Below are 57671 nucleotides of genomic sequence, written 5' to 3' on the forward strand. Positions count from 1 at the left end.
GCTGCAAATTTCCATGGTTCGAGACGCGCGAAGACGCGCTCCTCACCATGAGGTCTGCGATTAACTAAATCGCATCCCAGTTGAAAATATCCGCCGAGCGGTCGAGCTTGTAGAACGACGATTTCAATGCAGGCATGCCGTGCTCGGCGAGGCTCTGCGTCGTCCAGCCTTCGGCGCGATGGATCGAGCGCAATGGCCGCGACTGGCTCATCAGGAAAATCTCGTTCATGCGCACTGCAAAGATCTGTCCGGTCACGTCCTTGGCGGCGTCGCTGAGCAGGAATGCACAGACCGGCGCGATCTTTTCCGGTCCCATCTGCTGAAGTTTCGCGACGCGCGCCTTCTCGGCCTCGGTTTCGGTCGGGATGGTCCCGATCATCCGGCTCCAGGCGAACGGCGAGACGCAATTGGAACGCACATTGAAGCGCTCCATGTCGAGCGCGATCGATTTCGACAGTCCGACAATGCCGAGCTTGGCCGCGGCGTAATTGGCCTGGCCGAAATTGCCGACCAGACCCGAGGTCGAGGTGAAGTGCACGAACGCGCCGCTTTCCTGCTCGCGGAATAATCTCGCGGCGGCATGCGAAACGTAGAACGAGCCCATCAGATGCACCTTGATGACGGACTCGAACGCGTCGATGCTCATGCGATGGAAGATCGCATCGCGCAGGATGCCGGCATTGTTGACCACGCCGTCGAGCTTGCCGTAGCTGTCGATGGCGGTCTTGACGATCTTGCTGGCGGGAATCGCCTCGGCAACGGTCTCGAAATTTGCGACCGCGCTCCCGCCGCGTTTCTTGATTTCCTCGACCACTTCATCTGCCGGCGCAGCACTGGTTCCCGATCCGTCCGCGGCGACGCCGGGATCGTTGACCACGACCTTGGCGCCCTCGGCCGCGCATAACAGCGCGATTTCGCGCCCGATGCCGCGCCCGGCGCCGGTCACGATGATCACTTTGTCCTGGAGTGATTTGGTCATGAAAGCCTCCTGTCTGTTCCGTCATTCCGGGATGGTGCGTAGCACCAGACCCGGAATCTCGAGATTCCGGGTTCGCGCTTTCGCGCGCCCCGGAATGACGAAAGTCTTAGTGGTGACATTGGATGGTCCAGCGTCAACGGTCCAGCCGGCCCGCTGCATGCGGCGTATTCCGGCCCGCGCACAATGGATGAGGCCGGAGTGCTTGTATCCCGGCGACCGCCCGCGCTATTGTCCGCCGGAACGAAAAAAATACCGGGAGGATTTTATGCTGAGGATGACGGGCGCGCTGGTGCTTGCGGGCGTGACATTGGCCACACAGGCCTTTGCCGCGGATGCGCCGGCGGAGATCAAGATCGGCACGCTCTATGCGTCATCCGGCCGCTATGCGTCGATTTCGATGCCGGTTTTCAGCGCGCTCAAGCTCTGGGCCGACCAGAAAAATGCCGAGGGCGGCGCCTATGTGAAGGCGTTCGACAAGAAAATTCCGGTCAAGCTCATCGCCTATGACGACCAGAGCAACACCGCGACCGCTTCAACGCTCTATAATCAGTTGATCACGCAGGACAAGGTCGATCTCCTGGTCGCGGATTCCGGCTCGGTCCTGACCGCTCCCGCGGTCGCCATCGCGCGCGACCGCAAGGTTTTCCTGTTCGATCAGACCGGAACCGGCGCCAGCTTTTTTTCCAAGGACAACCCTTACATCGCGCTGATGGCGGACCCGGTCTCGACGATCTGGCCGAAGCCGGTTGCGGATTTCGTGTCGCATGACGGGCCGGGGCTTGGGATCAAGAAGATTGCGATTCTCTACTCGACCAACGAATTCACCGGTACCCAGGCGAACGCGTTCCGCAAATTCGTCAAGGATTCCGGCGCGCCGATCGAGATCGTCTACGATCAGGGCATTCCGACCGAGACCACGAACTACACCGTCATCATCAATAACATCAACAATACGCAGCCGGACGCGGTGATCCATTTCGGCTATGCGCCGAACGACATCGCATTCCTGCGCAATGTCGCGGATGTCGGCGTCAAATTCAAAATGCTGTTTTGCATTTATGCCGGCCTTGAGACCGAGCTTCTGGAAAAAAATGTCGGCGAAAAAGGCCTTGAGCACGTCTTTACCTATGTGCCGCCCTCCGAGATCGAATATCCGGTCAATTTCGGCATGACCATGAAGGAATACAAAGCCGCCTGGGAGAAGAAATACCCCGACGGCAAGATCGAATTCGGCTTCAATGCCGTAGCCGGCTACACCACAGGACTGGTGATCGAGAAGACGCTGTCGGTCGCGACCAGCCTCGATCAGCTTGAGCTGCGCCGCGCCGTATTCAGCCTGTCTGGCGAACTCAAGACGCTCGACGGGACCTTCGCGCTCGATGAGATGGGCGGCCAGATCGGCGAGTTGACGCCGCTCGGGCAACTCGAACTCGACGATCACGGCCACATCAAGTTCATCTCGCTCTATCCGCACGAAACCGCCACGGGCAAACCGGTCTATCCGCGTCCATGAGTGAGACACAGGACGGACAACGGATGCCGGGAGTGAAGCGCCGATGATCTATGCGCTCGTCGCCGGCGTTCTGTTCGGTCTTTATTTCAGCCTGGTCGGTATCGGTCTCAATCTCGTGTTCGGCGTCATGCGCATCGTCAATCTCGCGCACGGCGACTTCCTGATGCTCGGTGCGTTCGTCGCATTCGGCGTCGTGACGATGGTCGGCATCGATCCGCTGTTTGCGGTACCGCTGGCGTTCGTGATCTTTCTGCTGGTGGGCTTGCTGCTCTATTGGGTGCTGGTGCCGCGGCTGCAGGGTTCGGTAAATCCCGAAATGCTGTCGATCATCTTGTTCTTCGGTCTGTCGCAGGTGATCGAAGCCGTGATGACGATCTTCTTCGGCACCAGCGAACGCTCGATCCAGAGCAGGGCGCTCGGCACGGTATTCTCGACCATCAAAGTCAAACTGTTCGGCGGCAAGCCGGATAGCGGTGGGCCGATCCAGATCTTCGGCCAGGGATTTCCGGCCTCATGGGTGATCGCCGCGATCACCAGCCTGATCGCCATCGCGCTGGTCTATCTCTATCTCTATCGTACCCGGCTCGGCACATTGACCCGCGCGGTGATGTCGCGACGCGATGAAGCCTTTGCGACCGGTATCGATGTCGATCGCGTCTCCGCGGCAGCCTTTGGCGTCGGGCTGGGGCTTGCGGCGGTGGCCGGTATCTTCGCGCCCTTCATGTTCGGATCGGTGACGCCGGCTTTCGGCGCCGATGCGACAGTGACGTCGTTTGCCATCGTGGTGCTGGGATCGCTCGGCAATCCCTTGGGTACTGCGCTCGGCGGCGTGGTTTACGGCGTCTGCTACATGCTGGTGCAGACTTATCTGAGTTCATGGGCCGATCTGTTGCCGTATGTCCTCCTGATCTTCATCCTGCTGCTGCGCCCGAGCGGTCTGCTGGGAAGGCGGGTGCGCGTTGCCTAGCTCCTTCAAACACACGCTGTTCATCGTTCTGCTGCTACTCGCCGTATTTGCGGTGCTGCCGGGCGTCTATCAAAACCACCTGCTGCTGTTCAATTTTGTGATCTTCCTGATCCTCGCCCAGGGCGTGAACATCATCTACGGCTTCACGGGTTATCTGCCGTTTGGCTATGTCGGCTTCTTCGGTGCCGGAGCCTATGGTTTTGCGATCATGGTGATGCACTTTCAGGCGCCTGCCGCGCTTGCGGTGATCGTAGGCGGACTGGTCGGCGTCGCACTTGGGCTGTTGCTGACGCCACTGCTGCGTCTGTCCGGCGCCTATTTCGCGATCGCCAACCTCGCGGCCTCGCTCGCGGTGCTTCACTTCGTGGCCAATCCGGCGCTGGAGAATATCACGCGCGGGCCATACGGCGTCTCGCTGACCGGGACCTTCAATCCGACGCTGGCCTATGCCGCAGCCCTCGTCGTGCTGGCGTTGACGCTGGGTGCGGTCGTGTATCTGAAAAACTCCCGCTTCGGCCTTGCGTTGCAGGCGGTGCGGGAAGACGCGGTCAGCGCGTCGATGGCCGGCGTCGACGTGGTGCGGATGCGCGTGATCGCGTGGCTGGCTTCGGCGCTGGTGGCTGGTCTCGCCGGTGGCGTTTACGCCTGGTACCTGTCGGTGTTCTATCCCGACAATGTGTTCAGCGGCGATTTCTCGATCTTCGCAATTGTTTTTGCGCTGTTTGGCGGCGTCGCCACGATCTGCGGCCCGATCGTCGGCGTCATCATTCTTTATGGCATCTACAATCTGATCGGCTTCACCACCCCGCAATATTTTCAGTTGATCTATGGACTGTTGATCATGGGGCTGGTGCTGTTTCTTCCCGCGGGCCTGGTGTCGCTCGCAACGCGCAGGGGTTGGCATGTCCCCTGACAGCGCGCCCATTCTCAACGTCTCGAAACTGGTCAAGCGCTTCGGCGGCTTTCATGCGCTCGATGGATTGAGCTTTCATGTCTTGTCCGGCGAAATCCTGGGGCTGGTCGGTCCCAACGGCTCCGGCAAAACTACCGCAATCAACGTGATCTCAGGTCTCTACGCGCCTGACGGTGGCGAGGTTGTGCTCGATGGCGTCTCGATCGGTGGGGTGGCGTCGCACAAACTGGTTCATCGCGGCGTCAACCGCACTTTCCAGGTTCCGAAACCTTTTCTGTCGCTGACGGTGCGCCAGAATATCGAGGTTGCGCTGGCCTATGGACGCGCTGTGGGAACGCCGCCCGAAATGGCTGCGCTGCTCGAGCAGTATCGGCTGACGGAGGTCGCCGACCGGCCGGCGGCCGACCTGAACAACGCGCAGCAGAAGATGCTCGATCTGGTTCGCGCGCTCGCCACCCGTCCGCGGCTGTTGCTGCTGGATGAACTCGCAGCGGGGCTCAATCCGACGGAGCTCGACTGGATCGCCGGGCATATCAAGGCGCTGGCGCAGAGTGGCACCGCGATCATCGTGGTCGAGCATCTGATGGGCTTCATCGAACAGATCACCGATCGCGTCATTGTCATGAATGCCGGCAAGGAGATTTTCGAAGGCAAGCTCGCGGTCGCCGTGCGGGTGCCGCAGGTCATCGAAGTGTTCTTGGGAGGCGAACATGCCGCCTGAAGACGCGCCGCTGCTGAAAGCCAGTGCTGTCGATGCCGGCTATGGCACCATGCAGGTGCTGTGGGGTGTCGATCTCGATGTGCGCGCTGGCGAGACGGTCTTGTTGCTCGGCGCCAACGGCGCCGGCAAAACCACCTTTCTCAAATCGCTTGTGGGCCTGATCGAGGCGCGGCAGGGCAGCATCAAGCTCGGCGAGAACGACCTGACGCGGATGCGGTCCAGCGACCGGATGAAGCTCGGCATGACCTATATGTCGGAACTCGCGGTTTTTCCGGATCTGTCGATCGAGGAAAATATCCGGGTCGGCGCGCAGGCGCTGGGGCATGCCGATCCCGGCGCCCGCGTCGAGGAAATGTACGGCGTATTTCCGGCACTGCGCGAAAAACGCCGGGCGCCGGCGTCCAGCCTCTCCGGCGGCCAGCGCAAGATGCTGGGTATCGCCAAAGCGCTTGCCGCCGAACCGCGGCTGTTGGTGATGGATGAACCCTCGGCCGGGCTGTCGCCGCTGTTCGTCAAGGAGGTTATTCGCATCCTGAGCGACTTACGCGGCAAGGGACTGGCGCTTTTAATTGCCGAGCAGAACATCGGCTTTCTCGAAGTGGCGACGCGGGTATTCGTGCTGGAGGGCGGACGTATCAGGTTTTCCGGCACGGTCGCCGAGATGACCGACAACGAGGCGCTGCGGCGCGCTTATTTCGGACTGAAGTGATGCGGACGATCAGGATTGGATCCGGCGCGGGCTATTCGGGCGATCGCATCGAGCCCGCGGTCGAACTCGCCGAAAAGGGCGACATCCAATATCTGGTGTTTGAATGCCTCGGCGAGCGCACCGTCGCGCTGGCGCAGCAGGCGCGAATGAAAAATCCCGATGCCGGCTTCGATCCGCTGCTCGAAGATCGGATGCGCGCGGTACTGCCGATTTGTGCCGCCAAGGGCATCAAGATCGTGACCAATATGGGGGCGGCTCACCCGGTCGCGGCGGCCCGCAAGACCGCGGAGATCGCGAAGTCGCTTGGATTGTCTTCGCTCAAGATCGCCGCTGTTGTCGGCGACGATGTGCTCGAGGCCTGCCGGGACGGCGATCTCAAAATCATGGAGTTCGACGGCTCGATCAGGCAGCTCGGCAACCGGCTATTGTCCGCCAATGCCTATCTAGGCGCCGAGCCGATGGCGGAGGCGCTGACTAGGGGCGCCGATATCGTGATCACCGGGCGCGCTTCCGATCCCGCGCTGTTTCTGGCGCCGATGATTCACGCGTTCGGCTGGGCAATGGACGACTGGAATTTGCTGGGGCAGGGCACTGTCGCAGGGCATTTGCTGGAATGCGCCGGGCAGATCACCGGCGGCTATTTCGCCGATCCCGGCTACAAGGATGTTGCCGATCTGGCGCGGCTCGGTTTTCCCATCGGCGAAGTCGGGGAGGATGGCAGCCTCGTAATCACCAAGGTGGCCGGCTCCGGCGGTGCAGTGACGGCGCAGACCTGCAAGGAGCAATTGCTCTATGAGGTGCACGATCCCGAGCGCTATATCCAGCCCGACGTGGTCGCGGATTTTTCACACGTCAAGGTCGAGGAAATCGGCCGGGATCGTGTGCGGGTCAGCGGCGGGCGCGGCACGCAGCGTACCGATACGCTGAAAGTCTCGGTCGGCTATGTCGACAGCTATATCGGCGAGGGCCAGATTTCCTATGCCGGTCCCGGCGCGCTGGCGCGCGGACGGCTGGCGCTGGAGATTGTCCGCGAACGGTTAAAGCTGACCAATGTGGCCGCCAGCGAGCTGCGCTTCGAATTGGTCGGTGTCGACGCGCTGCATGGCGCGGAAGTCTCCGCCCATGCGAATGAGCCTTACGAAGTGCGCGTCCGCGTCGCCGGTCGCACTGAAAATCTGCGCGAAGCGGTTCGAATCGGCAACGAAGTCGAAACGCTCTACACCAACGGCCCCGCCGCCGGCGGTGGCGCCTTCAAATCGGCCCGCGATGTCGTCGCAGTGGCCTCGGTCCTGCTGCCGCGCGAACTCGCCCGGCCGCATGTCCGCTTTGTAGGGGCGTGACGCGATGAAACTGCGCGAGATCGCCCATTCCCGCACCGGCGACAAGGGCGATACCTCCAATATCTCTGTTATCGCCTACGACGAAAAGCATTACCCGCTGCTGCTTGAACAAGTGACCAGCGCGCGGGTCAGGCAACACTTTGCCGGTGTTGTCGAGGGCGAGGTTGTCCGCTATGAGCTGCCCCATATCGCGGCGCTGAATTTCGTGATGATCGGCGCGCTCGGCGGCGGTGTGACGCGGTCGCTGGCGCTCGATGCCCACGGCAAATCGCTGAGTTCGGCGCTGCTCGATCTGGAAATCGACGCGGATTAATCGAGGCGAGAATACCATGAAGAACAAGCCGACGCTTGCCACACTGGCCGACGATCTCGCACACGGCCGCACCAGCGCCCGCAAGCTGGTCGACGAATGCATCGCCCGGATCGCCGATCCCGCGGGCGAGGGCATCCGGGCCTTCATGCATGTCGATCGCGAAGCGGCGATTGCCGCGGCGGAAGCGATGGACCATTTGCGGGCCGCCAAGGCTGCGCCGTCGCCGTATGCCGGTATTCCCGTCTCGATCAAGGATCTGTTCGACATCAAGGGGCAGGTAACCCGCGCCGGCTCGCGCGCGCTTGAGGACTCAGCCCCGGCGGAGGCTGATGCGACGGCTGTCGCGCGGTTGCGCCGTGCCGGCTTCGTCGTGATCGGCCGCACCAACATGACCGAGTTCGCCTATTCCGGCATCGGCATCAACCCGCATTACGGCACGCCGAAAAGCGCTTGGCAGCGCAGCGTCGGTCACGTGCCCGGCGGATCGTCGTCGGGCGCGGCGGTATCGATCGCCGACGGCATGGCCTATGGCGCGCTCGGCACCGATACCGGCGGCTCGTGCCGGATCCCGGCCGCCTATAACGGCATCGTCGGTTTCAAGCCGACGCAGCGTCGCGTGCCGCTCGATGGCGGGGTGCCGCTGTCGTTTACGCTGGATAGTTTTGGGCCGCTCGCGAATTCAGTTGGTTGTTGCGCAGTCCTCGATGCCGTACTGGCCGACGAGCCGGTGCGGCCGCTGCAGCCGCGCTCCATCAAGGGCATGCGGCTGGCGGTGCCGACTACCGTCGCTCTCGACGAACTCGAGGACGAAGTGGCGCGCACCTTTGAGCGCGCGCTGGAGACGCTTTCCCACCAGGGCGCGCTGATCGAGCGGATTGCCGTGCCGGAATTCCTCGATGTCGGGGTGATGAACGCCAAGGGCGGCTTTGCGGCTTCGGAGAGCTACGCCTGGCATCGCTATCTCCTCACCAGCAAGGGCGACGTCTACGATCCCCGCGTCTCCAGCCGGATCCTGCGCGGCGAAAGCCTCAGCGCCGCGGACTATATCGATCTGCTCAACGCGCGCCGGTCTTTGATCGCCCGCACCACGACACGTCTCGCGCCATATGATGCGCTGGTCATGCCGACGACCGCCATCACGCCGCCGCGCATTGCCGACCTCGCCGACGACAAGGCCTTTGCCAAGGCGAATTTGTTATCGCTGCGCAATTGCACGCTGATCAACATGATTGACGGCTGCGCAATTTCACTGCCCGCGCATCGCGAGGGCGAAGCCCCGGTCGGCTTGATGCTCGCGGCGTCCGGCGGATCGGATCGCCGTATATTTGAACTTGCGGCCGGAATGGAGGATGTCATCCGTGTTTGATCTTACTTTCACAGTCGAGGCCCAGGGCACGACCACGCCGTTGACGCTGGCGATCGATCAGGCCGTCATCGCCGGCTGGACCGGTCGCGATCCCGTCGCGCGCGACAAGCACATCGCCGAACTCGAGGCGATCGGCATCGCGCGGCCGGCGTCGACGCCGATCTATTACCGCGTTTCCGCGCGGCGGCTCGTCATCACCGACAGCATCGAATGCAGCGGCGGCGATTCCAGCGGCGAGGTCGAATTCGTGCTGATCGGCTGGCAGGGCCGGACCTTTGTCGGCGTCGGTTCCGATCATACCGACCGCAAGGTCGAGGCCTACGGCGTCACGGTATCGAAGCAGATGTGCGACAAGCCCGTCGCGTCCGTGCTGTGGGAACTCGAGGACGTCATCGGTCATTGGGACCAGATGATCCTGCGTTCATTCGCCTGGATCGACGGCAAGCGCGTGCTGTATCAGGAAGGTAAACTCGACGGCATGCTGCCGGTTGCCGACCTCATCAAGCGTGGCTTCGGCGACAAGGGGCTGCCGGATGGTTGCGCCATGTTCGGCGGCACCTTTGCGGCCAAGGGCGGCATCCGCCCCGCCAGCCGGTTCGAATATGAGCTCGAGGATCCGGTTCTCAAGCGCGTCATTCGCGGTGCTTATGATGTGGTTGAAATGCCGGTGTTGGGGTAGGTCGTGGATCTTTCCGTCATTCCGGGATGGTGCGTTAGCACCAGACCCGGAATCTCGGGATTCCGGGTTCGATGCTTCGCATCGCCCCGGAATGACGGGTGATGGTGACTTCCCGGAAATCGGGTGGCGCCGGATGCGCCGATTTGCGAAATTGGCGCCATGAAAACCGCCGCCAGCAAAACCATCCACTCCGCACCTGAATCCGGCATCGCCGCCCGCGTCGAGGCCATCGATTGGCCGCAGGCCAGCCGCGATCTCGATGCGTATGGCTGCACCGTCCTCAAGAGCCTGCTCACCGTCGACGAATGCCGTGCGCTCTCAGCGCTTTACCCTGACGACGCTCACTTTCGCAGCCGGGTGGTGATGGGACGCCACGGCTTTGGGCGTGGCGAATACAAATATTTTTCCTATCCGCTGCCCGAACTGATCGCGGAGTTGCGTCCGGCGCTGTATGCGCAGTTGCACGGCGTCGCCAACCGTTGGAACGAGGCGATGGGGATCGATATCCGGTATCCCGAGAAGCACGCGGCTTTTCTGGAACGCTGCCGGACAGGCGAGGCCGACGCCGTTGCTGCTGCAATATGACGCCGGCGACTACAATTGCCTGCATCAGGACCTCTATGGCGAACACGTGTTCCCGTTGCAGGTCGCGATCCTGTTGTCGGAGCCGGGCCGCGATTTCACCGGCGGCGAGTTCGTGCTGACCGAACAACGCCCGCGCATGCAGTCACGGCCGGAAGTGGTGCCGCTGGCGCAAGGCGATGCGGTGGCTTTTGCTGTGCATGTCAGGCCGGTGCAGGGGACGCGCGGATCTTATCGCGTTAACCTGCGCCACGGCGTCAGCCGGATCCGTTCCGGCCATCGCCATACGGTTGGTGTGATCTTTCACGACGCGAAGTGAGTGCTAGTGCCTTGACGGCGGATTTATTTGCTGGCGTTCCCGATGTGCGGCCTCCGCAGGAATCAATCGCGGAGGGCGCCGTATTGTTGCGCGGTTTCGCGCTTTCGTTTGGGGATGACCTGATCGCGGCGCTGCGCGATATCGTGACGCAGGCGCCGTTCCGGCGCATGCATACGCCGGGCGGCCATCAGATGTCGGTCGCGATGACCAATTGCGGCAGTTTTGGCTGGGTCACCGATCGCACCGGCTATCGCTACGATCCCAACGATCCCGAAACGGCAAAGCCGTGGCCACCGATGCCGCCGTCGTTTCGTGCACTGGCCGGGCAGGCGGCCGCGGAGATCGGCTTTGGCGGATTTGCACCGGAAGTCTGTTTGATCAACCGCTACGTGCCGGGCGCGCGGATGTCGCTGCATCAGGACAAGGACGAACTTGATCTGGGTGCGCCGATCGTTTCGGTCTCGCTGGGCCTGCCCGCGATCTTCCTGTTCGGCGGCATGAAGCGCAGCGACAAGACGCAGCGGTTTCGGCTGGAGCATGGCGATGTCGCGGTATGGGGCGGCCCCGCGCGGCTGGCCTTTCACGGCGTCGCGCCGCTCGCCGATGGCGAGCATCCATTGATGGGCCGTCAGCGCATCAATCTCACCTTCCGCAAGGCGCGCTAGTCCAATGAGATATTACGGTTTCGCGGGGTGAATGAACGCCCACGGGCTGATCTCGGAATCCCTGGGCACTTCGATGGCGATGACGTAGGGACCGCCATGCGCCAGCGCCTTTTCCAATACCGGACGGAATCCTTCGGGTGAAGTCACCCGCGCCGCGCCGACGCCGAATGATTCCGCGAGCTTGACGAAATCCGGATTGACCAGGTCGGATGCCACCACGCGGCCGCCGAAGCGTTCGCGCTGGTCGCGCCGCACATTGCCATAGGCATTGTTGTTGAACACCAGCGTGACCACGCCGATATTGAATTGCACTGCGGTCGCCAGTTCCTGCACGCCGAACATGAAGCCGCCATCGCCTGTGATCGCGACCACCGGCCGGTCTGGATGCGCGATCTTGGCGCCGAGTGCAGTGGGAAAGCCCGAGCCGAGCGTGCCCTGATAGCCCGAGGAAATGAAGGTGCGCGGCTCGTAGATCGGAAAACCGTACCAAGAGGCAAAGCCGACCTGCGACAATTCATCTGTCACGATCGCGTTTGCCGGCAGCACCTCGCGCAGGATATTCAGGTAAGCCATCTGCGGCTGAATCCGCTGAATCTCTTTCACCGCCATCGCCGAAGCGTCGCGGATCGCGGCCCGGCGACCGTGCGTTTTGGTGTAGCCATTTTTCCTGACCGCTGCGAGCAATTCGATGGTGCCGGCCTTTGCGTCCGAAATCACGGCGGCATCCGGCGCATAACGTCGCATTTCCGATGGGTCGATATCGATACGAATGGATTTCAGCCCGTCGGGCCGAAACGGCCAACGCGATATTGTCGGCAATTCCAGCCGCGTTCCAATGCCGATCATCAGATCGGTCTGTGGCCACAGCTTGTAAGCCGCCGCCATCGTCAATCCCAGTTCATGCGCATTGCTGACGATGCCGCGCCCGCTGCGGAATGCCACCACGGGCGCGTCGATCAGTTCGGCCAGTTCCAGAATTTCATCGCGCGCGTGGATCGCACCGCTGCCGACAAAGATCATCGGCGTCTTGCTGCCGGCGATCAAACCGGCGGCCGCCTTGACGCGCTCGGTATCGGGCAGCGGGGCGGGAAACAGATCGAACGGTTTTGCAGGCGCGGTTTCGGCAGCTTGCGTAAATACATCCCAGGGCATTTCCAACGACACCGGACCGCGCCGCCCCGACAGCATTTCCTGGAACGCGCGCGACACCAGCGCGGGCGCGGCGTCGGGATATTCGATCCGTTCCGCCCATTTCACGAAAGTTCTGAGCGTGGCGAGTTGATCGGGCATTTCGTGCAGATGGCCGCGGCCCTTGCCCAAAAATTCGGTCGGCACCTGTCCGGTCAGGCACAGCACCGGCTCGTTCGATCCATAAGCTGTCAGAAGCGCTGCACCGGCGTTGAGGACACCGGGGCCCGGCACCACGCTGAACACGCCGGGCCTGCCGGTGGATCGCGCATAACCATAGGCCATGTAACCGCAGGCCTGCTCATGCCGCGCGCCGATGACTTTCAACTGCGCCTGATGAAACGCGTCGAACAGGCCGTAAATCTGCGCGCCGGGCAGGCCGAACACGGTATCGACGCCATGCGCGACCAGGCCGCTGACGATGGCTTCGCCGCCGGTGCTCAAGGTCATTGTCGTGTCCAATCGCTTGCGGGCATCACAGTGCCTCGTCGATCACGCCATTGCGCAGCACGCCGATGCCGTCGGCTTCGACCTCGACGACGTCGCCGGGCTTGAGGTAGCGCGGTGGATCGAACCGCGCGCCGGCGCCTGTCGGCGTTCCCGTGACGATGACGTCGCCGGGCACCAGTGTCGTGAAGGTTGAGATGTAATGGATCAGGTAACGAAAGCCGAAGATCAGCCGGCCGGTGCGATCGTCCTGCCGCGTCTCGCCGTTGACCCGCGTCGTCAACCTGATGTCCGCGATTTGGGATTCGCTCGCGTAGGGAACAAGCCATGGGCCGAGACTACCGGTGGCGTCGAAATTCTTGCCCTGGGTGACATTGAACTTGGCGTGCCGGACCCAGTCGCGGATGGTGCCTTCGTTGCACAGCGTGATCGCGGCGATGTGATCCAGCGCCGCGCTTTCCGGGATATGCCGGCCGGCTTTTCCGATCACCAGAACCACTTCACCCTCATAGTCGAGCTGCGGTGAAGCCCGCGGGCGAACCAGCGGCGAGTTGTGGCCGACAAAGGAGCGCGGCGTGCGCATGAACATGCTCGGATATTTCGGTGCGTCCTGGCCATCCTTGTATTCAGCATTGCGGTCCGGATAGTTCACGCCGATGCAGATGATTTTTTCAGGCGCCGGAATGGGTGGGAGCCAGGTGACCCCGTCGAGGGCATGGTCCGGCGCATGTTTTGCGGCTTCGTTGGCGAGCTTCTGCAGCGCACCGGCGGCGATCACTTCGCGCAGCGTCGGATAATCCCTGCCGGAGCGCGCGGACAGATCGACCACACCGCCGTCAGTCACGGCGCCGTATCTGGTCGATCCGTTGAAGACGTAAGTCGCGAGTCGGGAAGCGGGCATTGGATGTCCAATATATCTCTCGAATTTACTAACCGGGGTTCAAACCCATCTTCCTGATCACGGCGGTGGCCGCTGGACTGGTCAGATAATCGATGAATGCTTTGGCGGCAGCGGCTTCTTTGGTATCGGCCGCGACAGCCGCGGTGAAAACCAGCTCCTGCTGCAACTCGGCGGGGAATGGGCCGGCGATTTCGACCCCGGGGGCCATCAAGACATTGACCAGAAACACCCCGAGCTCGGCATCGCCCTTGGCAACAGCTTCCGCGATCTGTCCCGTGGTGGCCTGCGGTTTGGTCTTGGTTTTCATCGCCTCGGCAATACCAAGGCGCTCGAACACGCCGGTGACATAGGCGCCGGCCGCGCTCGTCGGCAGATTCGCGATCGATTGCGCGCCGAGCAACGTCTTTTTCAGCGCGTCGGGCGTGCTGACATCCGGCTTGGGCGCGCCGGCGCGCACGGCGACGCCATAGCCGACATGGGCGATATCGATGGTCGGCAGCACGAAGCGGGCCTTTGCGGCAGCGTCTTTAAAAACGTCGATGGGTACGACACCGAGATCAAACGGGGCGCCCGTCGCCAGCTTGATCAGATTGGGGGTGGAATCGAAGTGAATAACGAGCTTATGGCCGGAGATACGCTCGAATTGGGGCGCGAGCTCGTTCAGCACGGTGGTCATCGAGCCGCCCGCCAATACCTTGAGTTCAGCGGCGTGAAGTGCAGCAACAGGTACCGAGACCAGCGCCAGAATCGAAATCGTTGCGATGAAAGAAAGTTTTTTCATGAAATGTCCTAGTCCGCGATCGTCACATTAGCAACAAAGCGCGGCTCGCGAACCGCCTGGCCGGTAAACGGCGATCCCTGCTCGAACCAGGAGCGCGGCGCCGATGCGCCCCACAGCGTCTGCCGCCGCGGATCGTTCAGCGACCAGCGCATCGGTTCATGGTCGTGATCTCCGGTGAAGTAATCGCTGGTGTAGAGTTCGAGGCGATGGCCGTCGGGATCGCGAATGTAGAGAAAAAACGCATTGGAAATGCCGTGGCGGCCGGGCCCGCGTTCGATGTTCTTGACGAACCCACTCGAGGCCATCACGTCGCACAGATGCAGGATGTTCATCGCGGTCGGCACCCAATAAGCAAAATGGTGCAGGCGAGGTCCCCGGCCGTTGGTGATGGCGAAATCATGCACATTGCCCTTGCGATGCATCCATGCCGCGGCGATGCGCCCGTCGGGCCCGTCTTCCTCGGCATATTCGGTCAGCCGGAAGCCGAGCCGCGCATAGAAGTCTACAGTGTCCTGCACCTCGGCGGCGAACACATTGAAGTGGTCGAGCCGCTGCGGGTGGCAGCCCTTGTAGAGGTCGTAGCGGCGCAGCAGATGCGGACGGCGGTCCATCGATGCGTAAAGCTCGATCTGAAAGCCCTGGGGATCGGTGAATTGCAGCGTGCGGCCTTGGAACGCTTGTTCGGCGAAGGCATAGGTAATGCCGTTTTCTGAAAAGAACGCGGCGGCCTTGTCGAGATCGCTTTCATTGCCGACCTTGAAGCCCAGCCGGTTGCAGGCCGCAGTGGCGGCCTTGCGCAGCACCAGCGAGTGATGCTGATGCTCCTCGCTGCCGCGCAGATACACGGTGCGTTCGTCGCGGTCCTCGACATGCAGGCCGACCGCGTTTTCGTAGAATTTGCCGCTGGCGTTGAGGTCCACCACATCAAGCACGGCATGGCTGCACCTGATGATGTTGAAGGGCGGATCGAAGATATGTGTCGGCACGGGCATGCGGTTTGTCCCAGTTCCCAGTTCGTTCAGTCCTCATGGTGAGGAGGCGCTGCTTAGCGCCGTCTCGAACCATGAGTTTGCGGCCCATCCTTCGAGACGCGGCCTGTCGGCCGCTCTTCAGGATGAGGGTACTCCCAGCCGCTGAATCCTGTGCGTCCCCTTGGCCAGCGAGACGTGCTTGGTTTCCATGTAGAAGTCGAACGAGTAATCGCCGCCGTCGCGGCCGATGCCGGAAGATTTCATGCCGCCGAACGGGGTCGGCAAATGGCGGACGTTTTCGGAATTCAGCCAGATCATGCCGGCTTCGAGTGCATCGGCGACGCGCAACGCCCGGCCCATGTCCGAGGTCCAGACGTAACCAGTGAGGCCGTATTGCACGTCGTTGGCGATCTCGACGGCGTTCTTCTCATCACGGAACGGAATCACCGTCAGGAACGGGCCGAATACTTCCTCCTGAGCGATCCGCATGCCGGCGTGCGCGCCGGTCACCAGCGTTGGCTGCACGTAGTGTCCGCCGCCGGGGCCGTCATGCGTCCGGCCGCCGACGGCAATCACGGCACCATCTTTGCGCGCCACATCAAAATAGGAACAGACCTTTTCGAGATGACGCTCGTGGATCAGCGGACCGATTTCGGTCGCGGGATCGAGCGGGTGGCCCACCTTGAGCGCCTTAACGCGGGCCGTGAGTTTCTCGATGAATTTGTCCGCGATGGTTTCCTGAACCAGGAGCCGGCTCGACGAGGTGCAGCGCTCGCCATTAAGCGAGTAGATCATGAACACCACCGCATCGAGCGCGCATTCCATATCGGCGTCATCGAACACGATCACGGGATTTTTGCCGCCGAGTTCGAAATGCACGCGTTTCAAGGTGGGCGCGCCCTGCGCCATGATGGCGGAGCCGGTCGAGCTTTCGCCCACAAAGCCGATCGCCTTGATGGCGGGATGCTGGGTCAGTGCCTTGCCGGCTTCTTCGCCGATACCGTGCACGGTATTGAGCACGCCGTCGGGAACACCGGCTTGTTTCACCAGTTTCGCCAGGAGATCGGCCGTGACCGGCGACCATTCGGCGGGTTTATGAACCACGGTGCAGCCGGCCGCGAGTGCGGGCGCGATCTTCCAGGTCGACAGCATGAACGGCGTGTTCCAGGGCGTGATCACGCCGACCGGGCCGATCGGAACCCTTGTCGATACGTTCCAATGTTCGTCGCTCGGCATGTTCAGGCCGTCGCGCGCATCGGTGCATTTGTCGGCGAAGAACCGAAAGTTTTCGGCGCCGCGGATCGCGGCCTTGGCCATGAAGCGATGGGCCTGGCCGGTATCGATGCATTCTAGCACCGCAATATCGTCGGCGCGCTCTTCGATGGCGTCGGCGACACGATGCAAGAGTTTTTTGCGCATGGTCGCGGGCATGTCGCGCCAGGCCTTGAAGGCCTGCGCGGCGACCGTTGCGGCGCGGTCGATGTCTTCGGCGCCGCCGCGCGCGACCGGCGCGAGCACGGCGCTATCGATGGGCGATTTCGTCTCAAAAGTCTCGCCCGAGATCGAGGGCACGATCTCGCCACCGATCAGGTGCCCGATGCCGTCAGCCCGCAGCTTGGCAAGCAACGGCGCGGCGCGGTCGCGATTGGCCTGAAACACCTCGGATGATTTCGGCATGGCTTTATCCATTGATGACCTCCGCCTTCAGGGCGTCATGGATGTTGTTGCGCTTCCAGCTGGTTTCCTTGTCGTTGATCTGCATGTCGAACGACAGCGCAAATTTGCCGTTGGCAAACACCGGATCGAGATAGGCCGACAATGTCTTGAAGATATGTTCCCCGGCCTTTTTGCGGGTCGCGAGATCGCGTCCCTCGCCAAGCCGCAGCACCATCGCGAGAAATCCTAAATCGGCGCTTCCGTCGGCGATGGCGTAGTGTTCGCACCTGACCGCGCGAACCCGGATGCCGCCAAGCGGAAAGATGCCGCTCTCGACCGCGGCCTTGCGGACCATTTCGACAACCTTTCCCATATCGACGCGGGCATCGAGATTGCCGGAATATTCAAGGGTGAAATGCGGCATGACGGGATCACTCCAACCATTCTGCGGGACTTATCAAACGTCGTAGTGGCTGACCGGACGACACGTTCGGCGCTAAACATGTCGACTTTGCGGGTTGGCGAAAACTGATGCGGAAATTTGATTAACATGTTAAATGCATCGGTTCAAATCGAATTGCGGTTTGCTGCATCGCAAACTTTTCGCGCCGCGAGCGTTTCCAAGGATTGATGGACCATCGACATGACGCGGAAAAAATCGACGGGGCGTACGGAACCGAAGCCGGCGAGCAAGGCGGGCGCCCGGCGCTTGCCGATACGCGAATTCTCACGCTCATTGCCGATGTCGTTGCTGCGGGCACGCGAAGCCGTGATGCGGCATTTCCGTCCCTCGCTGCGCGATCACGGGTTGACCGAACAGCAATGGCGGATCTTGCGCGCCTTGACATCGACCGGGGCCATTGAAGTCACGGAACTCGCCCGTGTTGCCTTTCTGCTGGGCCCAAGCCTGTCGCGAATTCTGCGCGACCTGGAAGCGCGCCATTTGATCGACCGCAAGGTGGTGAAGGCCGATCAGCGCCGGGTCGTCGTGTCGATCTCCGCGCGTGGCTTGCGGTTGATCGCGGCCGTCGCGCCGTCATCGGAAGCGATCTACGCCGCCATGACCGCGCGCTATGGCGCGCGCGAACTCGCCAGGCTGCAGGCGATGCTGCAAGCGCTTGAGAGCTGTCTGTCGGAGTTACGTACCGGTGACGATGGAGATGGCGAGGCAAAAGCGTCGTAGGGGCCAAGACCCATGCTTATTGCTTAGGCAGTCCCGCGGCTGCAAAAATAAGACGCCAGGGACCGATCGACGCCTGCCGCGACACGCCATGGACATGTGAGCGATTTTTCGCTCAAACTCGCGAACTTAAAAAAGCCGACGCTGAAAGTTGGCTTCAAGGGAGGAATGAATGAAGTTTACGCGACGCGACTTTACGGCTGGACTGGCTGTCGGTATTACCGCACCTTATGTCATCGGCAGCGCCCGGGCCCAGGGCGCGACCATCAAGCTCGGCATGTGTGCGCCGGTGACCGGTCCGGCGGCCGAATCCGGCGGATATGCTGTCAAAGGGGCCAGGATCGCGCTGGAGGCCGTCAACAAGGCCGGCGGTATTCTCGGCAAGCAAGCCGAGTTGATCGTCGAAGACGATCAGACCACCAATCCCGGTATCGTGCTGGCCTTTTCCAAACTTGCGGCAGAGTCCGACATCGTGGCCTTCCTCGGCTCGATCCGCTCCACGCAAGTCCATGCCATGGCACCCGACGTTCTCAAGCTTGGCAAGCCGGTGATGATCGGCGGCACCGATCCCAACCTGACCCATATGGGCAATCAGTGGCTGTTCCGCTTTCGTCCCAATGACAGCTATTCCGGCCGCGTGATCGCCGATTACGGTTTCAACACGCTTGGCAAAAAGAAATGGGCCGTGCTGCATTCAACCGATGCATTCGGCACCGCCGGCGGCAAGGCACTTGGTGCGGCGCTGGAGAAACTCGGTTCTCCAGCCATTCTCGATCAGGGCTATGCCAACCAGAGTCAGGACTTCACCCCGGTGGTACTCGCGATCAAGCAGTCCGGTGCCGACATCCTCGGTTCGTATTTCACCTACGAAAACGATATCGGGATATTTGCCCGGCAATTGCGGCAACTGGGCGTTAACATTCCATGGGTCGGCTCGCCGTCCATCACCAATATCACCGCGCTGAAACTCGCGGGCCCCGCGCTCTACGGCACGTTCGGTGTTGCCGACTATGCCGAAGAATCCAGCGAGGCTTCCAAGGCGTTCGGCAAGGCCTATCGCGATGTCGTCAAGGTCGCGCCGGATAACCAGAGCTCATGGCCTTACGACGCCATCAACGTGCTCGCCGCGGCGATCAACAAGGCCGGCTCGACCGAGCCAGCGAAGATTCGCGAGGCTATCCTTGCCACCAGGAAATTTCCGGGTGCCGAGGGCGAATACAATTTCGACCAGAACGGCGACGGCCTTCACGGCTACAACATCGTAAAGAATGAAAAGGGCACGATCGTTTTCGACAAGCATATCGAATTCACCGACTGATGACGCGCTCGGTCTCCCCGGATTCCGGGGAGGCCGTCCCGGCGAATGAATAACCCGCAGTTCCTCTTACCGAACGCTGTCATGGATCTTGTACTTCAATTGCTATTTACGGGTATCGGCATCGGAGCCGTTTATGCGCTGGTTGCGCTCGGCTTTGTGCTGATCTTCCGTGCCACCAATGTGGTGAATTTCGCGCAAGGCGAATTCTCGATGGTGGCGGCCTATCTGATGGTGGTGTTCGCCGTCGATCTGGGATGGCCCTACTGGCTCTCATTCCTGTTGTCGCTGGCCGGTATGGCGCTGCTCGGCGCGATCTTCAATCTCGGGGTCTATTATCCGCTCCGTCACCGCAGCTTCCTGCCGGTGATCATCGCGACCATCGGCGCCTCGATTTTGCTCGCCAACTCCGTGCTCGCGATCTACGGGCCGCAGCCGCAAGTGCTGGAAGGATGGTTCGAGACGCCGGGCATCCAGCTCGGGCCGGTTTATCTCGACAGCCAGTATCTCTTGATCATCGCGGTCACCATCGTGATGGTGGCTTTCAATTACTGGTTCTTCGAGCACACCATGCTCGGCAAGAAATTGCAGGCGACCTCGCAGGACAAGGAGATGGCCTCGCTGCTCGGCATTTCCGTCTCGACCATGATCATGATCACCTTCATCTATTCGGCGGTGCTCGGCGGCCTCGCGGGCATTCTGGTGGCGCCGGTGTTGTTCGTGTCGATCCAGATGGGATCGACGATCGCGCTGAAAGCCTTCGCCGCCACCATCATCGGGGGATTCGGCGACGTCGCCGGCGCCATCATCGGCGGGCTGGCGCTCGGCATCATCGAAACCTTCGGCGCCGCCTATATCTCGGTGCCCTACAAGGACGGCTTCGCTTTCCTGGTGCTGGTGCTGTTTCTGGTGTTCCGGCCGCAAGGCATCTTCGGCGAACGCGTCGCGGAGAAAGCATGAGCGCCCCCAGCGAGAATATGCCGATCGCCGTGACGGCGCCGCGTGCAAAGCCGCTGCTGTTGCGTCATTTGCCGTACTTTGTCGGTGCGGTCATCCTGGTGACGCTCACCGCCACGCTGCGGGTCGATGGCTATATCCATAACATCCTGATGCAGGCGACGACGTTTGCCATCGCGGTATTCGGTCTCTCGGTCGTGCTCGGCCTGTGCGGGCAGATCAACCTCGCGCAGGCGGCGTTCTTTGGTTTTGGCGCATATGCCGTCGGGATCGGGACATCGGACTATCACATCAGCTATTGGCTCTGCCTTGCTGCGGGGTGCGTCATGGCGCTCCTGGCCGGTGCGTTGCTCGGGATATCGACGCTGCGGCTCGGCGGTCATTATTTGGCGATGGTGACGATTTCGTTTCAGCAGATCGTCACGCTCATCATGATCAACACGATCTGGCTCACCCATGGCCCGGACGGGGTGTCGAATATCGGCCGGCCGGCTCTGTTTCAATCGCCCCAATCGTACCTGGCGTTCTGTGTCGCGACGCTCGCGCTGGTCGGATATTTCGTCTGGCACCTGCCCGATATGAAACTCGGGCGGGCGATGCGCGCGGTGCGCGACAACGAACTCGCCGCCGGCGTCAGCGGCATCGATGTATTTCGCACCAAGGTCTACGCGTTTGCGCTGTGCGCAGCGCTGGGCGGCCTGGCAGGCGGACTTTTCGCCGGCGGCTTTGCCTATGTCAGCCCCGACCAGTTCTCGTTTGCGGAATCGATCGTGTTCCTGACGATGTCCCTGCTCGGTGGCGTGGCTTCGCCGATCGGCTCGGCGATCGGCACGGGGTTGCTGATCCTGATTCCGGAATGGTTGCGCTTCCTGAAAAGCGTTCCCGGGCTTTATTTGGCGATCTATGGCCTGTTCGTCATTCTGATCATCCGCTACATGCCGGATGGTATCTGGGGATTTGTCAGCGCGGCGCTGGATCGCTGGCGCAGCCACGCCGAACCGGTTGCGGTTTCAGCACCGCTGCGGCTGATGCCCGCGACCGTGGGCGGGGATACCGTGCTTGAGGTTACCGGCCTGTCGAAATATTTTGGCGGACTCAAAGCCGTCGATGCCGTCGATATCGCCGTAAAGCGCGGCAGCGTTCACGCGCTGATCGGCCCGAACGGATCCGGCAAGACCACGACGCTGAATGTTCTCTCCGGCCTCTACAAGGCCACGGCCGGCAGGATATTGCTCGACGGCACCGACATCACCAACCTGCCGCCGCATCTGCGCACGGCCGCCGGATTGGGACGGACGTTTCAGAATATCCGCCTGTTCCGCTCGATGACGGCGCTGGAAAATGTGGAGATCGGCGCCGAGCGACCCGGCAACACGCTGATCGGCGAGGGCGGCGACAACGCACTGACCGCGCGCGCGATGGAGGCGCTGACCTTCGTCGGGCTGGGCCCGCGGGCCAATGAGCTGATTTCCAGCTTCTCCTACGGCCATCAGCGGCTGATCGAGATTGCGCGGGCGCTGGCGGCCAATCCGACGCTGCTGCTGCTCGATGAGCCCGCGGCCGGATTGAATTCCAGCGAGAAGCTGGAACTGCATGAGTTACTCAAGCGCATCGCCGCGCAAGGGCTGACCATCCTGATCATCGACCACGACATGACGCTGGTCTCTGAAGCGGCCCAGCACATCACCGTGCTTAATTTCGGACGCCGCATCGCGGACGGCGAATCCATGGCGGTGCTGCGCCATCCCGATGTCGTCTCCGCCTATCTTGGAACCGAATAATGCCGCTGCTCGAAATCCGCGACCTGATCGTGCGCTATGGCGAGATCGAAGCGCTGCGCGGCGTCTCGGTTAGCGTCGATGAAGGTCAGGTCGTGACCTTGCTTGGCGCCAACGGCGCCGGCAAATCGACCACGCTGCGGGCGATCTCCGGGCTGAGCAAACCGGCCGCGGGCGACATTCTGTTTGACGGCCAATCGATCGCGGGTCTGCGGCCGGAGGCGATCGTGCGGCTCGGCATCTCACATGTGCCGGAAGGGCGGCGGGTGTTCCCCGGTCTGTCCGTCAAGGAAAACATCATGCTCGGCGCCTCAAACCGCCGGATCGCCAAATCCGCGCTGTCGCGCGAGGCCGATGCGATGTTCGATCTGTTTCCGGATATCAGGCCGTTTTCAAATGCGCTCGGCTGGACCCTGTCGGGTGGCCAATTGCAGATGGTCGCGGTGGCGCGCGGCCTGATGGCGAAGCCGCGTCTTTTGCTGCTGGACGAACCGTCGCTCGGTCTGGCACCCGTGATCGTGCAGGCGGTATTTCGTATTATTTCGGAAATCCGCCGCCATACGACGGTCTTGCTTGTCGAACAAAACGCGCGCATGGGACTGTCCGTCGCCGATCATGGCTACGTCCTGGAAACCGGACGCATCGTGCTCGGCGGCAAGCCCGACGAATTGTGGGGCAATGAAGCCATCCGCGCGGCCTATCTCGGCGGCCACGCCAAAGTCAGCGCCTAGCCAAAACAAGCGCCAACAAGAGCGACAGCATCTATGGTCACTATTCAGGTTCCCAATCTCATCAACTTCGTTGCGGACATCTTCAACCATTCGGACTCATCCGCCGAGGAAGCCCGGCGCATCGCGAGCTATCTCACGACTGCAAATCTCACCGGACATGACAGCCACGGCGTGATCCGCGTGCCGGTCTATATCCGATGGAAGAAGATGGGCTCGCTGGTTCCCGATCAGACCGTCGAACTCGTGGTCGATACGCCGTCGCTGGCGGTAGTCGATGGCAAATTCGGTTATGGCCAGACCGTTGCGCCGCAGGCCGTCAAGATCGGCATTGAAAAATGTAAGAAGGCGGGTCTCGCCGCGGTGGCGCTGCGCAACGCCGGCCATATCGGCCGCGTCGGCGACTGGGCGGAAATGGCAGCGGCCGAAGGATTGGTCTCGATCCATTTCGTCAACGCCGCGGGCTCCGTGCTGGTCGCACCCTTTGGCGGCGTCGAGCGGCGGTTGTCGACCGCGCCCTATTGCGTCGGCATTCCGCGTCAGGGGCAGGCGCCGGTGGTGCTGGATTTCGCGACTTCGATTGTGGCCGAGGGCAAGGTGCTGGTCGCAAGCCGCGGCGGCAAGAAATTGCCCAAGGGCGCGCTGATCAATCTCGACGGTGAGTTAAGCGAAGACCCCTCGGTGTTGTACGGGCCGTATGAAGTCGAGGGCCCGCGCGATCACAGCAAGGGCAAGGGCGCGATCCGCGCTTTTGGCGAACACAAGGGCTCGGGCTTGGCGCTGATCTGCGAACTGCTCGGCGGCGCGCTAACCGGTACCGGTGCGACCGGGCCTAACCGGCGCTTCGCCAACGGCATGTTTGCGGTATATGTCGATCCCAAGGTGGTCGATCCCGCCAATTTCTTCGACGGCGAGATTTCGCGCTATGTCAGCTACTTCAAGGACACCAAGCCGGCGGCCGGCGTCGACCGCGTCCTGATCCCGGGCGAGCCGGAAGCCGCGATGCGCGCCGATCGCACCCAAAACGGCGTTCCCTTGCCCGACGATACCTGGGCTGCAATTGTGAATACCGCCCGCGAGGTCGGCGTGAGCGAAGTTAGTATACAAAGGGCGACGCAGTAATCATACCGTCACTGACGGCGAGTTTGGCCAACAAGAGGAAATATAATGGCAAACAAAGTCAAAGAAATCTGGGCTGCCGGCAAGGTGGTGGTGAACGCGTGGCTTGCAATTCCTTCGGGCTTTTCCGCTGAAGTGGTCGCGCAATGCGGTTTCGACAGCGTCACCGTCGACATCCAGCACGGCGTGCAGGATTACCAGTCGATGGTGCAATGTTTTCAGGCCATGCACGGCCATCCGGTGACGCCGATGGTACGGGTGCCGTGGAATGAACCCGGCATCATCGGCAAGGTGCTGGACGGCGGCGCCTATGGCGTGATTTGCCCGATGGTCAACACCAAGCAGGAAGCCGAGAACCTTGTCGCCTATTCGAAATATCCGCCGAAGGGTACGCGCTCGAACGGCCCGATCCGTTCCGGCATGTACGGCTCGGCCGGCACCTATCAGCAAACCGCCAATGACGAGATCGTGCTGCTCCCGATGATGGAGACCAAGACGGCGATCGAGAACATGGAATCGATCCTCGATGTCGAAGGCATCAGTGGCGTCTATATCGGCCCGTCGGACCTCGGCTTCTCCTATGGTCTGGTGCCCAAGCTTGATCGCGACGAGCCGGAAATCCTCAAGATCTACGAGAAGATCGTGAAGGAATGCGGCAAGCGCGGCCTTCACCCCGGCATTCATTGCAGCGGCGCCGACGGCGCAGTGCGCGCGATCAACATGGGCTTCCAACTCGTGACGCTGTTCAACGATAGCGGCTTGTTGGCGACCTATGCCAAGATGCAGATCGCACAGACCCGCAAGGAATCCGGCGGCAAGGCGTAACGATCCGCGTACAATGCCCTCATGCTGAGGAGGCCCGGAGGGCCGTCTCGAAGCACGAGGGCATTGAGCGCGCAGCCATCCTTCGAGATGCGGGCTTGCGCCCGCTCTTCAGGACGAGGCCCGTTTGTTCGGCACGAGGAGATATGACATGACCCCAGCGCCCGTCATCCGTCTGCATCCCGATGATGGCGTGCTGATCGCGCGCGCGAGCCTGCCGCCCGGCACTGTCCTGGAAGCGGGCGTGACAACTATTGAGCGCATTCCTGCCGGCCACAAAGTGGCGATCAGGCCGCTTGCGGTCGGCGAGCCGATCCGGCGTTACGGCCAGATCATCGGCTTTGCGATCGCGCCGATTGCGCCGGGCCAGCATGTTCACACCCAGAATTGCGGCATGGGCGATTTCGCCAAGGATTATGCCTTCGGTGTGGATGTCACGCCGACGCCCAATTTCGATCTGCCCGCGACCTTCGACGGCATTCGCCGCCCTGACGGGCGCGTTGCGACCCGCAATTACATCGGCATTCTCACCTCGGTGAATTGCAGCGCGCATGTCGCAGGTATGGTCGCGGATATCTTCAAGAAGAATCCATTCACCGGCGACAATCCGCTGTCCGATTTTCCCAACGTCGATGGCGTGGTCGCGCTGACCCACAAGACCGGCTGCGGCATGACGCAGAGCGAACCGCTGACGGTGCTTCGCCGCACCCTCGGCGGTTACGCCCGGCATGTGAATTTTTCTGCCGTGGTCGTGCTGGGCCTCGGCTGCGAGGTCAACCAGATCGGCGGGCTGATGAAGGAACAAAAACTCGCCGGCCGCCTGCGCGAACTCGAGATTCAGGAAATCGGTGGCACCCGCAAGACCGTCGAAGCCGGGGTCGCTTTCGTGCGCGAGGCGCTTACCGATGCCAATAAAGTCAAGCGCGAGCCGGTATCCGCCAGCGAGCTGACGGTCGCGCTGCAATGTGGCGGCTCCGACGGCTATTCAGGTATCTCGGCCAATCCGGCGCTGGGCGCGGCGAGCGATCTTCTGGTGCGGCACGGCGGCACGGTCATTTTATCGGAGACGCCGGAGACCTACGGCGCCGAGCATCTGTTGACGCGGCGTGCGGTCAGCCGCGAGGTCGGCGAAAAACTGGTCGCGCTGATGCGCTGGTGGGAAGACTACACCGCGCGCGAGGGTGCGGAGATGGATGCCAATCCCAGCCCCGGCAACAAGGCCGGCGGTCTCACCACTATTCTCGAAAAATCGCTCGGAGCGATGGCCAAGGCCGGCAGTACCAATCTAGTGGACGTCGTGAACTACGCCGAGGAAATTACCAAGAAGGGTTTTGTCTTCATGGACACGCCCGGCTACGACCCGGTCGCGGCGACCGGGCAGGTCGCCGGTGGCGCCAATCTCGTCTGTTTCACCACCGGGCGCGGCAGCGTGTTCGGCTGCAAGCCCGCGCCATCCATCAAGCTCGCGACCAATTCGGCGATGTACCGGCGGATGGAAGACGACATGGATGTCAATTGCGGCACCATCCTGGACGGCGAGGAAACCGTGCAGCAATGCGGCCAGCGCATCTTCGATCTGATGCTCAAGACCGCCTCGGGCCAGCCGACCAAGAGCGAGAGTTTCGACTTCGGCGGCGCCGAGTTTGCGCCCTGGGTGCTTGGCGCGACGATGTAGGGTCTGTTGGCTGATAAACTCCGTCATGGCGGCATAGCCGTCCGAAGGACGGCGTCGCTTCCGCTCGCCTATGTCCCGGCCATCCACGTCTTGTTTTCAAAGCGGCAAAAAGGACGTGGATGCCCGGCACAAGGCCGGACATGACGAATATGGAGATCGGGACCGACCAATCCCGCCCCCCGCATAGGCAATCGCTGCCCGTTGTTAGTGCTTGATCCATACCGGAACCAGTGTTCTGCTTAAAAAAGCTGCTGGAGCACATCGTCTGTGTCGATCTTCGTCGCACTACACCACGTTACACACTACAAATACGACCGCCCGATCGACCTCGGCCCCCAAACCATCCGGTTGCGGCCGGCGCCGCATACGCGCACGCCGATCCTGAGCTATTCGCTCAAGGTCACGCCATCAAATCATTTCGTGAACTGGCAGCAGGACCCGCAGGGCAACTGGCTGGCGCGTTTTGTGTTTCCCGAAAAGGCCACCGAGCTGAAAATCGAAGTCGATTTCTCAGCGCAGATGACCGTGATCAATCCGTTCGATTTCTTCGTCGAGCCCTATGCCGACAGTTTTCCGTTTGCCTATACCGACGATCTCAAGACCGAGCTTGCGCCCTATCTCGCGACCGACGAGCCTGGACCGCTGTTATCAGCCTATCTGGCCAGCATTCCTAGGGAAGCGCCGAGCACGGTCAATTTTCTGGTCGATCTCAACGCCCAACTGCAGAAGAAGATCAGCTACATCATTCGCATGGAGCCGGGCATCCAGCCGCCCGAGCAGACGCTGGCTTCCGGCGCCGGTTCCTGCCGCGACTCGGCGTGGCTGTTGATTCAGATTTTGCGGCATCTCGGGCTCGCGGCCCGTTTCGTCTCGGGCTACCTCATTCAATTGCGTCCCGACATCGATCCGGTCGAAGGGCCGCGCGAGGTCGAAAACGATTTTACCGATTTGCACGCATGGGCCGAGGTCTATCTGCCGGGCGCCGGCTGGATCGGATTCGATGTCACCTCGGGCATGCTGACCGGCGAGGGGCATATCCCCGTTGCCGCCACGCCGCATTACCGATCGGCCGCGCCGATCAGCGGCGCGGTTGGTTTTGCCGAGGTCGAATTCGGCTTCGAGATGAGCGTCAAGCGAATCCGCGAAGCGCCGCGGATCACCCGGCCGTTCTCCGACGATTCCTGGGCGCGGCTTGATAAGCTTGGCGAGCAAGTCGATGCCGATCTCAGGGACGGCGACGTGCGATTGACGATGGGCGGAGAGCCGACTTTCGTTTCGGTGGATGATCTGGAATCGCCGGAATGGAACATCGCCGCGGTCGGTCCGACCAAGCGCGGACTGGCCGACGATCTCATCCGCAAACTGCGCGCGCGCTTTGCGCCCGGTGGCCTGCTGCATTACGGGCAGGGCAAATGGTATCCCGGCGAAAGCCTGCCGCGCTGGGCGTTCGGTCTTTACTGGCGCAAGGACGGCGTGCCGATCTGGAAAAATTCCGATCTGATCGCGAAGATCGAGTCGCCGCGAAAATCCGGTATCGAAGATGCCGAGCGCTTCGCGGAAGGGACGGCACAAAAGCTCGGCGTCGATTCCGAATTCATCATGCCGGCGTTCGAGGACCCCAGCCATTGGCTGCAGAAGGAAGCTGGTCTGCCGCCCAACGTCGATCCCAGCGATTCCAAACTGTCGGACCCGGAAGAGCGCTCGCGGATGGCGCGGGTGTTCGATCAGGGGCTGAACACGCCCAAGGGCTTCGTGTTGCCGATCCAGCGCTGGAATGCGGACGCAAGCCAATCTTCTTCGCGCTGGAAAAGCGAACGCTGGAAATTACGCCGCGGCAATCTGTTTCTGACGCCCGGCGATTCTCCGCTGGGGCTGCGGCTGCCGATTGCGTCGCTGCCGCACATCCCCGCGGAGGAATATCCCTACATTGTCGAGCAGGATCCGATGGAGCCGCGCGACGAATTGCCGGTTTATGACGGAGCGGCGGCTCCAGCCGGAGCCGCGCCGCATCAGGAAGTGACGGAGCAACAGATCAAGGGCGGTGGTGTGCGCACCGCGATGTCGATCGAAATTCGCGACGGCATTCTGTGCGCCTTCATGCCGCCGGTCGAGAAGCTCGAGGACTATCTCGAACTGGTCACCGCAGTAGAGGCGACCGCCGAAGAGATGCAGATGCAGGTGCATGTCGAAGGCTATCCGCCGCCATTCGACCCGCGCGTCGAAGTGATCAAAGTGACGCCCGACCCCGGCGTGATCGAGGTCAACATCCAGCCGGCGACAAGCTGGCGCGAAGCGGTCGATATCACCTTCGGTCTCTATGAAGACGCTGCAAAAGTTCGGCTCGGCGCTAACCGTTTTCTGGTCGACGGCCGGCACACCGGTACTGGCGGCGGCAATCATGTGGTGGTCGGCGGCAGCAATCCCGCGGACTCACCGTTTCTGCGCCGGCCTGATTTGCTGAAGAGTCTGGTGCTGTACTGGCAACGGCATCCGTCGCTGTCTTATTTGTTCTCGGGCATGTTCATCGGTCCCACCAGCCAGGCGCCGCGCATCGATGAGGCCCGGCATGACGGTCTCTATGAGCTGGAGATCGCGCTGGCTCATGTGCCGCCCGCGGATATCAAAGCGCCGCTGTGGCTGGTCGACCGGCTGTTCCGGCACATCCTGGTCGATATCACCGGCAATACCCACCGCGCCGAAATCTGCATCGACAAGCTCTATTCGCCCGACGGCACCACCGGCCGGCTTGGTCTCGTCGAATTTCGCGCGCTGGAGATGCCGCCCGATCCGCGCATGTCACTGGCGCAGCAATTGCTGATCCGCGCCTTGATCGCCAAGCTCTGGCGCGAACCGCAACACGGCAAGTTCGTGCGCTGGGGCACGACCTTGCACGACCGCTTCATGCTGCCGCATTTCCTGTGGGAAGACTTTCTGGGCGTGCTCGATGAACTCAAACACTCCGGCTACGATTTTTCGCCGGAGTGGTATGCCGCGCAGCTTGAATTTCGCTTTCCGGTGTTTGGCCATGTCCACCATGGCGGCGTTTCACTCGAAGTGCGTCAGGCGCTCGAGCCGTGGCACGTGCTGGGCGAGGAAGGCTCGGCCGGTGGCACTGTGCGTTACGTCGACTCGTCAGTGGAGCGGCTGCAGGTCAAGGCATCGGGCTTTGTCGAGGGCCGCCATGTCGTCACCTGTAACGGCCGGCGGATGCCGATGACGCCAACCGGCCGTTCCGGCGAGGCGGTCGCGGCCGTCCGCTTCAAGGCCTGGCAGCCGGCGTCGGGCCTGCACCCGACGATCCCCGTCCACGCGCCGCTGACGTTCGATTTGATCGATACCTGGAATGGCCGCTCGCTCGGGGGCTGCGTCTACCACGTCGCCCATCCCGGTGGGCGCAGCTACGAGACCAAGCCGGTCAACTCCTATGAGGCCGAGGCGCGGCGGCTCGCCCGGTTTCAGGATCACGGCCATACCCCCGGCAAGATCGATCCGCCGCCCGAGGAACGCACAATTGAGTTTCCTTTGACCCTCGACTTGAGGACGCTGCTCCTGCATTGAGAATAGCCTTGAGATAGCCTTGGGGCAGGAGAGTCGGGATGGCGGGGCAGGCCGGCCAAGGTAACAGTCAGGGGGGGAAGGCGCGTCCGGCCAACCGGCGGGTGGCGCAGTGGACCCGCGACTATGTCCGCCTGCCGGGCATTCCCGATGAATATATCGGCCAGGACGGGGCGCCTCGCGAGGTCTGGACCCGGTTTTTCGACGCTTTTGCCACACTGACGCCCGGGGATATCGAGCGGCGCTTTGGCACCGCCGACCGGCATCTGCGGGAAGCCGGTGTCAGCTATCGCGCGCCCGGCGAAACCGCCGACCGGATCTGGCCGCTGAGCCATCTGCCGCTTCTGATCGGCGAGGCCGAATGGCAGCAATTGAGCGCCGGCATCGCGCAGCGCGCGCAATTGCTGGAACTGGTCCTGAGCGACATTTACGGCGAGGGCCGGCTGGTCGCCGAGGGCGCCATCCCCGCAGCGGCCATTGCCGGCAGCACCGAATATCTGCGCTCGATCTGCGGCATCAAACCCCCGGGCGGCCGTTTTCTTAATCTGTACGCGGCCGATGTCGGCCGTGGGCCCGATGGGCGCTGGTGGGTGCTCGGCGACCGGACCCAGGCGCCATCGGGCGCGGGCTACGCGCTGGAAAACCGGCTGGTGCTGTCGCGCGCTTTCGCCTCGCTCTACAAATCGATGAATGTGGAGCGGGTTGCGCCGTTCTTCGAGGCGTTTCGCGACAGCCTGCGCGCCGGCGCCGACCGCGACGAGCCGCGCATCGGCCTGCTGACGCCGGGCCAGTTCAGCGAAACCTATTTCGAACATGCGACGCTGGCACGCTATCTCGGATTCCTGCTGGTCGAGGGTGACGACCTCGCCGTCAGCGGCGACCGCATTCACATCCGCACCGTCGCCGGGTTGAAGCGGCTCGATGTCTTGCTGCGCCGGGTCGATTCCAATTCGCTCGATCCGCTGGAACTCGATGCCTCCTCGCAACTCGGCGTGCCCGGCCTGATCGACGTGCTGCGCAAGAATGGCGTCGTGGTTGCCAACATGCCGGGATCGGGCGTGATGGAGGCGCGGGCGCTGCTGGGTTTTCTGCCCAGCCTCAGCCGGCGTTTTTTCGGCGAAGATCTGAAGATGCCGCATATCGCGACCTGGTGGTGCGGTCAGAAATCCGCGCGCGAGGAAGTGTTGTCACGGCTCGACGAGGTCGCGATCGAAGGCGCCTATCGCCGGGGCGTGAGCGGTTTTCCGGGTAACGGGCCAGTGCTCGCGAGCGAGTTGTCGCCGGCCGAACGCGAACGGCTCAAGACCGCGATCAACGACCGTGGTATCGATTTTGTCGGCCAGGAACTGGTCCGGCTTTCGACCACGCCGGTGTGGGATCAGGGGCGGATCACGCCGCGGCCTTTCGTGCTGCGGGTTTTCGCCGCTGCGACGCCGCAGGGCTGGAACATCATGCCCGGCGGCTTCTGCCGGATCGCCGATCAGCTCGACGCCCGCGCGGTGTCGATGGGCGATGGCGCACGGGCCGCGGACGTCTGGGTGGTTTCCGACAAGGCGGTCTCGCCGACAACCTTGCTGCCGGCCGGAGATACTGTGCGGATCAGGCGCATCGCCGGCTGGGTCCCGAGCCGGGCTGCCGACAATCTGTTTTGGTTGGGCCGCTATCTCGAGCGCGCCGAGGCGACGCTGCGGTTGGTGCGCGCGCTGGCGACCGCGCAACGAGACCCCATCAAGGGGACGTCTTCCGTGCTTCATTCGGTTGAGCGGATTCAGCGCCTTCTGGTGACATGGGGCGCGACCTCGCAGGCGACGCGGACGCAACCCGCGAAGCTCGCGGCCGAAGCGCTGCAGAGCGAGGAAAAGTTCGGTTCGGCGCTGTCGCTGGTGCGCTCGGCCCAGCGAACCGCGACCTCGTTGCGGGAACGCTTGTCGCCGGATGCCTGGCAGGTCATTACCGAAATGGTCGAACGTCTCGGCCATGAGGTGGAGGATGACGACGGCGTCGTCAGCGCCGCCGAACTAACATTGCAGGAACTCGCGAGCTTCGCAGGGCTGGCGCAGGAAAACATGAACCGCGCCGCCGGCTGGCGTTTTCTTGAAATGGGCCGCCGCGCCGAGCGCGCGATCAACACCGTGCGCTTCGCGCGCCAGTTTGCCTATGACGAGGCCGGCGGCGAAGATCTCGACATCCTGCTGACGCTGGTGGATTGCCAGATCACCTATCGCTCGCGCTACCTCGTTGGCCCCTTGCTGGCGCCGGTGCGCGACCTCGTGGTGCTGGATCCCTATAATCCCCGCTCGGTCGCCTTTCAGGTTTCCGCGCTGAACGATCACATCGGCAGCCTGCCGACCCTGAAAGAGGGCGGATTGATCGAGCGTCCGCATCGCCTTGCGGTCGGTCTGCAGGCGATGCTGACGACGGCGGAAGCCACGGCGCTCGATACCAAGACGCTGTTTGCGCTGGAGCAGGATCTGCTCAACCTCGCCGACGCGATCGGATCGCATTATTTTCCGCACGGTCCCAATGCGAGCCGGCCCGAGAAGCTGACAGGCCTCGCGTGATCTACGACATCCGTCACGTCACCACTTACAGCTACGAAAGTCCGGTCAGTTTCGCGCGCTGTTCGCTGCGGCTGGAGCCCAAAAGCGGCAGCGGCCAGCAATTGGTCTCGCATACCGTCGATATAAGGCCGCGGCCGGCGGATCGCACGATACGGCAGGATTTTTTCGGAACGCTCACCGAGAGCGTGCTGATCGAAACCCCGCATCGCAGCCTTCGGATCGATTCCCGCTCCAGAGTCTCGGTCTCGCGCAGCGCGCCCGGCCGCACTGCGCATAGCCGCCCATGGGAAAGCGTGCGCGATGTGGCCTTTGAAGCCACTAGTCTCGGCCCCTCATCGCCGATCGGATATGTGTTCGCCAGTCCGCTGGTGCCGGTTCAGCAGCCGGTCACGCAATATGCCGCGGCGAGCTTCCCGCCGGGCGGCGGCATCCTGGCCGGCGCGGTCGATTTGATGCACCGGATCCGGACAGAGTTTAAGTACGATCCGAAGGCCACCGTGATCTCGACGCCGCTCAACGAAGTCTTTGAAAAGCGTCACGGTGTTTGTCAGGATTTCGCCCATGTGATGATCGCGGGCCTGCGCGGCCTCGGCTTGCCGGCGGCCTATGTCAGCGGTTATCTGCGTACCATCCCGCCGCCGGGCAAACCGCGCCTGCAGGGCGCCGACGCGACCCACGCATGGGTGTCGCTGTGGTGCGGTGAGGGGCTCGGCTGGATCGGTTTTGATCCGACCAACGACATTCTGGTCGAGAACGATCACATCGTTCTGGCCGTCGGGCGGGATTTTTCCGACGTCTCGCCGGTTGACGGCATCATCGTGGGATCGCGCAAGCAAAAGCTCGCAGTCGCAGTCGATGTGCTGCTGGTGGAATGACGCAGGCCCGCACCTCATCACTGAGTGGCTATGACGTCATCATCCTCGGCGCCGGCGCTGCCGGCCTGATGTGCGCCGCCGTCGCCGGCCAGCGCGACCAGCGGGTGCTGTTGCTGGAGCAATCGCGACATCCCGCCGAAAAGATCCGGATATCCGGCGGCGGGCGATGCAATTTTACCAATCTGCACACGAGCCCGGCGAATTTTCTGTCGAACAATCCGCAATTCTGCCGCTCGGCCCTGAGCGGCTATTCACAGCGGGACTTCATCGCGCTGGTCGAGAGTTACGGCATCGCCTATCACGAGAAAACGCGCGGTCAATTATTCTGCGATGGCTCGTCGCAACAGATCATCGATATGCTGCTGGAGGAATGCCGCAAGGCCCGTGCTCAATTGAAATTGGGCGTCCGCATTTCTGCGTTGTCGAAGCACGAAAGCGGCTTTGCCGTTGTCACCGACCAGGGCGAATTTCGCTGCCGCTCTTTGGCGGTCGCGACCGGAGGTCCCTCCATTCCAAAGATGGGATCGAGCGGGTTCGGCTATAAAGTCGCCGAACAATTCGGCTTGAAGATCGTGCCGCCGCGCGCCGCGCTGGTGCCCTTGACGTTCGGCGCGTCGCTGGCGCCGTTCAAGGATTTATCGGGCGTATCGGTCGGTGCCGTCGTGAGTTGCGGCAAGACAAGGTTCGACGAGGCATTGCTGTTTACGCATCGCGGGCTCAGCGGTCCCGCGATTTTGCAGATATCCTCCTATTGGCGCGAAGGCGATGACATCGTCGTCGATATGGCGCCGGAGGTCGACGTGCTGGCGCGGTTGAAAAAAATACGCGGCGATCATCCCCGCCAGGAAATGGCGACCGCGCTGTCGGACATTCTTCCCAAACGATTGGCGCGGACGATCGCTGATGTGATCGCCGGTCCCGAGCGGATCGCCGATTTCTCGGATGTGCGCCTGACCGAGACGGCCGCGGCGGTCCGGCAGTGGCGCATCAGGCCTGAGGGGACCGAAGGGTATCGGACCGCCGAAGTGACGCTGGGCGGCGTCGACACGTCGGAATTATCCCAGAAAACATTCGAGGCCCGATCCGTTCCCGGGCTTTATTTCATCGGTGAAGTGGTCGACGTCACCGGCCACCTCGGCGGCTTCAATTTTCAATGGGCGTGGTCCTCGGGACATGCGGCGGGTCGTCACGTCTAGACTAGGACGGTCCCGGCTGCTGCAGGCGTGGACTTCGAGACAATTTGCGGCGTCGGGGTCGCTGATTTTTAACCAGGTTTTTACGAACCGGCAGCGTGACGCGTCCGCAAGGCTGCCGGTAAGCCGGCCTTTAAGAACAACCACCTTAGGCTTGCACCCATAGACGAGGAATAACTCGCCAGGGGGAAGGTTTTCATCATGTCTAGCGTAATCAAGATTTTTGGTTCGAGCGTGGAACGCAAGCTGTTCAATCAGATTGCAATGTTCAGTTCTACCGGGCTTGCCGCGTCATTATCGCTGGTGCTCGCCTGCGATCTGCGGATCGAAAACTGGATCTGAGCGTCAGCTAGAGCGTTTTCGAGCGAAGTGGATACCGGTTCGCGTGAAGAAAACGCGTCAAACAAAAGATTAGAGCCCGGTTCTGATTCAATCAGAACCGGTAAGGCTCTAGGCTGAATCTTCAGCTCGCCGCGGTTCCGGTCCGCGGCGCGTCATCTTCCGCGCGCAGATTGCGGAAGAACTTTTCGACCTCGCGTGACAACAATTCTGCCGTTGCGGTGAGGTCGCTCGATGCCGAAAGTACCGATGTCGCGGCCTTGTTGGTATCGCCGATCGCGTTACTGAGCGAACCGATATTGGCGACCAGGGTCGAGTTGCCGTCAGCGGCCAATTGCGCATTTGCGGAAATTTCGCGGGTCGCGGCGTCCTGTTGCGTGACAGAACCGGCGATGCTCGACGTGACCTCATTGATGTCACGCACCGCGGTGCCGATTTCGCGCACGGCATCGACCGCATTGCGCGTCGATGTCTGGATCATGCTGATGTTCTGACCGATCTCAGCGGTTGCCTTGGCGGTCTGTTCGGCGAGCGTCTTGACCTCGTGAGCCACCACCGCGAAGCCGCGGCCGGCCTCGCCGGCGCGGGCGGCCTCGATCGTGGCATTGAGCGCCAGAAGATTGGTTTGCTCCGCGATCGCCTGGATCAGGGTGCGGACGCCGTCGATCCGCTGGGTTGCGGCGGCCAGACTTTCGATCTCGGCGATCGATTTTTCGGTGCGCTGGCCGGCCTGCGCGACGACCTCGGTGGAATGACGAACCTGGCGGCCGATTTCCTCGATCGAAGCCGACAACTCTTCGGCGGCCCCGGCGACAGCGAAAACATTGGAGGAGGCCTGCTCGGTCGCGTGCGCGGCGGCGGTGGCGCGGCCGCTGGCATCCGAGGCCACGCCGCTGATGGACTGTGCGGTATCGCGCATCGCCGTCGCATTGTCATTGACCGCGTTCAGCACGCTTCCGATCGCGCCCCGGAATGCCTCTACCGATTTTTCGATATGCCTGGCGCGCTGTTCGCGGGCCTTGGAATCCACCAGCGCCTGCGCACTGAGATTGCGGTTGCGATCCATCGCCTCCTTGAAGATCTGGATCGCCCGCGCCAGTGCACCGATCTCGTCGGCGCGATTGGTATGGGGTACTTCGACATTGTCGGCGCCTTCGGCGACCTGCTTGATGGTGGAGGTGATGACGGAAAGCGGTCGCGCGACCGAGCGGAAGATAATCAGGACGCCGGCGCCGACCAGAACCAGTTCCAGGCCACCGAGACAGGTCAGAAGAAATGCCAACTGGCGATTGGCCTCGGTTTGAAGCGCGATGCGTTTGCCGCGTTCGGCATAGACCTTGCTCAGCGCTTCGAGATCCTTGTTGAGGGCGATGCGTACCTCACGATTGGCTTCGTTGTCGCCCCATTCGCGGCCTGCGGCGGGACTGATCTCCATTGCGCGGCGCACCAGCTCCTTGCGGAACGCGACAAACTGATCGATGCGCTTTTTGAAGGTAGCGAATTGCTCGGCGTCGTCGGCCTGGAGGATGGACTCCCAGTGTTTGACGACGTTCAGGAGCTGGTCGCTGAACCTGAGCAGCCCTTCGCCATACTTTTTCACGGCGCCGGCTTCCGTCGACATGTAGACGCCGCGCGATTCCATCACGATTGCATAGACCGTCGAATTGACGCGCTCGACGTTGAGTGCCGCGCGGCTGGCGGTCTCGACCGCTTCGGTGAGCTCGACGCTGCGCCTTGTATTGAAATCGGACAGGGCGGTAATCGCCGCGGTCAGGATCGCGAACAGGGCGAAGATCGAATAGAGCTTCGTCGCGAGCGAAAGCCGGGACATGAACCCGGGCTTGGCTGGTGCAGGATTCGGGATTGCAGACATCGTGCTCGTAGGCATTACGGGCCTCTTCAACGAGGCCGGTCAGCACATGACGGGCCCCTCAAAAACTATGTGAAAGTTTTGTGTACAAACTGATAAGCTTTGCCCATTTTACGGGCATCGTGCTGGAATATCTGCGCTTTTCACTTCGAAAGAGAGGGCAGACGCGAGCTCTGGCAACGGGAAAACGCGATTTCGTTTAGCGATCGGGCCAAGTCTTATCTTTAAAAATTTATTATACATATCAGTTAGTTAATATTCCGATACGGGCTAAAGGCCCTGCAGCGAAGCCCGCGGGACAATCCGCCGCGGTGCGAACCGGGGGGGCGTTTGCAACCAAAAATTAAGCTTTGGGAGACGCTTTGTCGCAGATCGCTTCAGTGCCGGTATTGCGGCCAGAAGACCTCAGGCGGCCGCGCAAAATGATCGTCTCGGCGATATAATCCTGGCGATATAGTCTTGGCGATGATGATCGGCGCACACGCGCCGATGGTCCGGAGCGTTTATGGTCTATCGCCACGCTATAGCTGCCACCACTTACGTTTTTGACGATCTGCGCGATCTCCTGGCCAAGGCGACGCCGCCGCGCTCGGGCGACCGCCTGGCGGGGATCGCGGCCGGGCGCGCCGAACAGATGATCGCGGCGCGGATTGCATTGGCCGACGTGCCGTTGAAGCAATTCCTGCACGAGACCGTGATTCCCTACGAAGACGATGAAATTACCCGCCTGATCGTCGATACCCACGATGTCAGGGCGTTCGCGGCCGTATCGTCGCTGACGGTCGGCGCGTTCCGCGACTGGCTGCTGTCGGATGCGGCGACGACGCCCGTGCTTGGAAAACTCGCGCCCGGCATCACCCCGGAAATGGCTGCGGCGGTTTCAAAGCTGATGCGCAACCAGGATCTGATCTTGGTTGCCAAAAAGTGCCAGGTCACAACCGCCTTCCGCAACACCATCGGCCTGTGCGGCCGCATGAGCGTGCGCCTGCAGCCCAATCACCCCTTCGATGACGTCAAGGGCATCACCGCGTCCGTGCTGGACGGCATCCTGCTCGGGGCCGGCGATGCCTGTATCGGCATCAATCCGGCGAGCGACGATCCGGCCGTGATCGGCGGCCTGCTACGGCTACTGGACGATATCATCACGCGGCTGCAGATTCCGACCCAAAGCTGCGTATTGTCCCATGTGACGACGACACTCGGATTGATCGAGCAGGGCGTCCCCGTCGATCTGGTGTTTCAGTCGATTGCGGGGACGGAGGCCGCCAACCGGAGTTTCGGAATCGATCTCGCATTGCTGCGCCAGGCCCATCAGGCCGGGTTGTCATTGCGGCGGGGGAGCGTTGGCGAAAATGTGATGTATTTCGAAACCGGGCAGGGCTCGGCGCTCTCGGCCAACGCCCATCACGGCGTCGACCAGCAGACCTGCGAAGCGCGCGCCTACGGCGTCGCCCGCGCGTTCGATCCGCTCCTGGTCAACAGCGTGGTCGGCTTCATCGGTCCGGAATACCTTTATGACGGCAAAGAGATCATCCGCGCCGGACTGGAGGATCACTTTTGCGGCAAGCTGCTCGGCCTGCCGCTGGGGGTGGATGTTTGTTACACCAACCACGCCGAGGCCGATCAGGACGACATGGACAATTTGCTGACCCTGCTCGCGGCCGCCGGTGTCAGCTTCATCATGGGGGTACCCGGAGCTGACGACGTCATGCTGAACTACCAATCCACCTCTTTCCACGACGCGCTCTACATCCGCGACCTGTTCGGCCTCAAACGAGCCCCCGAATTCGACGACTGGTTGTTGCGCGTCGGGCTGGCCGATGCCGGGTTTAGGCTCGCCAGCAACACCAGCCTGCTCCCCGATTTTGCATCGCGGCTGATCGCCTGAGGGGGCACTGGTCGCTCCCGGAGACCTTGGCGGCAGCTATCCAGTCATGTCAGGGTTAGACAGCCGCCACAATGTTGAAGAATTTGTAGCCCAATTTGGAACACAGGCTTAAGCTTAGGTCGATGCTGCAGAGGACGTTTGATGAGAGCTGAGAGCGTTGAGACGGTGCGGCGCATCCTGTGCGTTTTTCCGCGCTATACGTCTTCTTTCGGCACATTCGAATATGCCTATCCGCTGACCGACGGCGTTCAGGCCTTCATGCCGCCTCAGGGCCTGCTCTTGATTGCTGCCTATCTCCCCGAGGGGTGGCCGGTCCGCTTCATCGACGAAAACATCCGCCCCGCCACTCAAGAGGATTTTGAATGGGCGGAAGCTGTGTTCGTCAGCGGCATGCACATCCAGCGCCAGCAGATGAACGACATCTGCCGCCGCGCCCATGCATTCGATCTTGCGGTCGCGATCGGCGGCCCGTCGGTCAGCTCCTGCCCGGACTATTACCCCTCGTTCGACTACCTTCACGTCGGCGAACTAGGCGATGCGACCAACGATCTGATTGCCCGGCTGGCACGTGATCCGTCGCGGCCCGAGCAACAGGTGGTGCTCAAGACCCTCGACCGCCTCGACATGACGAGCTTTCCGCTTCCGGCCTATGAACTGGCCGAGCTTAAAAGCTATTTCCTCGGCAGCATCCAGTATTCGAGCGGATGTCCCTATCAGTGCGAATTCTGCGACATCCCGGGACTCTACGGCCGCAATCCGCGGCTCAAGTCGCCGCAGCAGATCACCGCCGAACTGGACAAGTTGCTCGAATGCGGCATCCGCGGTTCGGTCTATTTTGTTGACGATAATTTTATCGGCAACCGCAAGGCCGCGCTCGATCTGTTGCCGCATCTGGCTGAATGGCAGAAGAAGACCGGCTTTGTGTTGCGCTTCTCCTGCGAGGCGACGCTGAACATCGCCAAGCGCCCGGAAATTCTGGCCGGCATGCGCGAGGCGTTCTTCGCGACCATTTTCTGCGGCATCGAGACGCCGGATCCCGTGGCACTAAAGGCCATGCACAAGGATCATAACATGATGGTTCCCATCATGGAGGCGATCAAGACGCTCAACAATTTCGGCATGGAGGTCGTGTCGGGGATCATTCTCGGACTGGACACCGACAAACCGGAAACCGGTGCCGCGTTGCTCGAATTCATCGACGCGTCGCAAATTCCGCTTTTGACCATCAACCTGTTGCAGGCCCTGCCGAACACGCCGCTGTGGGATCGGCTGAAGCGTGAGAACCGGCTTCTGGAGGACGAAGGGCGCGAATCCAATGTCGATTTTCGACTGCCGTATGAGGATGTCGTAAAGACCTGGCGCGCCTGCATGGGAAGCGCCTACCAGCCGGCCAAGCTGTTGGAACGCTACGAATATCAAATCCGTGAAACCTATTCGAATTGGATCAAGCGACCCCGAACGCCGCAGCAGAAGTCATGGGCGAATATCAAGCTCGGCCTGATCATGCTTCGCAATATTTTCTGGAAAGTCGGGGTTCTCGGCGATTACAAAATCGAATTCTGGAAGTTTGCGCTACGGCGTATTGCCCGGGGCGAGATCGAGTTTTTGATCAGTTCGATTCTGGTTGCTCATCACCTGATCAACTTCGCCCGTGATGCTTCCGGCGGCCATACCAACGCGTCCTACTACTCGCTCAAGCTGCAAGAAGCGTCGGTTCCGGCCGAGTAGCGAGTGCCCATGGCCGTGACATCAGGGCCATCAGGTCGATCGCTTCGCGATCTCAAAAAATTGACCCCGGCGCGGGTCGGGCTTGGCCGCTCCGGCGCCAGCCTGCCGACAGAGGCACTGCTTGAATTTACGCTGGACCACGCCCGCGCCCGTGACGCGGTCCATGCCGCCTTCGATGTATCCGCCATAATGCAGGGCCTCGGTGATCTCGGTCTTCCGGCAAGTGAAGTCGCGAGCCGGGTCCATGACCGGAAGGAATATCTGAAGCGTCCGGATCTGGGGCGGATGCTTGATGCGGCCTCGCAGAAATTACTTGAGGGTTGCGCCGAGGGTTCCCGCCGGTTGGCGATCGTGATCGGGGACGGGCTCTCCCCGGCGGCGGTCAATGCGCATGCCCTCGAAGTTATCAGCCATCTCGTTCCCAGGCTGGCTGCTGATGGAATCGAAATCGGCCATGCGGTGGTCGCGTCGGGCGCGCGGGTCGCATTGGGCGACGAGATCGGCGCGATTTTGGGCGCGCGCATGATCGTGATGCTGATTGGCGAGCGGCCGGGCCTGTCCGCATCGGACAGTCTTGGGGCTTATCTAACCTTTGCCCCCCAAATCGGCCTTACAGACGAAAAGCGAAATTGCGTTTCCAATATCCATCGCGCGGGGCTCGGCTACGATGAAGCCGCTTTGCGGATTGCCTGGTTGGTCCGCGAGGGCCTTGCCCGGGAACTGAGCGGCGTCGCGCTGAAGGATGAAAGCGCTCAACCGGCGTCCCGGAGCATCACTTCAAATTGAAATCAGCATGACAAAATTGGAGACGCGAGCTCCATTTTGGCTGTGCGTGCGCCTATTTTACACGAAGGCGTCAGCTTGCGAGATAAGGTATAGACCTGCTACATCTCTTGCGGCAAATTTACCGCATGTTTTCAAGGGCTAGCACCGAGCAGACAACGCCGATCAAGGCCTGCTTTGGGTGTTGGAACTTGAGTTATTTAGATCGTAAGCCATTTAAATTGAGCCGACGCGAGAATTGGACAGGGTATGCTCGAAAAGAACAACGACAGTGAAGTTCATATCGGGAAGGTCGAGCAGCCGTCAGGGGGGCCCAGTATCGCCTTTGGGCTGGAGCGTGTCGGGCTGATTGCGGTTCAGAAGCCGGTCCTGTCCCTCATTATTCTCGTCGGGCTGATCATCGGTGCGCTGTTCGGGATCGATCGCATCAAGATCGACGATTCGCTGAGCCAGTTGTTCCGGTCCAATTCCAGGGAATACCGGCAATACGAATCCGAAATCAAACGCTTCCCGGCGGCTGAATTCGATGTGCTGGTGGTAGTCGAAGGCAAGGGGCTGCTGTCGCGGCCCAATCTCGAAAAGGTGCGCGATCTCGTCACCGATCTGCAACTGGTCGAGGGCACACGCGGCATCATTTCGCTGTTCTCGGCGCGCCAGGCGCCGGCGCCCGGCAAGCTGCCTGCGGCGTTGTTCCCCTCTGAGCTGCCGCAGGGCGCCGACTACGACAAGTTCATCGAGACCGTCAAAACCAACGAGATCATCCGCGGCAAGCTGCTGTCCGAAGACGGTACGCTGGCGCTGATTGTGATGTCGCTCGAACCCGATGTGGTTGCCAGCAGCAAACTCACCAAGACGATCGGCGATATGCGCAAGCTGATGGCCGAGGATCTCGCGGGGAGTGGCCTCAACGCGGAATTATCCGGCGTTCCCGTGATGCAGCTTGAAATCCGCAACGCGGTCAAACGCGACGGATTGACCTACAATGTCCTGGGTATCGTGGCCGGCTGTATCATCGCGATCATTTTCTTCCGCAAGATATCGTTCATGGTCGTCGCCGCGTTTCCTCCGATTATTGCGATCATCCTCGCGCTCGGCGGGCTCGGATGGGCCAATTTCAATCTCAATATGTTTTTGAACGTGATGACACCACTGATCATGGTGATCAGCTTCTCGGATTCGATGCAGCTCACCTTTGCTGCGCGCGATCGCCTGATTGCGGGCCAGGATAAATATACCGCGTTCAAGAACGCCGTCATGGTGGTCGGGCCGGCCTGCGTGCTCACCCATGGCACCGCCGGCATATCGTTCATTGCGTTGCAATTCTCGGATTCAGACCTGATCCGCAAATTCGGCGAGGCGGGGCTTGCCGCTACCGTGATCGCGCTGATCGCGGTGCTGTCACTGGTCCCGGTCTTTGGCGTGCTGTTTGTGCGCAACGAGAAGACGTTTGCCGTCAAGTTTCAGGGCGCCGATGCCGGCGTACAGATGCTGCGCAATTTCTGCTACTGGATCGCGGTGCGCATGGTCAGTCGCCCCGGCCTGTTCAGCCTGATCGCCGTTATACTCGTCGGCGGTCTGGCGGTGGTCTACTCCAATCTGGAGCCGCGTTACCGGCTCGCCGACCAGGTGCCCGACAAGCAGCAGGCGGTCGCGGCAAGCGGGCGGCTCGATGCCAAATTGACGGGCGCCAATGCCATCGACGTGTTGATTGAGTTCCCCAAGGGCGCTTCGCTGTATTCTGACGATACGCTAAAGACCATCGCCGATGTCCACTCGCTGGTGGAGAAGCAGGCCGGCGTCGGCAATGTCTGGTCGCTGGAGACGTTGCGGCGCTGGCTGACTGAAAAGGCTGGAAGCTCCGACGTCGCGACCTTGAAGGAATACGTCAGCGTGATTCCCGAATATCTGGTGCGGCGTTTCATTTCCGCTAATCAGGATGCGGTGGTGGTATCGGGCCGGGTGCCGGATCTGGATTCCAGTCAAATCCTTCCTGTGGTCGATAATCTCGATCACTCGCTGGATGTCATACGCAAGGCGCACCCCGGTTACGAGATTGCGGTCACCGGTCTTTCGGCGATCGCCGCGCGCAACAGCGCCAACATGATCGAAAAGCTCAATCGCGGATTGACCATCGAGTTCGCGCTGGTCGCAATCTTCATCGGGTTGGCGTTCCGCTCGGTGGTGGTGATGTTGTCCTGCATTCTGCCCGGCATCTTCCCGGTGGTTTTGTCCGGCACGGTGCTGTGGTTGATGGGGGAGGGATTGCAGTTTGCGAGCGTCGTTGCGCTTACCGTGTCGTTTGGCCTCGGACTAAGCGCGACCATTCACTTCCTCAACAGGTTGCGGCTCGAGAGCACACCGGGCATCAGTTCGGAACTGGCGGTCGAGCGCGCGACCGTACTGGTGGGTCCGGCGCTGATCCTGACCACGGTGGTGCTGGCCTGCGGTTTGGTGGTGACGGTGTTTTCCGATCTGCCGTCGTTGCGGCTATTCGGCTGGCTCAGCGCTTTCGCGATGATCGCAGCCCTGTTCGCGGACCTCTTTATCCTGCGGCCGACGTCGATGTTCCTGATCAACCTGTCGCATCGGATTCGCGGAACCGTCGACGGCGCCAAGCCGGCGGAGCAGCCTGGCGCCAACGGATAGGGAGAGCGTTTTCGAGCCAACGGGTCGCGCGAACGCGCGTCCGATGACAGGCTCCGTGGATACCGGTTCGTGTGAAGAGAACGCGTCAAAACAAAAAGGTTAGCCCTTCACCATCGTGATGTTGACGCCCCGGATGTCGCCCTTGGAACTGATCTGAACCGTCTGTTTGTTGCCGGAGGTCCGCAACGACAGCGTGGCGGAGAATCCAATGGCTTCAACGGCGACGTCGATCTTGCCGCCACCGGCGGTTCCCTGCAAATTGCCGATAATATTCCGGTTGGTCTCGGTCCAGTTGCCGGACACGCGGTCGCCTTCGCTCTTCACATCGCTGCTGAGATCGAATTTATAGCTGTCGCTGGCGCAACGGAGCGTCTGCTTCAAGGCCATTCCGGTGCCGTCGACCTTATACTCCGCCCGGCAGCGGATGCGCTCGGACGACCCGTCGGAGAGTGATACTGTTCCGTTGCCGGACCATGCTCCGTCAAAGCCGGCAAACGGGTGAGACTGGGCGTGGCTCGCCGAGGTCGACACCATCAGCGCGCCGCCGACAACAGCAGCCATAATCGTTTGCCCAAACAGCGTGGAGCCGAATAATTTCATTGTGGGTTTCCCATCAAAATGATTTTCGCAGGAGAGTGATGTCTCGCCGCATCGGAGATTTGGTGTCACCGCAGTGCTTTAGGTTCAAAACAGAAACCGATGGTCGTTTGCAATTGGCTAACCGGTCCACCACCTGCAGCGGATTGTCCCGAAGGCGCGAGTCGATTGGCATGCGGTATTTCGCCCGGTGAAGTCAGGAAGCTTCGGTTATCTCCAAATGTCATCCGTGGTGCATGTTGACGATTGACCGGTATGTGTCAGAAGTGCCACAGGACCTAAAAAAATAATACTGCAATATCATGTGGTTATGAGTATCGTCGAATTGACAATCCCTCACAACAATTCAGATTATGAATCGCCGTAAATTTGGCCGCATTTGGCAGCGCTTCTGGCAAGTTCGTTGCTGCGGTTCGCGGCGTTTACAATCTGAATGGTCTGCCCCGGTCGCGTCATGTGCTATTCGGGTTGGAATTCTCTGCCGTTAGAATGAAGGAACACGATGCGTAAATTTTTCTTGGCACTCACTTTGTTGTCGCTGTCGGTCTCCACCGGGGCCATCGCCCAGCAACAACGCAGCGGCACACCGGAAGAACAAAAGGCTTGCTCGCGCGACGTTCAGCGCCACTGCCGTCCGGTGATGGATCAGGGCGACCTGATCGTTCTGTCCTGTCTTCAGCAAAATCGTCCCAAGATCAGCGCGGCCTGCGACAAAGTGCTGAAAGATCACGGGCAATAATACCCTTCCGGATCCGGCCATCGCCGCCACAGGGCCGTTACAGGCTCTTTTGAGGCATGGCCGGAATCTGCGGGAAATCGCAGATAGCATTGGTTTTGGTATCGTATTCCCTTATACGGGGGTCGCGATCCGCACCCGTGCGCGGCTGCGCCGGGTCATGCGCAGCCTCTGTTTCCAACGAATGTAGCCAGTTCTCGATGACCACCGCGAGCGAATTGCGATCCGGCAAGACTCACCGTGACGAAAACTTCCCGGTCGCGTCGTGGATCATTCATCCGCGCCACCGTGCGTTGATTCTCGCTTTCTATAATTTCGTGAGAACCGCCGACGACATCGCCGATCATGCGGCGCTCGGCGAGACCGAAAAGCTGGCCTATCTCGATCTCATGGAAGCCGAATTGCTGGGGCAGGGCGACAGCCAGCCCGAGGCGGTCAATCTGCGGCGCGCGCTGGCCGAGCGCTCGATGCCACCGCGTCACGCGCTCGATGTTCTCGTTGCCTTCCGGATGGATGTGACCAAGCTTCGTTATGAAAACTGGGATGAAGTCATCCATTATTGCCGATATTCGGCGATGCCGGTCGGACGCTTCATGCTCGACGTTCACGGCGAGAGCACGTCGACCTGGGCCGCGTCGGACGCTCTCTGCGCCGGTCTGCAAATCAACAATCATCTGCAGGATTGCGGCAAGGACTATCACAATCTCAATCGCGTCTATCTTCCGCGCGATGCACTCGCCGCAGCCGGGGCCTCTGTCGAGGCCCTTGGCGCTGCGCGGTCATCGGCGCCGCTATTGCAATGCCTGCATTCGCTCGCCGCGAAGACCGAGGTTTTGCTCAACGAGAGTAAATCGCTGGCTGCCGAAGTGAAGGATTTTCGGCTGGGGCTGGAGATTTCGGTGATTCAAGCCTTCGCCGACAAGATCGTAAATCTCCTGAAAGTGCGCGATCCCCTCAGCGAAACCGTGCATCTCGGCCCGACGCAGTTGCTCATCCACAGTCTCGGCGGAATGGCCGGCGAAATGACGCGCCGGGCCGTTGGACGACGCCCCTTGTCCAAACCGGCGGCCGGCGCATGACGGCTGAGACCGCGGCAGCTACTGCAAGTTACGGATCGTCGGCATCCGGCAGCTCATTTTACGCGGCGATGCGTATCCTGCCGCAGGAACAGCGCGAGGCGATGTTCCAGATCTATAGTTTCTGCCGGCAGGTCGACGATATCGCAGACTCAGATGGCCCGCGGCCCGAGCGGATGGCAGCGCTTCAGCAGTGGCGCGATGACATCGACGCGCTGTATCAGGGCAATCCGCCGGCACGATTGCGCGACTACGTCGCATCGGTTCAGAAATTCGGCCTCAAGCGCGAGGATTTTCTGGCCATCGTCGACGGCATGGAAATGGACGTGCCGCAGGATATCCGCGCGCCTGATCTCGCCACGCTCGATCTCTACTGTGATCGCGTGGCCAGTGCGGTCGGGCGCCTGTCGGTGCGGGTGTTCGGCCTCGCGGAGGACGATGGAATCCTGCTCGCGCATCATCTTGGCCGTGCGCTGCAATTGACCAATATCCTGCGCGACATCGATGAGGACGCCGGCATCGGCCGGCTGTATTTGCCGCGCGAGGGCCTGCTGCACGCCGGCATCACCAGCGCCGATCCGATCAAGGTGATCGCGGATTCGGCGCTGCCGAAAGTGTGCACGCCGCTGGTTATTCGGGCGCGCGCGCATTTCGAAAAGGCCGACGAAATCATGGGTCGCAATCCGCGCCGCGTGGTGCGCGCGCCCCGCATCATGTCGAAATATTATCGCGCGATCCTTGAATTGCTGGTCGCCCGCGGGTTCGCGGCGCCGCGCACGCCGGTTCGCGTCAACAAGATTGCCCGCCTTGCCATTCTGCTTCGTTACGCGCTGATCTGATGCAAAAGACCGTCCACATCATTGGCGCCGGAATTTCCGGCCTCTCGGCAGCCGTCCGGCTGGCGAATGCGAATTATCGGGTGCATGTCCACGAAGCCACGCAGCAGGCCGGTGGCCGCTGCCGGTCCTATTTCGACGCGGCGACCAACCTCACCATCGACAACGGCAATCACCTTCTGCTCTCCGGTAACAGCCATGCCGTGGCTTACGCCAGATCGATCGGCACCGAGGCCGGACTGGTCGGGCCGAAGCGTGCCCAGTTTCCGTTCGTCGATCTGAAAACCGGCCAGCGCTGGCAACTCGACCTCGGGAATAGCCGGCTGCCGCTGTGGGTATTCGATAAAGCGCGCCGCGTGCCCGACACCGGCCTGCTCGATTACCTGGCATTGATGCCGCTGATCTGGGCAGGGCAGGGCAAACTGGTCGGCGACGCCATTCCCTGCAAGGGCACGCTGTACGACCGGCTGGTGCAGCCCTTGCTGCTGGCGGCACTCAATGTCGATCCGCCCGAGGGATCCGCCGGCCTCGCCGGCGCGATCGTGCGCGAAACCCTGCTGGCGGGAGGAGCGGCTTGCCGCCCGTTGATCGCCCGCGAGGGCCTCAGCGCGGTGCTGGTCGAGCCCGCCATCAAGCTGCTGCAGGGCAAGGGCGCGAGCGTCCGGTTCGGGCATGAGTTGCGCGCCTTCGGCATGTCGGCTGACAGCATCGGCGAATTGAAATTCGGCGACGACAATGTCGCGGTTGAGCCCGGCGATGCCGTGGTGTTGGCCGTTCCACCGCGCCCGGCTGCGACGCTGCTGCCGGGCCTGAAGACGCCGACCAAGTTCCGGGCGATCGTGAATGCGCATTTCCGCTTCGATCCCCCTGCGGACTTGCCGCCTCTTCTTGGCGTCGTGGGCGGGCTGGTGGAATGGCTGTTTGCGTTCCCGCAGCGCCTGTCGATCACCATCAGCGGCGCCGACCGGCTGGTGGACTTGCCGCGTGAGGAATTGGCGCAGGCGATCTGGCGGGATATCTGCAAAGCCGCCGGGATCGTTGCCGATCTGCCGCCTTGGCAGATCGTGCGCGAACGCCGCGCCACATTCGAGGCCACACCGGAACAGAACGCACTGCGGCCGGGCGCCCCGACGGCCCAGAAAAACCTGTTTCTCGCAGGCGACTGGACTGATACGGGGTTGCCGGCAACCATCGAAGGGTCGGTCCGATCGGGGAACCGCGCCGCCGATCTCGTCCTGGCCAGGAACTGACCGGAGTGGGCTGATCGAGCGATTGCAAGATCAGGGTTTTTCGATCAGACCGGACGGGCAAAAGCAGCGGATGTCAGGGCAGATGCATTCCGGAAACAGCACAGTTGGGACTGAGATCGGCGGCGCGCTGGCGACGAGCATCGATTCGGCAACGCGGGGCTTGCTGGACTATCGCAAGCCCGACGGACATTGGGTATTCGAGCTGGAAGCCGACTGTACCATCCCCGCCGAATACGTGCTGCTTCGTCACTATCTCGGCGAGCCGGTCGATGCCGTGCTGGAAGCCAAAATCGCAAATTACCTGCGACGGGTTCAGGGCGCGCATGGCGGCTGGCCGCTGGTGCATGACGGCGCCTTCGACATGAGCGCCAGTGTGAAATCCTATTTCGCGCTGAAGATGATTGGCGATTCGGTGGATGCGCCGCATATGGTGCGGGCGCGCGAGGCAATCCACGCGCGCGGCGGCGCCATCAATAGCAACGTTTTCACGCGCTTCATGCTGGCGATGTTCGGGGTGCTGACATGGCGCAGCGTCCCGGTGTTGCCGGTCGAGATCATGCTGCTGCCGTTCTGGTCGCCGTTCCATCTCAACAAGATATCGTACTGGGCACGCACCACGATCGTGCCGCTGATGGTTTTGGCGGCGCTGAAGCCGAGCGCGAAGAATACAAGCGGCGTCGGCATCGATGAGCTGTTTCTGCAGGCGCCGCATTTGATCGGCATGACGGCCAAGGCGCCGCATCAGAGCTGGGGCTGGTTTCTGCTGTTTCGCGGACTGGACATGGTGTTGCGGACGGTCGAGCCGCTGTTCCCGAAAACGCTGCGAGCCCGAGCGATCGACAGCGCGGTCGCCTTCATAGAGGAGCGGCTGAACGGCGAAGATGGCCTTGGCGCGATCTATCCGCCGATGGCCAATACCGTGATGATGTATGAGGTGCTCGGCAAGCCGGCGGATTATCCGCCCCGCGCCGTCACGCGCAAAGGGCTCGATCTGCTGCTGGTGGTCGGCGAGCACGAGGCCTATTGCCAGCCCTGCGTTTCGCCGGTGTGGGACACCTCGCTGACTTGTCATGCCCTGATCGAAGCCGGGGGCGAGGCGGCATTGGTCCCGGCCAAACAGGGGCTGGACTGGCTGATCCCCAAGCAGGTGCTGGACGTCAAGGGCGACTGGGCCGTGAAGCGGCCGGATGTTCGTCCCGGCGGCTGGGCGTTCCAGTACAACAACGCCTATTATCCCGATCTCGATGACACGGCTGTCGTCGTGATGGCGATGGATCGCGAGCGCCGCGCCAACCCCAATCCCGTCTACGATACCGCGATCGCCCGCGGCCGCGAATGGATCGAGGGCATGCAAAGCCGCGACGGTGGCTGGGCTGCCTTCGACGTCAACAATCTAGAATATTATCTCAACAATATCCCGTTCTCCGACCACGGCGCGCTGCTCGATCCCCCGACCGAGGACGTCACCGCCCGCTGCGTCTCGATGCTGGCTCAGCTTGGCGAGACCGCGCAAAGCAGCCCTGCGGTAGCGGCAGGGGTCGATTATCTGCGCCGGACCCAACTCGCGGAGGGCTCGTGGTACGGCCGCTGGGGCCTGAACTACATCTATGGCACCTGGTCGGTATTGTGCGCGCTCAACGCCGCCGGCGTGGACCACGGGGATCCCGTGATGCGCAAGGCCGCGGACTGGCTGCTATCGATCCAGAACGCGGATGGCGGCTGGGGCGAGGATGCCACCAGCTACCGATTGGATTATAAGGGATTCGAGGGTGCCCCCACCACCGCCTCGCAAACGGCATGGGCTTTGCTTGGATTAATGGCGGCCGGCGAAGTGGAACACCCGGCCGTGGCGCGGGGCGTGCAGTACCTGATTGCAACACAGACGGAAAAAGGTCTGTGGGACGAGCAGAGATACACCGCTACCGGGTTTCCTCGGGTGTTTTATCTGCGCTATCATGGTTATCCGAAGTTCTTCCCGCTCTGGGCGTTGGCGCGGTACCGGAATTTGAGGAGCACCAACAGCAAGGTGGTAGGGGTCGGAATGTGACGTTGGGGATGGGGCAAGCTACTTCCGTGGGTAACTCGATTGACCCGCGGCCGATACTGATCGTGACAGGTCTGGTGCAGGAGGCCCGCATTGCGGCCGGTCCGGGCATGACCGTCATCTGCAGCAGTAGCGATCCCCAGCAATTGCGGGCCCTTCTGACCGTGTTCGATCCCTCGACGATTCGGGGCGTGATCAGCTTCGGCGTGGCCGGCGGACTGGATCCCTCCTTGCGATCCGGCGACGTCGTGGTCGCGACCGAGGTCCTGGCCGGCGATACCCGTTGGCTGGCCGGCCTGTCGCTGAATGAAGAGTTGATCGCCAGCGTTGCGCTGGGGCGGCGGCGCGTGGTCCGGGGCGGCCTGGCCGGCGTCGAAGAAGTGGTCGTCGCCCGTGACGGCAAGGCCGCGCTGCGCTCGGAGACGGGTGCGGCGGCGGTCGACATGGAGAGCCATATCGCGGCGGCCTATGCCGCCGAGGCAGGCTTGCCGTTCGCCGCGCTGCGCGTCATCAGCGATCCCGCCTCGCGCGCGCTGCCGGAACTGGCGCGGTCCGCCGTCAAGCCGAATGGCGATATCGACCTGCGCAAGGTGCTGCGCGGCCTTGCGCGCAACCCGATGTCGCTGCGCGCGCTGGTCTCGACCGGAATCGATTTCAATCGCGCGCTGCGCAGCCTACGCGGCTGTCGAAGCTTTCTGCTCGGCGGCGAGGGCTTCGTCGCGGCGGATCTCTGACAGGCGCTTCTGCACCTCCGACGAGAAGATGTACTGCGCCGGACGCTGGTGATCGAGATTGATCTCGGGCGCCATCGGGCCGGTCGTGCGCACGCCGCGCAGCGCCACCCACATCGCCTTCAGCGGATTGGTGAGGGCGGCGTTCGCCGCAGTCGGCTCATAACCGCAATGCGCCATGCAGTCGGCGCACTTCTCGTACTTGCCGGTGCCGTAGGTCTCCCAGTCCGTGGTGTCCATCAGCTCCTTGAAGGTCTTGGTATAGCCTTCACCGAGCAGATAGCAGGGCTTCTGCCAGCCGAAGATATTGCGCGCCGGCATGCCCCACGGGGTGCATTCGTAATTCTGGTTGCCTGCAAGGAAATCCAGGAACAGGCCCGAATGCATGAAGTTCCACTTCTTGCCCTTGCCGAGCGCGAACACGTCGCGGAACAGCTTCTTGGTCTTGGTGCGGTTGAGGAAGTGCTCCTGATCGGGCGCACGCTCGTAGGCATAGCCGGGCGACATCGAAACGCCGACGCCGAGTTCGGTGGTGAAGTCGAGGAACTTGGCGATGTCCTCCGCGGCATGGCCGTCGAAGATCGTGGCGTTGACGTTGACCGTGAATCCCTTGGCCTTGGCGGCCTTGATCGCGGAGACGGCGCGATCGAACACGCCCTTCTGCGACACGGCCTTGTCGTGGTGGTCCTTGAGGCCGTCGAGATGCACCGAGAAGAACAGATAGGGCGACGGCTCGAACAGATCGAGCTTCTTCTCCAGAAGCAGCGCGTTGGTGCACAGCGAGACGAATTTCTTGCGCGCGACCAGGCCGCGCACGATCTCGCCGATCTCCTTGTGGATCAGCGGCTCGCCGCCGGGAATAGCAACCATCGGCGCGCCGCATTCATCGGCCGCGTCCCAGCATTCCTGCGCCGACATGCGGCGGTTGAGGATCGCATCGGGATAATCGATCTTGCCGCAGCCGACGCAAGCAAGGTTGCAGCGAAACAGCGGCTCGAGCATCAGCACCAGCGGATAACGTTTCCGGCCCAGCAGCTTCTGCTTCATCAGATAGCCGCCGATACGCATTTCCTTGAAGAACGGTATTGCCATTACAAGTTTCTTTCCGGGCTCAGTAGAGAAGTGGATCAGCCTGCCGTCAGTTCGGCCGGCAGGCGAAATTCGATATTTTCTTCACGGCCCGGAAGCACCGAGACCGCGACCGGTCCAATGCGCCTCAAGGCCTCGATCACGTCGTCGACCAGGACTTCCGGCGCCGAGGCGCCGGCCGTAATGCCGACCGCCTTGGCGTCCTTGAGCCAGGCCGGATTCAACTCACTACCGTCAGCGATGAGGTAACTTGCCACCCCGACTTCAGTGCCGATTTCGCGAAGCCTGTTGGAATTGGAGCTATTGTTGGCGCCCACCACCAGAATAACGTCCACCAGCTTGCTCAGGTCCCTTACCGCAGATTGGCGGTTCTGTGTCGCATAGCAGATATCCCGGATGTCGGGGCCTTGAATATCTGTAAAACGTTGGTGAAGGGCCGCAATAATGTCCTTGGTATCGTCCACGCTCAGCGTGGTCTGGGTGATATAGGCCACCGGAGTGTCCGTGGGCAGGGTCAAAGCCGAGACATCGTCGACGTTCTGGACCAGAAGCACCGGGCCGGAGACCTGACCCATGGTTCCCTCGACCTCGGGGTGGCCGGCATGGCCGATCAGGATCAGCGCCCGGCCTTTCGACATATAGCGTTTGCCCTGATTGTGGACCTTGGTGACCAGCGGGCAGGTGGCATTGAGGACCGGCAGGCCCCGCGCCGCGGCCTCCTCCTCGACGCTGCGCGCCACGCCATGGGCGCTGAACACCGTGACGGCGTGCGGCGGAACTTCCGAAAGGTCCTCAACGAAGATCGCGCCCTTGTTTTTCAGGCTTTCGACCACGTATTTGTTATGGACGATCTCGTGGCGGACATAGACCGGCGGCCCGTATTTCTCGAGCGCACGCTCGACGATCTCGATCGCACGCACGACACCCGCGCAAAACCCGCGCGGCTGTGCCAGATACACCTCCATGGGACGTCCGTTACGCAAGTTGCACCAAATTCATTCGGTATCTCCGTATGGAGTGGATGTCTGCAATATCCGCACCAAGAATCCCCAAAGAGCTTGGTTGCCCAGTGCTTTGTGTCAAAAAAAGACCGGATAGAAAAGGCGGATTGCATAACGATTTGCTCCGGTCATCCATGTCAAATTAGGTACTATAATACAGTTTGCGACAATTCGCCAGGGGCCAGTACCTCTGGATTCCCTTGATCGTCACTTTTCGGCGGCCAATCTGCGCTATAGCGGCCCGCGGGCATGGTTTCGGCATGTTTTGAGCTTTTTGTCGTGCTCCCCAGACAAACTGTCGAAGAATCCCCAAGGATCTCCAAGACAAAATACTCAAAAACAACATTAGATTGGCCCACGAAACTCCGATAGATAGCGAGCGTTTCCGGCAGGCTGTTAACATTAGAAAGAGAAGATGTGCTGACAAGTATTGTTGTATCGATTGTCAAAGCCTGCACACGGTTTTCCGCTATTACTGTCCTGATCGCCCTCGTGCTTGCGGTCGGAGCGGGCTTCTATACTGCCCGACACTTTGAAATCAACACCGACATCAACACGCTGATTTCGCCTGATCTGGACTGGCGCAAGCGTGACAATCAGTTCGACAGTGCGTTCGATCGCGACAGGACAATTCTCGCTGTTGTGGAAGGGCCGACGCCGGAACTCACCAACGCCGCAAGCGATGCTCTCGCCAAGAAACTGTCCGGCGATACCAAGCATTTCGAATCGGTCCAGCCGCTGGGATCAGGGGAGTTCTTTGAGAAAAACGGCCTGCTGTTCCTGCCTGCCGCCGAAGTCGGCCAGCTGACCGGTCAATTTTCCTCCGCCGCGCCGCTGATCGAGATCATGGCCGGCGACCCCAGCATCCGGGGATTGACCGGTGCGCTCGAAACCGGCCTCGCCGGCGTCAAGCGCGGCCAGGTCAAGCTGGATAACACCGAGCGGCCGTTCTCGCTGATCGCCCAAACCATCGAGGATGTGCTGAACAAGGGATCCGCCACATTCTCCTGGCGCGAACTCGTCAGCGACAAGCCTTTGACCGATTCCGACCGGCGCGCCTTCATCGAGTTCAAGCCGATCCTCGATTTCAATGCGCTGGAGCCCGGCAAAGACGCAACCGACGCGATCAGGCAGGCCGCCGTCGATCTCAATTTCGCCGGTCAATATGGCTCACGCGTGAGGCTGACCGGACCGGTTCCGATCGCCAATGAAGAATTCGCAACCGTGGCCGACGGCGCGGTCGTCAACGGCGTCGGCACCGTGCTGGTCGTGCTTGTCATCCTCTGGATGGCGCTGCATTCGGTGAAGATCATCTCCGCGGTATTCGTCAACCTCTTCATCGGCCTTTCCATCACCACCGCGGTCGGCCTGATGATGGTGGGTTCGCTGAACCTGTTGTCGATCGCCTTCGCCGTGCTGTTCGTCGGACTGGGCGTGGATTTCGGTATCCAGTTCAGCGTCCGCTACCGCTCCGAGCGTTTCAAGAAAAACGACTTGAAGTTGGCGCTGGAGAAGGCTGCCGAATATTCCGCGATTCCGCTTTCACTGGCGGCGATGGCGACGGCGGCCGGATTCCTTTCGTTCTTGCCGACCGACTACAAAGGTGTGTCGGAACTCGGAAAGATTGCCGGCGTCGGCATGCTGGTGGCTTTTATCTCCAGCATCACCGTGCTGCCGGCGATGCTCAACCTGCTTAACCCGCCCGGGGAAAAAGAGCCCGTTGGCTATGCCTTCATGGCGCCGGTGGATCATTTCCTTGAAAAGCATCGCGTCGCCATCATCGTCGGCACGCTCCTGGTCGCGGTTGCCGGTCTGCCACTGCTTTATTGGCTCAGGTTTGACTTCAACCCGATCAACTTGCGCAATCCGAAGGTCGAATCGATCGCAACCTTTCTCGATCTGCGGAAGGATCCCAACACCGGCGCCAATGCCATCAACGTGATGACGAATTCGGAAGCCGAGGCGAAGAAGATCGAAGCCCGGCTAACGCAGGTCCCGGAGGTTCTCCGGGTGCTGTCGCTGGATAGTTTTGTGCCCGAAGACCAGCCGGAAAAGCTCAAGCTGATCGCCCAGGGCGCCAAAATTCTCAACCCGGCGCTCAATCCGGAATCCGTCGATGCTGCACCGTCCGACGAGGAAAATGTCGAGGCCCTGAAGGGATCAGCGGAAGCCCTGCGCAGGACCGCCGGCGATTTAAAAGGACCGGGGGCTGTGACGTCGCGGCGGCTCGCCGACGATCTGTCGAAGCTCGCGGCTTCCAATCAGGCCACGCGCGACAAGGTCCAGGCCATCTTCGTCACGCCGCTGAAGATCGTTCTCGATCAGCTCAAGAACTCACTGCAGGCACAGCCGGTCAGCCTGAAGACGCTGCCGCCGGATATCGTGAATAGCTGGAAAGCCAAGGATGGCCTGATGCGCGTCGAGGCGCAGCCGCGCGGCGATCCGAACGACAATGACACGCTGCGCAAGTTTGCAGGTGCCGTGCTGGATGCCGAACCGAACGCGATTGGCGGACCGGTATCGATCCTCAAATCCGGTGACACCGTCGTCAAGGCATTCATCCATGCCGGCCTGACGGCGCTGATCGTGATCAGCTTCCTGCTCTGGCTGACCTTGCGGCGCGTCACCGACGTGCTGCTGACGCTGGTCCCGCTATTGGTGGCGGGCGCGGTAACGATGGAGATCTGCGTGCTGATCGGTTTGCCGCTCAACTTCGCCAACATCGTCGCGCTGCCATTGCTGCTTGGCGTCGGCGTCGCCTTCAAGATTTATTATGTCACGGCGTGGCGCGCCGGCAGAACAAACTTGCTGCAGTCGAGCCTGACGCGAGCGATATTTTTCAGCGCGCTGACCACAGCCACGGCGTTCGGCAGCCTGTGGCTATCGAATCATCCGGGAACGGCGAGCATGGGCAAACTGCTCGCGCTCTCGCTGGTGACGACGCTGGCGGCTGTGTTGTTGTTTCAGCCCGCGCTAATGGGCAAACCGCGCGATGTCAGGGAGGAGACAGATATCTCCCACTGAATCAGCGGCCTGCTTTTGGCCCGCTGTCTTTGCGCCCGAAGTGACCGAGCCCGTGGTCTTCGGTGCGGCGGCCTTGGGTAGCGCTCCCGGTGTCGTCCCCTTGGCCATACTGTTGGCCGTGCTGGAGGGAATAGGCCCTGCGACGCGGGTCCAGGTTTCGCCGCCGCAGAGAAAGCCCAGCACGCAGCCTTGGATTTCAAGCTGGTCGGACCCGACGGGCTTGATGGTCGAACTGTAGGATTGGCCGTCCTTGGCGTTATAAACTTGGCCTTCCCATTGATCGGCCCCTGGCTTTTTCTTCATGTCGATCAGGATCGGCATGCCCAGCGTCGGCCTGCTGCGTTTTGAGGCATCGGGATTGTTGGTGTCACGCCCGCCGGGCGTTTTTTCCCAGGCCACGACGCCCCACATGTCTCCGTTGCATTCGGCGACTCGGATGTTGGCGACGCCGTCCGCGACCTTCCAGTCGCCGGTTGGATCCGCCGCCAAAGCGGGCGCAAGACCTGTCGCTAAAAATAATCCTGAATATACTAATCTGGTCGTGATGTTTCGCGGGCAGTGCAACATGGTTCAACCTGTGCTTAAGTAGATGATCCGAACGGGGGGCAAAACGCCGCATTGAGCGTTTTCAGTTGACGAAATGACCTTCAATCGAAGTAAGTAGATAATGCTATATTCAAATCTAGACGTTTCCGAGATGTTTGTGGACCGGCAGTCGCAGCGCAGTTCCATGCATGCACGCCATCTGAACGAGCAGCTGGTCCGGGTTCTAAAGACAATCGGCTATGATGTCGGCTTTCAAAAAGGCCAAGGTCAGTATTTGTTCGATCGGGACGGCGCCAAATATCTCGACCTTTTGAGCGGTTTTGGCGTTTTTGCGATTGGACGGAATCATCCGGCGCTGCGCCAAGCCTTGAAGAGCGTCCTCGATAGCGACCTGCCCAATCTTGTGCAACTCGACGTCTCGACGCTGGCCGGTGTGCTGGCCGAACGCCTGCTTAAATATGTGCCGTATCTGGACAAGGTATTTTTCGCCAATTCAGGCGCAGAATGTGTCGAAGCTGCGATTAAATTTGCCCGTGGCGCGACCGGCCGTCCCGGTATCGTGTACTGCGCACACGCGTTCCACGGTCTGTCCTATGGCGGGCTGTCGCTGACCGATGATCCCAATTTCCGCGCCGGTTTCGAGCCGCTGCTGCCGGGATGCACATCGATCCCGTTCAACGATCTCGCAGCCTTGGAGCAGGCATTGTCGTCGCGCCAGG

47 protein-coding genes and 1 pseudogene (1 of these 48 running past the window's edge) are annotated in these 57671 nt (G+C 61.5%); 36 read left to right on the forward strand and 12 right to left on the reverse strand.

The window, feature by feature from the left end; all coding sequences use genetic code 11:
* Nucleotides 1-64: 64 nt before the first annotated feature.
* The gene (locus tag HB676_RS05135; protein WP_213736619.1) at nucleotides 65-979 is read right to left on the reverse strand and encodes an SDR family oxidoreductase; all 915 of its coding nucleotides are present in this window, start codon (nucleotides 977-979) and stop codon (nucleotides 65-67) included.
* A gap of 265 nt (nucleotides 980-1244) precedes the next feature.
* Between HB676_RS05135 and HB676_RS05140 the strand changes: the two genes are divergently transcribed.
* From HB676_RS05140 to alkB, 11 genes and pseudogenes are all read left to right on the forward strand, one after another.
* Nucleotides 1245-2492, forward strand: a complete 1248-nt coding sequence (locus HB676_RS05140; protein ID WP_213736620.1) for an amino acid ABC transporter substrate-binding protein — start codon at nucleotides 1245-1247, stop codon at nucleotides 2490-2492.
* Between the two features lie 43 nt (nucleotides 2493-2535).
* Nucleotides 2536-3459 (forward strand): branched-chain amino acid ABC transporter permease, encoded by a 924-nt coding sequence (locus HB676_RS05145; protein ID WP_213736621.1) that lies wholly within the window; start codon nucleotides 2536-2538, stop codon nucleotides 3457-3459.
* Complete coding sequence (locus tag HB676_RS05150; protein WP_213736622.1) at nucleotides 3452-4372, forward strand: branched-chain amino acid ABC transporter permease; 921 nt, start codon at nucleotides 3452-3454, stop codon at nucleotides 4370-4372. Before HB676_RS05145 ends, HB676_RS05150 begins: the two co-directional genes overlap by 8 nt.
* Nucleotides 4362-5093, forward strand: a complete 732-nt coding sequence (locus HB676_RS05155; protein ID WP_213736623.1) for an ABC transporter ATP-binding protein — start codon at nucleotides 4362-4364, stop codon at nucleotides 5091-5093. The genes HB676_RS05150 and HB676_RS05155 overlap by 11 nt, the downstream gene beginning before the upstream one ends.
* A complete protein-coding gene (locus HB676_RS05160; protein WP_213736624.1) occupies nucleotides 5083-5802 on the forward strand; it encodes an ABC transporter ATP-binding protein in 720 nt (239 codons plus the stop codon). Before HB676_RS05155 ends, HB676_RS05160 begins: the two co-directional genes overlap by 11 nt.
* A complete protein-coding gene (locus tag HB676_RS05165; RefSeq protein WP_213736625.1) occupies nucleotides 5802-7142 on the forward strand; it encodes an acyclic terpene utilization AtuA family protein in 1341 nt (446 codons plus the stop codon). The genes HB676_RS05160 and HB676_RS05165 overlap by 1 nt, the downstream gene beginning before the upstream one ends.
* Nucleotides 7143-7146: 4 nt before the next feature.
* On the forward strand, nucleotides 7147-7455 hold the full coding sequence (locus HB676_RS05170; RefSeq protein ID WP_213736626.1) for a hypothetical protein: 309 nt from the start codon (nucleotides 7147-7149) through the stop codon (nucleotides 7453-7455).
* Nucleotides 7456-7471: 16 nt separating this feature from the next.
* Complete coding sequence (locus HB676_RS05175) at nucleotides 7472-8821, forward strand: amidase (RefSeq protein WP_213736627.1); 1350 nt, start codon at nucleotides 7472-7474, stop codon at nucleotides 8819-8821.
* Nucleotides 8814-9500 carry a DUF2848 family protein gene (locus HB676_RS05180; protein ID WP_213736628.1) on the forward strand — a complete coding sequence of 229 codons (687 nt, stop codon included), beginning with the start codon at nucleotides 8814-8816 and terminating at the stop codon, nucleotides 9498-9500. Before HB676_RS05175 ends, HB676_RS05180 begins: the two co-directional genes overlap by 8 nt.
* Before the next feature lie 159 nt (nucleotides 9501-9659).
* Nucleotides 9660-10401: pseudogene (locus tag HB676_RS05185) on the forward strand (2OG-Fe(II) oxygenase).
* 11 nt (nucleotides 10402-10412) lie between these two features.
* Entirely contained in the window at nucleotides 10413-11066 is a 654-nt protein-coding gene (gene alkB, locus HB676_RS05190; protein ID WP_213736629.1) for a DNA oxidative demethylase AlkB, read from the forward strand.
* Nucleotides 11067-11078: 12 nt separating this feature from the next.
* Here alkB and HB676_RS05195 read toward each other — a convergent pair whose 3' ends face one another.
* The 6 genes from HB676_RS05195 to HB676_RS05220 form a co-directional block, all read right to left on the reverse strand.
* Complete coding sequence (locus tag HB676_RS05195; RefSeq protein ID WP_213736630.1) at nucleotides 11079-12704, reverse strand: thiamine pyrophosphate-dependent enzyme; 1626 nt, start codon at nucleotides 12702-12704, stop codon at nucleotides 11079-11081.
* Nucleotides 12705-12729: 25 nt separating this feature from the next.
* Nucleotides 12730-13602, reverse strand: a complete 873-nt coding sequence (locus HB676_RS05200) for a fumarylacetoacetate hydrolase family protein (protein WP_213736631.1) — start codon at nucleotides 13600-13602, stop codon at nucleotides 12730-12732.
* Between the two features lie 28 nt (nucleotides 13603-13630).
* Nucleotides 13631-14383, reverse strand: coding sequence for a molybdate ABC transporter substrate-binding protein (modA, locus tag HB676_RS05205; protein WP_213736632.1), 753 nt, complete (start codon nucleotides 14381-14383; stop codon nucleotides 13631-13633).
* Nucleotides 14384-14391: 8 nt separating this feature from the next.
* Nucleotides 14392-15375 carry a 3,4-dihydroxyphenylacetate 2,3-dioxygenase gene (gene hpaD, locus HB676_RS05210; RefSeq protein WP_213736633.1) on the reverse strand — a complete coding sequence of 328 codons (984 nt, stop codon included), beginning with the start codon at nucleotides 15373-15375 and terminating at the stop codon, nucleotides 14392-14394.
* Between the two features lie 117 nt (nucleotides 15376-15492).
* The gene (gene hpaE, locus HB676_RS05215; protein WP_213736634.1) at nucleotides 15493-17043 is read right to left on the reverse strand and encodes a 5-carboxymethyl-2-hydroxymuconate semialdehyde dehydrogenase; all 1551 of its coding nucleotides are present in this window, start codon (nucleotides 17041-17043) and stop codon (nucleotides 15493-15495) included.
* Nucleotides 17036-17434, reverse strand: coding sequence for a 5-carboxymethyl-2-hydroxymuconate Delta-isomerase (locus HB676_RS05220; RefSeq protein WP_213736635.1), 399 nt, complete (start codon nucleotides 17432-17434; stop codon nucleotides 17036-17038). The genes hpaE and HB676_RS05220 overlap by 8 nt, the downstream gene beginning before the upstream one ends.
* Before the next feature lie 219 nt (nucleotides 17435-17653).
* Here HB676_RS05220 and hpaR point away from each other — a divergent pair, with 219 nt between their 5' ends.
* From hpaR to HB676_RS05285, 13 genes are all read left to right on the forward strand, one after another.
* Nucleotides 17654-18193 carry a homoprotocatechuate degradation operon regulator HpaR gene (gene hpaR, locus HB676_RS05225; protein ID WP_213736636.1) on the forward strand — a complete coding sequence of 180 codons (540 nt, stop codon included), beginning with the start codon at nucleotides 17654-17656 and terminating at the stop codon, nucleotides 18191-18193.
* A 169-nt stretch (nucleotides 18194-18362) separates the two neighbouring features.
* Nucleotides 18363-19508, forward strand: coding sequence for an ABC transporter substrate-binding protein (locus HB676_RS05230; RefSeq protein WP_213736637.1), 1146 nt, complete (start codon nucleotides 18363-18365; stop codon nucleotides 19506-19508).
* Nucleotides 19509-19589: 81 nt separating this feature from the next.
* Nucleotides 19590-20465: a branched-chain amino acid ABC transporter permease gene (locus HB676_RS05235; protein ID WP_213736638.1), complete on the forward strand. Its 876-nt coding sequence runs from the start codon at nucleotides 19590-19592 to the stop codon at nucleotides 20463-20465.
* The gene (locus HB676_RS05240) at nucleotides 20462-22243 is read left to right on the forward strand and encodes a branched-chain amino acid ABC transporter ATP-binding protein/permease (protein WP_213736639.1); all 1782 of its coding nucleotides are present in this window, start codon (nucleotides 20462-20464) and stop codon (nucleotides 22241-22243) included. The genes HB676_RS05235 and HB676_RS05240 overlap by 4 nt, the downstream gene beginning before the upstream one ends.
* A complete protein-coding gene (locus HB676_RS05245; RefSeq protein WP_213736640.1) occupies nucleotides 22243-22971 on the forward strand; it encodes an ABC transporter ATP-binding protein in 729 nt (242 codons plus the stop codon). Before HB676_RS05240 ends, HB676_RS05245 begins: the two co-directional genes overlap by 1 nt.
* A gap of 33 nt (nucleotides 22972-23004) precedes the next feature.
* On the forward strand, nucleotides 23005-24090 hold the full coding sequence (locus tag HB676_RS05250; protein WP_213736641.1) for a malate/lactate/ureidoglycolate dehydrogenase: 1086 nt from the start codon (nucleotides 23005-23007) through the stop codon (nucleotides 24088-24090).
* Nucleotides 24091-24135: 45 nt separating this feature from the next.
* Nucleotides 24136-24912: an aldolase/citrate lyase family protein gene (locus HB676_RS05255; RefSeq protein ID WP_213736642.1), complete on the forward strand. Its 777-nt coding sequence runs from the start codon at nucleotides 24136-24138 to the stop codon at nucleotides 24910-24912.
* 148 nt (nucleotides 24913-25060) lie between these two features.
* Nucleotides 25061-26584: an altronate dehydratase family protein gene (locus HB676_RS05260; RefSeq protein WP_213736643.1), complete on the forward strand. Its 1524-nt coding sequence runs from the start codon at nucleotides 25061-25063 to the stop codon at nucleotides 26582-26584.
* 267 nt (nucleotides 26585-26851) lie between these two features.
* Nucleotides 26852-30142 carry a transglutaminase family protein gene (locus tag HB676_RS05265; RefSeq protein ID WP_213736644.1) on the forward strand — a complete coding sequence of 1097 codons (3291 nt, stop codon included), beginning with the start codon at nucleotides 26852-26854 and terminating at the stop codon, nucleotides 30140-30142.
* Nucleotides 30143-30180: 38 nt separating this feature from the next.
* Nucleotides 30181-32700 carry a circularly permuted type 2 ATP-grasp protein gene (locus HB676_RS05270; protein WP_213736645.1) on the forward strand — a complete coding sequence of 840 codons (2520 nt, stop codon included), beginning with the start codon at nucleotides 30181-30183 and terminating at the stop codon, nucleotides 32698-32700.
* A complete protein-coding gene (locus tag HB676_RS05275; protein ID WP_213736646.1) occupies nucleotides 32697-33575 on the forward strand; it encodes a transglutaminase family protein in 879 nt (292 codons plus the stop codon). The genes HB676_RS05270 and HB676_RS05275 overlap by 4 nt, the downstream gene beginning before the upstream one ends.
* On the forward strand, nucleotides 33572-34771 hold the full coding sequence (locus tag HB676_RS05280) for an NAD(P)/FAD-dependent oxidoreductase (protein WP_213736647.1): 1200 nt from the start codon (nucleotides 33572-33574) through the stop codon (nucleotides 34769-34771). Before HB676_RS05275 ends, HB676_RS05280 begins: the two co-directional genes overlap by 4 nt.
* A 198-nt stretch (nucleotides 34772-34969) precedes the next feature.
* Nucleotides 34970-35110, forward strand: a complete 141-nt coding sequence (locus HB676_RS05285) for a hypothetical protein (protein ID WP_213736648.1) — start codon at nucleotides 34970-34972, stop codon at nucleotides 35108-35110.
* 121 nt (nucleotides 35111-35231) lie between these two features.
* Here the strand turns inward: HB676_RS05285 and HB676_RS05290 are convergent, their stop codons facing one another.
* Nucleotides 35232-36938, reverse strand: coding sequence for a methyl-accepting chemotaxis protein (locus tag HB676_RS05290; protein WP_213736649.1), 1707 nt, complete (start codon nucleotides 36936-36938; stop codon nucleotides 35232-35234).
* A gap of 544 nt (nucleotides 36939-37482) precedes the next feature.
* On the opposite strand from HB676_RS05290, the gene HB676_RS05295 reads away from it, so the two are divergent.
* The 4 genes from HB676_RS05295 to HB676_RS05310 all read left to right on the forward strand — a co-directional run bounded on the left by HB676_RS05295 (nucleotide 37483) and on the right by HB676_RS05310 (nucleotide 44022).
* On the forward strand, nucleotides 37483-38865 hold the full coding sequence (locus tag HB676_RS05295) for an ethanolamine ammonia-lyase subunit EutB (RefSeq protein WP_213736650.1): 1383 nt from the start codon (nucleotides 37483-37485) through the stop codon (nucleotides 38863-38865).
* 141 nt (nucleotides 38866-39006) lie between these two features.
* Nucleotides 39007-40593, forward strand: a complete 1587-nt coding sequence (locus HB676_RS05300; RefSeq protein WP_213736651.1) for a B12-binding domain-containing radical SAM protein — start codon at nucleotides 39007-39009, stop codon at nucleotides 40591-40593.
* Between the two features lie 9 nt (nucleotides 40594-40602).
* Nucleotides 40603-41379 (forward strand): ethanolamine ammonia-lyase subunit EutC, encoded by a 777-nt coding sequence (gene eutC, locus HB676_RS05305; RefSeq protein ID WP_213736652.1) that lies wholly within the window; start codon nucleotides 40603-40605, stop codon nucleotides 41377-41379.
* Nucleotides 41380-41625: 246 nt separating this feature from the next.
* Nucleotides 41626-44022: an MMPL family transporter gene (locus HB676_RS05310; RefSeq protein ID WP_213736653.1), complete on the forward strand. Its 2397-nt coding sequence runs from the start codon at nucleotides 41626-41628 to the stop codon at nucleotides 44020-44022.
* A 99-nt stretch (nucleotides 44023-44121) separates the two neighbouring features.
* On the opposite strand, the gene HB676_RS05315 is transcribed toward HB676_RS05310, so the two are convergent.
* Nucleotides 44122-44622: a hypothetical protein gene (locus tag HB676_RS05315; protein WP_213736654.1), complete on the reverse strand. Its 501-nt coding sequence runs from the start codon at nucleotides 44620-44622 to the stop codon at nucleotides 44122-44124.
* Nucleotides 44623-45121: 499 nt separating this feature from the next.
* Between HB676_RS05315 and HB676_RS05320 the strand changes: the two genes are divergently transcribed.
* The 6 genes from HB676_RS05320 (at nucleotide 45122) to HB676_RS05345 (ending at nucleotide 51295) form a co-directional block, all read left to right on the forward strand.
* Nucleotides 45122-45358: a hypothetical protein gene (locus HB676_RS05320; RefSeq protein WP_213736655.1), complete on the forward strand. Its 237-nt coding sequence runs from the start codon at nucleotides 45122-45124 to the stop codon at nucleotides 45356-45358.
* 197 nt (nucleotides 45359-45555) lie between these two features.
* Nucleotides 45556-46434: a squalene synthase HpnC gene (hpnC, locus tag HB676_RS05325; RefSeq protein WP_213736656.1), complete on the forward strand. Its 879-nt coding sequence runs from the start codon at nucleotides 45556-45558 to the stop codon at nucleotides 46432-46434.
* On the forward strand, nucleotides 46431-47270 hold the full coding sequence (gene hpnD / locus HB676_RS05330) for a presqualene diphosphate synthase HpnD (protein ID WP_213736657.1): 840 nt from the start codon (nucleotides 46431-46433) through the stop codon (nucleotides 47268-47270). Before hpnC ends, hpnD begins: the two co-directional genes overlap by 4 nt.
* Nucleotides 47270-48517, forward strand: coding sequence for a hydroxysqualene dehydroxylase HpnE (hpnE, locus tag HB676_RS05335; RefSeq protein WP_213736658.1), 1248 nt, complete (start codon nucleotides 47270-47272; stop codon nucleotides 48515-48517). Before hpnD ends, hpnE begins: the two co-directional genes overlap by 1 nt.
* Nucleotides 48518-48599: 82 nt before the next feature.
* Nucleotides 48600-50564 carry a squalene--hopene cyclase gene (gene shc, locus HB676_RS05340; protein WP_213736659.1) on the forward strand — a complete coding sequence of 655 codons (1965 nt, stop codon included), beginning with the start codon at nucleotides 48600-48602 and terminating at the stop codon, nucleotides 50562-50564.
* Entirely contained in the window at nucleotides 50561-51295 is a 735-nt protein-coding gene (locus tag HB676_RS05345) for a phosphorylase (RefSeq protein ID WP_346347259.1), read from the forward strand. The genes shc and HB676_RS05345 overlap by 4 nt, the downstream gene beginning before the upstream one ends.
* Here HB676_RS05345 and hpnH read toward each other — a convergent pair.
* Nucleotides 51236-52384 (reverse strand): adenosyl-hopene transferase HpnH, encoded by a 1149-nt coding sequence (hpnH, locus tag HB676_RS05350; protein WP_213736661.1) that lies wholly within the window; start codon nucleotides 52382-52384, stop codon nucleotides 51236-51238. The two genes, HB676_RS05345 and hpnH, sit on opposite strands and share 60 nt — an antisense overlap.
* Before the next feature lie 35 nt (nucleotides 52385-52419).
* A complete protein-coding gene (gene ispH, locus HB676_RS05355) occupies nucleotides 52420-53346 on the reverse strand; it encodes a 4-hydroxy-3-methylbut-2-enyl diphosphate reductase (RefSeq protein ID WP_213736662.1) in 927 nt (308 codons plus the stop codon).
* A gap of 453 nt (nucleotides 53347-53799) precedes the next feature.
* On the opposite strand from ispH, the gene HB676_RS05360 reads away from it, so the two are divergent.
* Nucleotides 53800-56406, forward strand: coding sequence for an MMPL family transporter (locus HB676_RS05360; protein WP_213736663.1), 2607 nt, complete (start codon nucleotides 53800-53802; stop codon nucleotides 56404-56406).
* Here HB676_RS05360 and HB676_RS05365 read toward each other — a convergent pair.
* Nucleotides 56356-56973 carry a DUF2147 domain-containing protein gene (locus HB676_RS05365; RefSeq protein WP_213736664.1) on the reverse strand — a complete coding sequence of 206 codons (618 nt, stop codon included), beginning with the start codon at nucleotides 56971-56973 and terminating at the stop codon, nucleotides 56356-56358. The genes HB676_RS05360 and HB676_RS05365 overlap by 51 nt on opposite strands.
* 100 nt (nucleotides 56974-57073) lie before the next feature.
* On the opposite strand from HB676_RS05365, the gene hpnO reads away from it, so the two are divergent.
* Nucleotides 57074-57671, forward strand: the beginning of a protein-coding gene (hpnO, locus tag HB676_RS05370; protein ID WP_213736665.1) for an aspartate aminotransferase family protein. Its footprint extends 794 nt past the window's final position; the window shows 598 of its 1392 coding nt (coding positions 1-598); the start codon lies at nucleotides 57074-57076; its stop codon lies beyond the right edge, outside the window.

The organism is Bradyrhizobium sp. dw_411 (assembly GCF_018449695.1).
Classification (GTDB): Bacteria; Pseudomonadota; Alphaproteobacteria; order Rhizobiales; family Xanthobacteraceae; genus Bradyrhizobium.

Excerpts from the sequence above, each read along its gene's own strand:
- eutC (WP_213736652.1), top strand. The coding sequence starts at position 40,603 with ATGGCCGTGACATCAGGGCCATCAGGTCGATCGCTTCGCGATCTCAAA.
- HB676_RS05235 (WP_213736638.1), top strand. The coding sequence starts at position 19,590 with ATGGATCTTGTACTTCAATTGCTATTTACGGGTATCGGCATCGGAGCC.
- HB676_RS05295 (WP_213736650.1), top strand. The coding sequence starts at position 37,483 with ATGGTCTATCGCCACGCTATAGCTGCCACCACTTACGTTTTTGACGAT.
- HB676_RS05365 (WP_213736664.1), bottom strand. The coding sequence starts at position 56,973 with ATGTTGCACTGCCCGCGAAACATCACGACCAGATTAGTATATTCAGGA.
- HB676_RS05165 (WP_213736625.1), top strand. The coding sequence starts at position 5,802 with ATGCGGACGATCAGGATTGGATCCGGCGCGGGCTATTCGGGCGATCGC.
- HB676_RS05250 (WP_213736641.1), top strand. The coding sequence starts at position 23,005 with ATGGTCACTATTCAGGTTCCCAATCTCATCAACTTCGTTGCGGACATC.
- HB676_RS05175 (WP_213736627.1), top strand. The coding sequence starts at position 7,472 with ATGAAGAACAAGCCGACGCTTGCCACACTGGCCGACGATCTCGCACAC.
- HB676_RS05255 (WP_213736642.1), top strand. The coding sequence starts at position 24,136 with ATGGCAAACAAAGTCAAAGAAATCTGGGCTGCCGGCAAGGTGGTGGTG.
- HB676_RS05145 (WP_213736621.1), top strand. The coding sequence starts at position 2,536 with ATGATCTATGCGCTCGTCGCCGGCGTTCTGTTCGGTCTTTATTTCAGC.
- hpnE (WP_213736658.1), top strand. The coding sequence starts at position 47,270 with ATGCAAAAGACCGTCCACATCATTGGCGCCGGAATTTCCGGCCTCTCG.
- HB676_RS05140 (WP_213736620.1), top strand. The coding sequence starts at position 1,245 with ATGCTGAGGATGACGGGCGCGCTGGTGCTTGCGGGCGTGACATTGGCC.
- HB676_RS05310 (WP_213736653.1), top strand. The coding sequence starts at position 41,626 with ATGCTCGAAAAGAACAACGACAGTGAAGTTCATATCGGGAAGGTCGAG.
- HB676_RS05270 (WP_213736645.1), top strand. The coding sequence starts at position 30,181 with ATGGCGGGGCAGGCCGGCCAAGGTAACAGTCAGGGGGGGAAGGCGCGT.
- HB676_RS05135 (WP_213736619.1), bottom strand. The coding sequence starts at position 979 with ATGACCAAATCACTCCAGGACAAAGTGATCATCGTGACCGGCGCCGGG.
- hpnH (WP_213736661.1), bottom strand. The coding sequence starts at position 52,384 with ATGGCAATACCGTTCTTCAAGGAAATGCGTATCGGCGGCTATCTGATG.
- HB676_RS05280 (WP_213736647.1), top strand. The coding sequence starts at position 33,572 with ATGACGCAGGCCCGCACCTCATCACTGAGTGGCTATGACGTCATCATC.
- hpaD (WP_213736633.1), bottom strand. The coding sequence starts at position 15,375 with ATGCCCGTGCCGACACATATCTTCGATCCGCCCTTCAACATCATCAGG.
- HB676_RS05260 (WP_213736643.1), top strand. The coding sequence starts at position 25,061 with ATGACCCCAGCGCCCGTCATCCGTCTGCATCCCGATGATGGCGTGCTG.
- HB676_RS05160 (WP_213736624.1), top strand. The coding sequence starts at position 5,083 with ATGCCGCCTGAAGACGCGCCGCTGCTGAAAGCCAGTGCTGTCGATGCC.
- HB676_RS05230 (WP_213736637.1), top strand. The coding sequence starts at position 18,363 with ATGAAGTTTACGCGACGCGACTTTACGGCTGGACTGGCTGTCGGTATT.
- ispH (WP_213736662.1), bottom strand. The coding sequence starts at position 53,346 with ATGGAGGTGTATCTGGCACAGCCGCGCGGGTTTTGCGCGGGTGTCGTG.
- HB676_RS05300 (WP_213736651.1), top strand. The coding sequence starts at position 39,007 with ATGAGAGCTGAGAGCGTTGAGACGGTGCGGCGCATCCTGTGCGTTTTT.
- hpnD (WP_213736657.1), top strand. The coding sequence starts at position 46,431 with ATGACGGCTGAGACCGCGGCAGCTACTGCAAGTTACGGATCGTCGGCA.
- HB676_RS05155 (WP_213736623.1), top strand. The coding sequence starts at position 4,362 with ATGTCCCCTGACAGCGCGCCCATTCTCAACGTCTCGAAACTGGTCAAG.
- modA (WP_213736632.1), bottom strand. The coding sequence starts at position 14,383 with ATGAAAAAACTTTCTTTCATCGCAACGATTTCGATTCTGGCGCTGGTC.
- hpaE (WP_213736634.1), bottom strand. The coding sequence starts at position 17,043 with ATGGATAAAGCCATGCCGAAATCATCCGAGGTGTTTCAGGCCAATCGC.
- HB676_RS05245 (WP_213736640.1), top strand. The coding sequence starts at position 22,243 with ATGCCGCTGCTCGAAATCCGCGACCTGATCGTGCGCTATGGCGAGATC.
- hpaR (WP_213736636.1), top strand. The coding sequence starts at position 17,654 with ATGACGCGGAAAAAATCGACGGGGCGTACGGAACCGAAGCCGGCGAGC.
- HB676_RS05290 (WP_213736649.1), bottom strand. The coding sequence starts at position 36,938 with ATGTCCCGGCTTTCGCTCGCGACGAAGCTCTATTCGATCTTCGCCCTG.
- HB676_RS05285 (WP_213736648.1), top strand. The coding sequence starts at position 34,970 with ATGTCTAGCGTAATCAAGATTTTTGGTTCGAGCGTGGAACGCAAGCTG.
- HB676_RS05195 (WP_213736630.1), bottom strand. The coding sequence starts at position 12,704 with ATGACCTTGAGCACCGGCGGCGAAGCCATCGTCAGCGGCCTGGTCGCG.
- HB676_RS05220 (WP_213736635.1), bottom strand. The coding sequence starts at position 17,434 with ATGCCGCATTTCACCCTTGAATATTCCGGCAATCTCGATGCCCGCGTC.
- HB676_RS05200 (WP_213736631.1), bottom strand. The coding sequence starts at position 13,602 with ATGCCCGCTTCCCGACTCGCGACTTACGTCTTCAACGGATCGACCAGA.
- HB676_RS05315 (WP_213736654.1), bottom strand. The coding sequence starts at position 44,622 with ATGAAATTATTCGGCTCCACGCTGTTTGGGCAAACGATTATGGCTGCT.
- HB676_RS05240 (WP_213736639.1), top strand. The coding sequence starts at position 20,462 with ATGAGCGCCCCCAGCGAGAATATGCCGATCGCCGTGACGGCGCCGCGT.
- shc (WP_213736659.1), top strand. The coding sequence starts at position 48,600 with ATGCATTCCGGAAACAGCACAGTTGGGACTGAGATCGGCGGCGCGCTG.
- hpnC (WP_213736656.1), top strand. The coding sequence starts at position 45,556 with ATGACCACCGCGAGCGAATTGCGATCCGGCAAGACTCACCGTGACGAA.
- HB676_RS05170 (WP_213736626.1), top strand. The coding sequence starts at position 7,147 with ATGAAACTGCGCGAGATCGCCCATTCCCGCACCGGCGACAAGGGCGAT.
- HB676_RS05320 (WP_213736655.1), top strand. The coding sequence starts at position 45,122 with ATGCGTAAATTTTTCTTGGCACTCACTTTGTTGTCGCTGTCGGTCTCC.